This is a genomic window from Micromonospora sp. NPDC005203 (assembly GCF_042872705.1).
Taxonomy (GTDB): domain Bacteria; phylum Actinomycetota; class Actinomycetes; order Mycobacteriales; family Micromonosporaceae; genus Micromonospora.
Genome location: NZ_JBIAKV010000006.1, coordinates 1 through 55,955, shown reverse-complemented (window position 1 = coordinate 55,955; position 55,955 = coordinate 1). Strand labels below are relative to the sequence as shown.

General features: G+C 71.9%; 54 protein-coding genes (1 of these 54 running past the window's edge). 24 read left to right on the top strand and 30 right to left on the bottom strand.

Going from position 1 to position 55,955, the window contains the following annotated elements:
* The 5 genes from ACFYPM_RS15770 to ACFYPM_RS15750 form a co-directional block, all read right to left on the bottom strand.
* Positions 1 to 274: the beginning of a YbhN family protein gene (locus tag ACFYPM_RS15770; RefSeq protein ID WP_387196577.1), read on the bottom strand. 665 nt of this gene lie to the left of the window's left edge; only the first 274 of its 939 coding nucleotides appear in the window; the start codon lies at positions 272 to 274; its stop codon lies beyond the left edge, outside the window.
* 66 nt (positions 275 to 340) lie between these two features.
* Positions 341 to 1,159 (bottom strand): methyltransferase domain-containing protein, encoded by an 819-nt coding sequence (locus ACFYPM_RS15765; protein ID WP_387196573.1) that lies wholly within the window; start codon positions 1,157 to 1,159, stop codon positions 341 to 343.
* Positions 1,156 to 2,238 (bottom strand): glycosyltransferase family 4 protein, encoded by a 1,083-nt coding sequence (locus tag ACFYPM_RS15760; protein WP_387197363.1) that lies wholly within the window; start codon positions 2,236 to 2,238, stop codon positions 1,156 to 1,158. Before ACFYPM_RS15760 ends, ACFYPM_RS15765 begins: the two co-directional genes overlap by 4 nt.
* Entirely contained in the window at positions 2,238 to 2,636 is a 399-nt protein-coding gene (locus ACFYPM_RS15755) for a 6-carboxytetrahydropterin synthase (RefSeq protein WP_355029810.1), read from the bottom strand. The genes ACFYPM_RS15760 and ACFYPM_RS15755 overlap by 1 nt, the downstream gene beginning before the upstream one ends.
* A gap of 2 nt (positions 2,637 to 2,638) precedes the next feature.
* Positions 2,639 to 3,622, bottom strand: coding sequence for a dehydrogenase (locus ACFYPM_RS15750; RefSeq protein WP_387196570.1), 984 nt, complete (start codon positions 3,620 to 3,622; stop codon positions 2,639 to 2,641).
* Between the two features lie 542 nt (positions 3,623 to 4,164).
* Here ACFYPM_RS15750 and ACFYPM_RS15745 point away from each other — a divergent pair.
* Positions 4,165 to 4,494: a TraR/DksA family transcriptional regulator gene (locus ACFYPM_RS15745; RefSeq protein WP_387196567.1), complete on the top strand. Its 330-nt coding sequence runs from the start codon at positions 4,165 to 4,167 to the stop codon at positions 4,492 to 4,494.
* A 212-nt stretch (positions 4,495 to 4,706) separates the two neighbouring features.
* The gene (locus ACFYPM_RS15740) at positions 4,707 to 9,503 is read left to right on the top strand and encodes a collagen-binding domain-containing protein (protein ID WP_387196564.1); all 4,797 of its coding nucleotides are present in this window, start codon (positions 4,707 to 4,709) and stop codon (positions 9,501 to 9,503) included.
* Positions 9,504 to 9,673: 170 nt separating this feature from the next.
* Here ACFYPM_RS15740 and ACFYPM_RS15735 read toward each other — a convergent pair whose 3' ends face one another.
* A complete protein-coding gene (locus ACFYPM_RS15735) occupies positions 9,674 to 10,252 on the bottom strand; it encodes a helix-turn-helix domain-containing protein (protein WP_357253236.1) in 579 nt (192 codons plus the stop codon).
* A 76-nt stretch (positions 10,253 to 10,328) separates the two neighbouring features.
* Between ACFYPM_RS15735 and ACFYPM_RS15730 the strand changes: the two genes are divergently transcribed.
* The 3 genes from ACFYPM_RS15730 (at position 10,329) to ACFYPM_RS15720 (ending at position 14,707) form a co-directional block, all read left to right on the top strand.
* Entirely contained in the window at positions 10,329 to 11,903 is a 1,575-nt protein-coding gene (locus tag ACFYPM_RS15730) for an FAD-dependent oxidoreductase (protein ID WP_387196561.1), read from the top strand.
* Between the two features lie 241 nt (positions 11,904 to 12,144).
* On the top strand, positions 12,145 to 13,854 hold the full coding sequence (locus ACFYPM_RS15725; protein WP_387196558.1) for a DivIVA domain-containing protein: 1,710 nt from the start codon (positions 12,145 to 12,147) through the stop codon (positions 13,852 to 13,854).
* A 121-nt stretch (positions 13,855 to 13,975) separates the two neighbouring features.
* The gene (locus ACFYPM_RS15720) at positions 13,976 to 14,707 is read left to right on the top strand and encodes a class I SAM-dependent methyltransferase (protein ID WP_387196555.1); all 732 of its coding nucleotides are present in this window, start codon (positions 13,976 to 13,978) and stop codon (positions 14,705 to 14,707) included.
* Positions 14,708 to 14,739: 32 nt separating this feature from the next.
* Here the strand turns inward: ACFYPM_RS15720 and ACFYPM_RS15715 are convergent, their stop codons facing one another.
* Entirely contained in the window at positions 14,740 to 16,062 is a 1,323-nt protein-coding gene (locus ACFYPM_RS15715) for an alpha/beta fold hydrolase (protein ID WP_387196552.1), read from the bottom strand.
* Positions 16,063 to 16,279: 217 nt separating this feature from the next.
* Between ACFYPM_RS15715 and ACFYPM_RS15710 the strand changes: the two genes are divergently transcribed.
* The gene (locus tag ACFYPM_RS15710) at positions 16,280 to 17,674 is read left to right on the top strand and encodes a dihydrolipoyl dehydrogenase family protein (RefSeq protein ID WP_387196549.1); all 1,395 of its coding nucleotides are present in this window, start codon (positions 16,280 to 16,282) and stop codon (positions 17,672 to 17,674) included.
* Positions 17,675 to 17,698: 24 nt separating this feature from the next.
* Here ACFYPM_RS15710 and ACFYPM_RS15705 read toward each other — a convergent pair whose 3' ends face one another.
* On the bottom strand, positions 17,699 to 17,878 hold the full coding sequence (locus ACFYPM_RS15705) for a hypothetical protein (RefSeq protein WP_387196546.1): 180 nt from the start codon (positions 17,876 to 17,878) through the stop codon (positions 17,699 to 17,701).
* Positions 17,879 to 18,021: 143 nt separating this feature from the next.
* Positions 18,022 to 18,282: a hypothetical protein gene (locus ACFYPM_RS15700; RefSeq protein ID WP_387196543.1), complete on the bottom strand. Its 261-nt coding sequence runs from the start codon at positions 18,280 to 18,282 to the stop codon at positions 18,022 to 18,024.
* A gap of 222 nt (positions 18,283 to 18,504) precedes the next feature.
* Here ACFYPM_RS15700 and ACFYPM_RS15695 point away from each other — a divergent pair, with 222 nt between their 5' ends.
* Positions 18,505 to 19,722 carry a helix-turn-helix domain-containing protein gene (locus ACFYPM_RS15695; RefSeq protein ID WP_387196540.1) on the top strand — a complete coding sequence of 406 codons (1,218 nt, stop codon included), beginning with the start codon at positions 18,505 to 18,507 and terminating at the stop codon, positions 19,720 to 19,722.
* Between the two features lie 9 nt (positions 19,723 to 19,731).
* On the top strand, positions 19,732 to 20,268 hold the full coding sequence (locus tag ACFYPM_RS15690) for an N-acetyltransferase (RefSeq protein ID WP_387196537.1): 537 nt from the start codon (positions 19,732 to 19,734) through the stop codon (positions 20,266 to 20,268).
* Positions 20,269 to 20,284: 16 nt separating this feature from the next.
* On the opposite strand, the gene ACFYPM_RS15685 is transcribed toward ACFYPM_RS15690, so the two are convergent.
* From ACFYPM_RS15685 to ACFYPM_RS15675, 3 genes are read right to left on the bottom strand one after another with little or no spacing between them, the layout of a single operon-like run.
* Positions 20,285 to 21,055, bottom strand: coding sequence for a nucleotidyltransferase domain-containing protein (locus ACFYPM_RS15685; protein ID WP_387196535.1), 771 nt, complete (start codon positions 21,053 to 21,055; stop codon positions 20,285 to 20,287).
* Between the two features lie 36 nt (positions 21,056 to 21,091).
* Positions 21,092 to 22,432 carry a hypothetical protein gene (locus ACFYPM_RS15680; protein WP_387196532.1) on the bottom strand — a complete coding sequence of 447 codons (1,341 nt, stop codon included), beginning with the start codon at positions 22,430 to 22,432 and terminating at the stop codon, positions 21,092 to 21,094.
* A gap of 5 nt (positions 22,433 to 22,437) precedes the next feature.
* Complete coding sequence (locus ACFYPM_RS15675) at positions 22,438 to 22,902, bottom strand: hypothetical protein (RefSeq protein ID WP_387196529.1); 465 nt, start codon at positions 22,900 to 22,902, stop codon at positions 22,438 to 22,440.
* A gap of 103 nt (positions 22,903 to 23,005) precedes the next feature.
* Between ACFYPM_RS15675 and ACFYPM_RS15670 the strand changes: the two genes are divergently transcribed.
* The 3 genes from ACFYPM_RS15670 (at position 23,006) to ACFYPM_RS15660 (ending at position 28,757) form a co-directional block, all read left to right on the top strand.
* Complete coding sequence (locus ACFYPM_RS15670; RefSeq protein WP_387196526.1) at positions 23,006 to 23,797, top strand: copper resistance protein CopC; 792 nt, start codon at positions 23,006 to 23,008, stop codon at positions 23,795 to 23,797.
* A gap of 83 nt (positions 23,798 to 23,880) precedes the next feature.
* Positions 23,881 to 26,052, top strand: a complete 2,172-nt coding sequence (gene fxsT / locus ACFYPM_RS15665) for an FxSxx-COOH system tetratricopeptide repeat protein (protein WP_387196523.1) — start codon at positions 23,881 to 23,883, stop codon at positions 26,050 to 26,052.
* A 299-nt stretch (positions 26,053 to 26,351) separates the two neighbouring features.
* Positions 26,352 to 28,757, top strand: coding sequence for a ricin-type beta-trefoil lectin domain protein (locus tag ACFYPM_RS15660; RefSeq protein WP_387196520.1), 2,406 nt, complete (start codon positions 26,352 to 26,354; stop codon positions 28,755 to 28,757).
* 74 nt (positions 28,758 to 28,831) lie between these two features.
* On the opposite strand, the gene ACFYPM_RS15655 is transcribed toward ACFYPM_RS15660, so the two are convergent.
* Positions 28,832 to 29,794: a hypothetical protein gene (locus ACFYPM_RS15655; RefSeq protein ID WP_387197360.1), complete on the bottom strand. Its 963-nt coding sequence runs from the start codon at positions 29,792 to 29,794 to the stop codon at positions 28,832 to 28,834.
* A 173-nt stretch (positions 29,795 to 29,967) separates the two neighbouring features.
* On the bottom strand, positions 29,968 to 30,354 hold the full coding sequence (locus ACFYPM_RS15650) for a DUF2267 domain-containing protein (protein WP_387196516.1): 387 nt from the start codon (positions 30,352 to 30,354) through the stop codon (positions 29,968 to 29,970).
* 202 nt (positions 30,355 to 30,556) lie between these two features.
* Here ACFYPM_RS15650 and ACFYPM_RS15645 point away from each other — a divergent pair, with 202 nt between their 5' ends.
* From ACFYPM_RS15645 to ACFYPM_RS15630, 4 genes are all read left to right on the top strand, one after another.
* Positions 30,557 to 30,889 carry a nuclear transport factor 2 family protein gene (locus tag ACFYPM_RS15645; protein WP_387196512.1) on the top strand — a complete coding sequence of 111 codons (333 nt, stop codon included), beginning with the start codon at positions 30,557 to 30,559 and terminating at the stop codon, positions 30,887 to 30,889.
* A gap of 33 nt (positions 30,890 to 30,922) precedes the next feature.
* On the top strand, positions 30,923 to 31,759 hold the full coding sequence (locus ACFYPM_RS15640) for an oxidoreductase (protein WP_387196509.1): 837 nt from the start codon (positions 30,923 to 30,925) through the stop codon (positions 31,757 to 31,759).
* Between the two features lie 245 nt (positions 31,760 to 32,004).
* Complete coding sequence (locus tag ACFYPM_RS15635; RefSeq protein ID WP_387196507.1) at positions 32,005 to 32,424, top strand: ATP-binding protein; 420 nt, start codon at positions 32,005 to 32,007, stop codon at positions 32,422 to 32,424.
* Positions 32,425 to 32,528: 104 nt separating this feature from the next.
* On the top strand, positions 32,529 to 32,906 hold the full coding sequence (locus ACFYPM_RS15630; protein WP_357372375.1) for a nuclear transport factor 2 family protein: 378 nt from the start codon (positions 32,529 to 32,531) through the stop codon (positions 32,904 to 32,906).
* A gap of 4 nt (positions 32,907 to 32,910) precedes the next feature.
* Here the strand turns inward: ACFYPM_RS15630 and ACFYPM_RS15625 are convergent, their stop codons facing one another.
* The 8 genes from ACFYPM_RS15625 to ACFYPM_RS15590 form a co-directional block, all read right to left on the bottom strand.
* On the bottom strand, positions 32,911 to 33,432 hold the full coding sequence (locus ACFYPM_RS15625) for a hypothetical protein (RefSeq protein ID WP_387196503.1): 522 nt from the start codon (positions 33,430 to 33,432) through the stop codon (positions 32,911 to 32,913).
* Between the two features lie 131 nt (positions 33,433 to 33,563).
* Positions 33,564 to 34,034, bottom strand: coding sequence for a molybdenum cofactor biosysynthesis protein (locus ACFYPM_RS15620; RefSeq protein ID WP_387196500.1), 471 nt, complete (start codon positions 34,032 to 34,034; stop codon positions 33,564 to 33,566).
* Positions 34,035 to 34,095: 61 nt separating this feature from the next.
* A complete protein-coding gene (urtE, locus tag ACFYPM_RS15615) occupies positions 34,096 to 34,791 on the bottom strand; it encodes an urea ABC transporter ATP-binding subunit UrtE (RefSeq protein WP_387196497.1) in 696 nt (231 codons plus the stop codon).
* A complete protein-coding gene (gene urtD / locus ACFYPM_RS15610) occupies positions 34,788 to 35,564 on the bottom strand; it encodes an urea ABC transporter ATP-binding protein UrtD (RefSeq protein ID WP_387196494.1) in 777 nt (258 codons plus the stop codon). Before urtD ends, urtE begins: the two co-directional genes overlap by 4 nt.
* Complete coding sequence (urtC, locus tag ACFYPM_RS15605; RefSeq protein WP_387196491.1) at positions 35,561 to 36,766, bottom strand: urea ABC transporter permease subunit UrtC; 1,206 nt, start codon at positions 36,764 to 36,766, stop codon at positions 35,561 to 35,563. Before urtC ends, urtD begins: the two co-directional genes overlap by 4 nt.
* Positions 36,763 to 37,650: an urea ABC transporter permease subunit UrtB gene (gene urtB / locus ACFYPM_RS15600; RefSeq protein WP_387196489.1), complete on the bottom strand. Its 888-nt coding sequence runs from the start codon at positions 37,648 to 37,650 to the stop codon at positions 36,763 to 36,765. The genes urtC and urtB overlap by 4 nt, the downstream gene beginning before the upstream one ends.
* A gap of 74 nt (positions 37,651 to 37,724) precedes the next feature.
* Positions 37,725 to 38,969: an urea ABC transporter substrate-binding protein gene (gene urtA, locus ACFYPM_RS15595; RefSeq protein WP_387196486.1), complete on the bottom strand. Its 1,245-nt coding sequence runs from the start codon at positions 38,967 to 38,969 to the stop codon at positions 37,725 to 37,727.
* Positions 38,970 to 39,391: 422 nt separating this feature from the next.
* The gene (locus tag ACFYPM_RS15590) at positions 39,392 to 40,474 is read right to left on the bottom strand and encodes a substrate-binding domain-containing protein (RefSeq protein ID WP_357372389.1); all 1,083 of its coding nucleotides are present in this window, start codon (positions 40,472 to 40,474) and stop codon (positions 39,392 to 39,394) included.
* A gap of 96 nt (positions 40,475 to 40,570) precedes the next feature.
* Here ACFYPM_RS15590 and ACFYPM_RS15585 point away from each other — a divergent pair, with 96 nt between their 5' ends.
* Positions 40,571 to 41,029 carry a MarR family winged helix-turn-helix transcriptional regulator gene (locus ACFYPM_RS15585; protein WP_387196483.1) on the top strand — a complete coding sequence of 153 codons (459 nt, stop codon included), beginning with the start codon at positions 40,571 to 40,573 and terminating at the stop codon, positions 41,027 to 41,029.
* Positions 41,030 to 41,342: 313 nt separating this feature from the next.
* On the opposite strand, the gene ACFYPM_RS15580 is transcribed toward ACFYPM_RS15585, so the two are convergent.
* Genes ACFYPM_RS15580 through ACFYPM_RS15555 form a run of 6 tightly spaced genes read right to left on the bottom strand, consistent with a single transcriptional unit; the run spans position 41,343 to position 45,920 of the window.
* Entirely contained in the window at positions 41,343 to 42,059 is a 717-nt protein-coding gene (locus tag ACFYPM_RS15580) for an urease accessory protein UreD (protein ID WP_387196480.1), read from the bottom strand.
* A complete protein-coding gene (ureG, locus tag ACFYPM_RS15575; protein WP_387196477.1) occupies positions 42,059 to 42,841 on the bottom strand; it encodes an urease accessory protein UreG in 783 nt (260 codons plus the stop codon). The genes ACFYPM_RS15580 and ureG overlap by 1 nt, the downstream gene beginning before the upstream one ends.
* Complete coding sequence (locus tag ACFYPM_RS15570; protein ID WP_387196474.1) at positions 42,831 to 43,589, bottom strand: urease accessory protein UreF; 759 nt, start codon at positions 43,587 to 43,589, stop codon at positions 42,831 to 42,833. The genes ureG and ACFYPM_RS15570 overlap by 11 nt, the downstream gene beginning before the upstream one ends.
* Positions 43,589 to 45,292, bottom strand: a complete 1,704-nt coding sequence (locus ACFYPM_RS15565; protein ID WP_387196471.1) for an urease subunit alpha — start codon at positions 45,290 to 45,292, stop codon at positions 43,589 to 43,591. Before ACFYPM_RS15565 ends, ACFYPM_RS15570 begins: the two co-directional genes overlap by 1 nt.
* Entirely contained in the window at positions 45,289 to 45,621 is a 333-nt protein-coding gene (locus ACFYPM_RS15560; protein WP_357372400.1) for an urease subunit beta, read from the bottom strand. The genes ACFYPM_RS15565 and ACFYPM_RS15560 overlap by 4 nt, the downstream gene beginning before the upstream one ends.
* On the bottom strand, positions 45,618 to 45,920 hold the full coding sequence (locus ACFYPM_RS15555) for an urease subunit gamma (protein ID WP_387196468.1): 303 nt from the start codon (positions 45,918 to 45,920) through the stop codon (positions 45,618 to 45,620). The genes ACFYPM_RS15560 and ACFYPM_RS15555 overlap by 4 nt, the downstream gene beginning before the upstream one ends.
* A 473-nt stretch (positions 45,921 to 46,393) precedes the next feature.
* Here ACFYPM_RS15555 and ACFYPM_RS15550 point away from each other — a divergent pair, with 473 nt between their 5' ends.
* Positions 46,394 to 46,792 carry a GNAT family N-acetyltransferase gene (locus ACFYPM_RS15550; RefSeq protein WP_387197357.1) on the top strand — a complete coding sequence of 133 codons (399 nt, stop codon included), beginning with the start codon at positions 46,394 to 46,396 and terminating at the stop codon, positions 46,790 to 46,792.
* Positions 46,793 to 46,826: 34 nt separating this feature from the next.
* On the opposite strand, the gene ACFYPM_RS15545 is transcribed toward ACFYPM_RS15550, so the two are convergent.
* Positions 46,827 to 48,002: an LLM class flavin-dependent oxidoreductase gene (locus ACFYPM_RS15545; protein WP_387196465.1), complete on the bottom strand. Its 1,176-nt coding sequence runs from the start codon at positions 48,000 to 48,002 to the stop codon at positions 46,827 to 46,829.
* Positions 48,003 to 48,180: 178 nt separating this feature from the next.
* Here ACFYPM_RS15545 and ACFYPM_RS15540 point away from each other — a divergent pair, with 178 nt between their 5' ends.
* From ACFYPM_RS15540 to ACFYPM_RS15515, 6 genes are read left to right on the top strand one after another with little or no spacing between them, the layout of a single operon-like run.
* Positions 48,181 to 49,161, top strand: coding sequence for an aliphatic sulfonate ABC transporter substrate-binding protein (locus ACFYPM_RS15540; RefSeq protein WP_387196462.1), 981 nt, complete (start codon positions 48,181 to 48,183; stop codon positions 49,159 to 49,161).
* A complete protein-coding gene (locus ACFYPM_RS15535; protein WP_387196459.1) occupies positions 49,158 to 49,991 on the top strand; it encodes an ABC transporter permease in 834 nt (277 codons plus the stop codon). Before ACFYPM_RS15540 ends, ACFYPM_RS15535 begins: the two co-directional genes overlap by 4 nt.
* Positions 49,964 to 50,695, top strand: coding sequence for an ABC transporter ATP-binding protein (locus tag ACFYPM_RS15530; protein WP_387196456.1), 732 nt, complete (start codon positions 49,964 to 49,966; stop codon positions 50,693 to 50,695). Before ACFYPM_RS15535 ends, ACFYPM_RS15530 begins: the two co-directional genes overlap by 28 nt.
* A 14-nt stretch (positions 50,696 to 50,709) precedes the next feature.
* On the top strand, positions 50,710 to 52,116 hold the full coding sequence (locus tag ACFYPM_RS15525) for a selenium-binding family protein (RefSeq protein WP_387196453.1): 1,407 nt from the start codon (positions 50,710 to 50,712) through the stop codon (positions 52,114 to 52,116).
* Positions 52,113 to 52,742 (top strand): hypothetical protein, encoded by a 630-nt coding sequence (locus ACFYPM_RS15520; protein ID WP_387196450.1) that lies wholly within the window; start codon positions 52,113 to 52,115, stop codon positions 52,740 to 52,742. The genes ACFYPM_RS15525 and ACFYPM_RS15520 overlap by 4 nt, the downstream gene beginning before the upstream one ends.
* Before the next feature lie 44 nt (positions 52,743 to 52,786).
* The gene (locus ACFYPM_RS15515; protein WP_387196447.1) at positions 52,787 to 53,803 is read left to right on the top strand and encodes a methyltransferase; all 1,017 of its coding nucleotides are present in this window, start codon (positions 52,787 to 52,789) and stop codon (positions 53,801 to 53,803) included.
* Between the two features lie 89 nt (positions 53,804 to 53,892).
* Here the strand turns inward: ACFYPM_RS15515 and ACFYPM_RS15510 are convergent, their stop codons facing one another.
* Complete coding sequence (locus tag ACFYPM_RS15510) at positions 53,893 to 54,744, bottom strand: alpha/beta fold hydrolase (protein ID WP_387196445.1); 852 nt, start codon at positions 54,742 to 54,744, stop codon at positions 53,893 to 53,895.
* A gap of 140 nt (positions 54,745 to 54,884) precedes the next feature.
* Between ACFYPM_RS15510 and ACFYPM_RS15505 the strand changes: the two genes are divergently transcribed.
* Positions 54,885 to 55,751, top strand: a complete 867-nt coding sequence (locus ACFYPM_RS15505) for a metallophosphoesterase family protein (RefSeq protein WP_387196442.1) — start codon at positions 54,885 to 54,887, stop codon at positions 55,749 to 55,751.
* Positions 55,752 to 55,955: the final 204 nt, after the last annotated feature.

Below are 55,955 nucleotides of genomic sequence, written 5' to 3'. Positions count from 1 at the left end.
GCACCCCGCCGGGCAGGGTGGCGTTGAGGAACACGGCCCGGTAGCAGTGCGCCACCGCGGTCGCCAGCGGCAGCCGCACGCCCAGGCCGCCGGCGACCAGACTCCACCGCCACGCCGCGCAGACCGTGGTGAGCACCCCGATGACAAGCGCGGCGGCCAGGGCCGGTGCGTCGATCAGCTTGACGCCGGCGACGAACGGGCCGCTGCCCACCTGCCACAGCAGGACGGCGAGCAGACCCACCCCGCCGACCACTCGTGCCCAGGCCCAGAACATCGACGCCGGCCCTCCCCTTGAAGATCGTCCACACGCCCTAGTCCACGTACCCAGGGTGTGAACGGTTCATCCACCCGCGAGGAGGTCACTGTGTTCGACAAGCACGCCGAGCCGACCGGCCGCCGCGTCGGCCAGTCGACGCCGGGCGTACGCCTCGGCCGGGGCGGCCAGGTCGGGACGCTGCGCGCAGGCCGCGCCCAGCCAGCCCCGGAACCACTCGGCGGCCAGGTCGGCCTGCTCCGGGCCGAGCCGCCACGGGCTGGGCCGTTCCCGCACGTCCACGCCGCGTCGGGCGAACGCGGCGGCGGTGGCGGCGACGGCGTCCGGGCCGAGCAGTCGTCGGCCGTCGACGGTACGCCGTTGGTGGTCGTTGAACGCGGCCTCGACCGCGGCGTCCAACGCGTCGGTCGGGGTGAGTCGAACCCGCCCGGTCACCGAGAGGGCGAACAGGGTGGGCCGGCCGACACAGGCGGCCACCACGCGTTCGATCTCCTCGGCGGTCAGCATGTCCAGCAGGGCGGACGCGGTGACCAGTGACCCGTCGGCCAGGTCGGCGGCGCTGAGCCGGGTGAGGTCGCCGCACCGGGTGCGTACGGTGACCGGGGCGCCGTCGGCGGCGACCACGCCGGTCATGCCCGCGGCGGCACGGGCCAGCAGGTCGGCGTCGCGGTCGTGCAGCACCCAGTGCTGCGGGCCGGGCAGCCGGGTGGCCAGCCAGCGACTCATCGAGCCGGTGCCACTGCCCAGGTCGTGGATCACGGTCGGCGTGGCACCGGTCAGCCGGGGACGGACGGCGTCCAGCAGGTCCTCGGCCCGCGCCGCCGCGTCGGCCGGCTCCCGCAACCGCAACCAGTCGGCGAACGGCAGGGTCTCCTCGACGGTCATTCCGCCACCTCCTCCAGTACGGCGGCCAGCGACGCGGTCGTCACCGTCCAGTCGGTCAGGGTGTGCCGCCGGGCGAGAGCCGACCACCGCAGCCGGGCCCGCAGCAGTTCGTCGCCCAACCACCAGCTCAGCGCGCCGGCCAGGGCGGCCGGATCGTCCGGTGGCACCAGCAGCCCCGGCACATCGCCGTCGGCGGTCCGGCCGAGCGCCTCGGGCAGGCCGCCCACCTGGGTGGTCAGCACCGGCAGACCCCGGGCGAGCGCCTCGGTGACGACCATGCCGTACGTCTCGCCCCGGGAGGGCTGCACCAACAGGTCGGCGGCGGCGTACGCGGCGTCGAGCGCGGCGCCGGTCAGCGGCCCGGTGAACCGCACCCGGTCAGCGAGGCCCGCGTCGGCGAGCCGGTCACGCAGCCGGCGCACCAGCGCGGGTTCCCGGGTCAGCGTGCCGGCGCAGACAAGCGTCCAGGTCGACTCGGCCCGCACCGTCAACGCGTCGACGAGGACGTCGTGGCCCTTGTGGTGGGTGACCGCGGCCACGCAGAGCAGCCGGTCCCCGGCGGCCGAGGCGGGGGGCGCCAGCGGAGCGGGCGTCACGCCCGGCGGCGCGACCCGGATCCGGTCGCGGCGCAGCGGGTGGCGCAGCAGCAGGCGGCGGCGGGTCCACTCGCTGGTGGTGACGACGGCCCGCGCGGCGGCCAGCGCCCGGCCCTCCGCCTCGTCGTCGAACGGCATGTGCACGAGGACGACCAGGCGCAACCGGTCGGCGTGCGGGGCGAGCAGGTCCGGCACGGTCGAGGCGATCAGACCGTCGAGCAGCACCACGGCGTCGTCCGGGGCGGCGGTGAGCACCGCGGCCAGTGCCGCCCGTTCGGCCGGCCCGGGGCTCGGCCAGGCCCCGGGCACCGCGTGTTCGTGCACCGCCCAGCCTCGGTCGGTGAGCCCCGCACAGACGCGCCTGTCGTAGGTGTTGCCGCCACTGGGTGTGGCCGGGTCGTCGATGTCGCCGGGCAGGACGACGTGCACCGTACGGCTGGTGCTGCCCGAGCCGGCGGAGGGCGTCGCCCGGCCCGCATCGATCACAGTGACCGCTCGTAGCTGGCCCAGGCGACGTGCGACTCGTGCAGGGTGACGGTGATGCCGGCCAACTCGCGGGCGCCGGCGCCCAGCTGGCCGGCGTGCACCCGCTCGGCCAGCCGGTCCGCGACCGTGCGGGCCAGCACCTCGGTGGTGGTGTTCACCCCGGCGAAGGCCGGCTCGTCGTCGAGGTTGCGGTAGGTCAGCTCACCCAGTACGGCCCGCAGCTGCTCGGTGGCCAGGCCGATGTCGACCACGATGCCGTCGGCGTCCAGGTCGGCGCGGCGGAACGTCGCGTCCACCACGAACGTCGCCCCGTGCAGGCGTTGGGCGGGACCGAACACCTCGCCCTGGAAACTGTGGGCGATCATCATGTGATCCCGAACGGTCACGCTGAACACGGTCACTCCCCGTCGTCGTAGGTGATGAGGTGGCAGAGTGCGGGCAGGTCGCCCGCGCTCAGTCTGGCGAGGACGTCGGGCAGCTCCGCGAACCGGGACGCGCCGGTGATCAGCGCGTCGAAGGCCGGATCGTCGAGCAGGTCCAGGGCGAGCGCCAGCCGGTCGGTGTAGCTGCGCCGTCCCCGCCGGGCGGGAGCGACCATGCCGACCTGACTGCTGCGTACGGTGAGCCGACCGGAGTGGAACGACCCGCCCAGCGACACCTGCACCGGGCGGTCGCCGTACCAGCTCAGTTCGATGACCGTGCCCTCCGGCGCGAGCAGGTCCAGGGCGTGTTGCAGGCCGGCGCCGGTGGCGCTGGCGTGCACGACCAGGTCCCGGTCGCCGCTGGCGTCGGCTGGTTGGGCGAACCCGACGCCGAGCGCGCCAGCCACCCCGGCCCGGCGAGTGTCGACGTCGACGAGTTCGACCTGCACGCCGGGGAACCGGGCGACCAGGGCGGCGACGCAGCAGCCCACCATGCCCGCGCCGATCACGGTGACCCGGTCGCCGACCAGCGGCGCGGCATCCCACAGCGCGTTGATCGCGGTTTCCACCGTGCCGGCGAGCACCGCCCGCGCGGGCGGCACCCCGTCCGGCACGGGCACCACGGCGGTGGCCGGCACGACGTAGGCGCTCTGGTGCGGGTGCAGGCAGAAGACCGTGCGTCCGAGCAACTCCGGCGGACCCTGTTCGACCTCGCCGACGCTGAGGTAGCCGTACTTGACCGGGCCGGGGAAGTCACCCTCCTGGAAGGGCGCGCGCATCGCGGCGTACTGGTCGGTGGGCACCCGGCCGGCGAAGACGAGCGTCTCGGTGCCCCGGCTGACCCCGGAGTAGCGGGCCCGGACCAGCACCTCGTCGGGGCCGGGCGTCGGCAGCGACACCGGCCGGATCTCCGCCGTGCCGGGCTCGCGCACCCAGCAGGCGTACGCCTCGCGGATCACCGTCGCACACCTCACCTCTACTCCCGGCCGAACAGCGCGGCCGTCCCCGGTCGGGTTGTCGATCATAAGCACGGAGGTACCGAGTCCACAGTTCAACGGTCTCCGGTGATCGGCCCAGGGCGCTGCCCGCCGTGCTGGCGACGCGTCACCGGTCCCGTGCCTCGACCGTGCTCAGCAGTCCGATGCCGCCCGGGGTGCCATCGCCTGTCCCGATTCGTTGATCACGGATCAGGGGGCGTTGGCTTTGGGGCATCCGCCGCCCTATGGTGGGGGCATGCCGTGGGTGACCTTCCGCTCGCCAGCCGTCACTGATGTGACGGCTGGCAGTGCTGTGCGCGTCGTGACGGTTGCGCGCGGCAAGGCGTGCATGGGCGTGCCGGTCGTCGGCGCCTTGTACATCGTGCCCACGCGCGGGACGTCGAGCCTGGCGCGCACCGGCCGAGGCCCTCCCGCGGAATCGTTGCATCCCAGAACGACCGCAGGGCGAAGCTACTCAAGCTTCGGCCCTTTTTCTTTCTCCTCGTCTTTGTGAAGGGCAGACCATGAGCATCGATCAACGCGCTGTCGAGCACGGCTGGCTGGCTGATCTACGAGCGTCCCTGACGGACGAATTCGCGACGCAGACGGCTCGGCTACGGGAACTGACCGAACTCAACGCGGACACCGGCGACCCGGGCGAGGCCCACACCCAGGCCGCTCTGCTGGTGGTCACCCGCCGCCACATCGAGCAGATCACCGGTGCACTGAGCCGGATCGCGGATGGCACCTACGGCGCCTGCGAGAGGTGCCGCGAGAGCATCCCGGCCGAGCGCCTCGAAGTCCTCCCGCACGCTCGCTTCTGCGTGCCGTGCCAGGAGAAGCACAAGGGGTGACAGCTGGGCTGGTGCGAACCCGCGTGGGCCGGACCGGAGGGGATCCGATCCGGCCCGCGCGGCCTGATCTCGTCTGCGGCCAGCCGGCCACTAAACGGACAAAAGCCCATTAACTGCACTTTTACCCCGATAGGCTCCCCTGGCACATTCGAACCAACGGGGGCGTGATGAGGATTTCCTGGTGGGGTAACCGCAGGTCACAGGCGGCGTCCATGGTCGCCGTGGCGGGCGTACTCGCCGTCAACGGTCTGCTGGCCCCGACGCCGGCCGAACCCCCGCCGAACCAGCGACTTGTCGCGGCCGAGGACATCGGGCCGGTCAACCCGGTCGCCGCGGCGCTGAGCTTCGGGGTGATGACCGAAGGCAACGCCGGTGTGGTCAACGACGAGAACGAGGGCACCCTCGCCGTCGGTGGTGACCTCACCTTCGGCAACTACCAGCTCGCCGGGGCAAGCGCCGGGGCGTTCGTCGTGCCGGGCGACGCCAACCCGACCGCGCTGGTCGTGGGTGGACGGGTGAACTTCGCCGGCAGCGTCGGCGGCAGCCGGCTCCAGGTGCTCAACAGCGGGTACGCCAAGGTCGCCAACCTGACCGGCACGTTCGTCCGGGACACCGACAACAACGGCGCCCAGGTCAACACCCGGATCCTGCCCTCGGACAACTACGACGCCGCACCTCGGGTCGAGTTGGTCACCCGGCAACCGGTCGCCAGCGTCGGGCCCGCCTCGCCGATCAACTTCGCCGGCGCCTTCACGACCTTCCGCGACACCACCGCAGGCCTGGCCACCTGCGACAACACGGTGGTGCTGCGAACACCGAACGGCGACGTGCTGCCCCGGCCGATCCCGGCCGGCAGCAACGCCGTGGTCACCCTGACCCCCGGTGTGACGAACGTGCTCAACCTCAGCGCGAGCGATCTGAACAACATTCAGACGCTGACCTTCGCCAGCCAGCCCACCGCGGACACTCCGCTGCTGGTCAACGTGGACACCAGCGGTGTCGGCAACGACTTCGGCTGGACCGCTGCGAACTTCTCCGGCATCGGCGGCCCGCAGGCGCGCTACATCCTGTTCAACTTCCCGACCGCCACCGCGCTCACCCTCACCCAGAACGCGGCCACGGTCGAGGGCACCATCTACGCCCCCAACGCCAGCCTCACCGACCTCTCGGCCAGCAACACCGAGGGCAGCGTCATCACCCGTACGCTGGACCACCGCGGCGGCGAGATCCACTACTTCCCGTTCAGCACCACGCTCGCCTGCGCGGGTGGCACCCCGGCGGACATCGAGCTGGTCAAGTCCTCGACCACCACGGTGATCACCAGCGTCGGCCAGCAGGTACCGTACTCCTTCCACGTGGTCAACACCGGCGGCGTCCCGCTCACCAACATCTCGGTCAGCGACACGCAGACCCCACCGTCGTCGAACGGCAACCTGGGCCCCATCACCTGCGCCGTCACCAGCCTCGCGCCCGGGGCACGGACCGCGTGCACCGCCACCTACACCGTCACCCAGGCCGACCTGGACAACAACGGGGTCACCAACGTGGCCACCGCCCGGGGCACTCCGCCAGGTGGTTCCCCGGTGGTCTCCGAACCGGAGACCCTGACCATCCCGGCGCAGGGGCTCACCGCCGCCGTCACCGTGGTGAAGTCGTCCATCACCGCGTCGATCGGCTCGGTGGGCCAGCAGGTGCCCTACCGCTACCTGGTCGCCAACACCGGCGGTCTGACCCTGACCAACATCGGCATCACCGACGTGCAGGCGCCCCCGTCGTCGAACACGAACCTGGGCCCGATCACCTGCCCGGTGACCACGCTGACCCCCGGCCAGACCACCACCTGCACCGCCACCTACACGGTGACCCAGGCCGACCTCGACAACAACGGGGTCACCGACACCGCCACCGCGCAGGGCACGCCGCCCAGTGGCACCCCGGTCACCTCGCCACCCTCGACGCTGACCATCCCCGACGCGGGTCTGACGCCGTCGATCGCGGTGACGAAGACCTCCACCACCGCCTCGATCACCACCGTCGGACAGCAGGTGCCGTACTCGTTCCACGTGGTCAACACCGGCGGACTCACGTTGACGAACATCAACGTCACGGACGTCCAGGCGCCGCCGTCGTCGAACGCGAACCTCGGGCCGATCACCTGTCCCGTCACCACCCTCGCCCCCGGCGCGCGGACCGGGTGCACCGCCACCTACACGGTCACGCAGGCCGATCTCGACAATGACGGGGTCACCAATACCGCCACCGCACACGGCACCCCGCCCGGTGGCGGCACGCCGGTGGACTCACCGCCCTCGACGCTGACCCTGCCGGAGACCGGCCTGGTCGCATCGATCGCGGTGGTGAAGACCTCCACCACCACCGCGATCACCACCGTCGGGCAGCAGGTGCCGTACGCGTTCCAGGTGGTCAACACCGGCGGGTTCACCCTGACCACCGTCGGCGTCACCGACGTGCAGACCCCGCCGTCGTCCAACGCCAACCTGGGGCAGATCACCTGCGCGGCCACCACCCTCGCCCCCGGCGCGCAGACCGCCTGCACCGCCACGTACACGGTCACCCAGGCCGACCTGGACTTCGGCTCGGTCCGCGACACGGCGACCGCGCAGGGCACCCCGCCCGGCGGCAGACCACCCGTGCAGTCGCCGCCGTCGACGTTGACGATCCGCACCGATGCGGTCTTCCCGGCCATCTCGCTGGTGAAGTCGTCGACCAGCGCGACCATCAGCTCGGTGGGCCAACAGGTGCCCTACCGGTTCCTGGTCGCCAACACCGGCGGCGTCACCCTGAACAACGTCAACGTCACCGACGTGCAGGCACCACCGTCGTCGAACGCCAACCTCGGGCCGATCACCTGTGCGAGCACCACCCTCGCCCCCGGTGAGACCACCGTCTGCACCGCCACCTACACCGTCACCCAGGCCGACCTCGATAACGACGAGGTGACCGACGTCGCCACCGCGCACGGCACCCCGACCGGCACGGACGAGCCGGTGGACTCGGACCAGTCCGTGCTGACCATTCCGGCGGCCGACGTCACGCCGTCGATCTCGGTGGTCAAATCGTCCACCACCACGTCGATCACCTCGGTCGGGCAGCAGGTGCCCTACCAGTTCCTCGTCATCAACAACGGGGGCGTCACGCTGACGAACGTCACCGTCACCGACGCGCAGACGCCACCCTCGTCGAACGCGAACCTCGGGCCGGCCACCTGTCCACAGACCACGCTCGCACCCGGTGCGGTGACGGCCTGCACCGCCACCTACACCGTCACCCAGGCCGATCTGGACAACAATGCGGTCGTCGACGTCGCCACCGCGCACGGCAACCCGCCGGGCAGTGACACTCCCATCGACTCCCCGCCGTCCACGCTGACGATCCCGCAAGCCGGACTGGTCGCCGCGATCACGGTGGTCAAGGTCTCCGAAACCGTCACGATCGGCGCGGTTGGGCAGCAGGTGCCCTACCGGTTCCACGTGGTCAACACCGGCGGGCTCACCCTGACCAACGTCACCGTCACCGACGTGCAGGCACCGCCCTCGTCGAACGCGAACCTCGGCCCGATCACCTGCGCGGCCACCACCCTCGCCCCTGGCGAGTCCACCGGCTGCGCCGCCACGTACACCGTCACGCAGGCCGACCTCGACAACGGCGGCGTCACCGACACCGCCACCGCACACGGGACGCCACCCGGCGGGCCGCCGGTGAACTCGCCGCCCTCGACGCTGACCATCCCCGAGGCGGGACTCATCGCCGACATCGAGGTGATCAAGTCGTCGACGACGGTGGCGATCACCGCGCCGGGGCAGCAGGTGCCGTTCACCTTCCTGGTGGTCAACACCGGTGGCCTCACGCTCACCGGCGTGACCATCATCGACACGGTGCTGCCGCCGTCCGACCGGGACGGGCTCGGGCCGATCACCTGCGGTCCGCAGAACACCCCGAACGGCGAGGTAACCCTGGCGCCGGGCGCGGACATCCAGTGCCGGGCGACCTACACGGTGAGCGCCGAGGACTTCGCCAGCACGGCACTGATCAACGTCGCCACCGCCACCGGCACACCACCGGTCGGAACGCCGCCGGTCTCCCCGCCGTCGTCGCTGGACATTCCGATCCCGCACCCGGAGATCGCCATCACCAAGGCGGTGACGCCCAGCGTGGTGTCCGCAGCCGGTGACACCGTCACGTACCAGTTCGTGGTGACCAACACCGGCAACACCTCGCTCAGCGCGGTGACGGTCGACGAGACCGAGTTCTCCGGCACCGGCACGCCCGGGGCGATCACCTGCGGCACGCCGCCGGTGGCCAGCGGCGACGTCACCCTGCCGGCCGGAGGAAGCACCACCTGTACGTCGACCTACACCGTCACCGCCGCCGACATCAGGGCCGGCAGGATCACCAACACCGCCGTCGCCGCCGGCACGCCGCCGACCATCCCCGGGCAACAACCACCGGGACCGGTACGCTCCGGACCGGCCACCGCCGAGGTCACGGCCACCCGGGGTGCGGCGATCACCGTGGTGAAGTCCAGCAGCACCGACAAGATCAGTCGGCCGGGCCAGCACGTGCCGTTCCGGTTCGTGGTGACCAACACCGGCCAGGTGGCGCTGACCGGTGTGACGATCACCGACACGCTGACCGCCCCGGCCTCGGCGGCCAACCTCGGGCCGATCACCTGCGGTCCGGAGCGGGCCCCGAACGGTTCCGTCACGCTGGCCGCCGGCGCTGCCGTGACCTGCACGGCGACGTACACGGTCAGCAAGGCCGACTACCACCACGGCTCGCTGCGCAACACGGCGACCGCGACCGGCACCCCGCCGGACGGGCCGGCGCCGGTCTCCCCCGAGTCCACCATCACCATCCCGGTGAAGGGCAAGCTCCCGGTGACCGGTACGTCCTTCCCGATGGGCGCTTGGATGGCTGCCGGCGTGCTGGCGGTGCTCCTCGGCGCCGCTCTGCTGCTGGTCGTCCGGCAGCGTAGGGCCCGCGCCTAGCGCGCAACGATCGCGAGGGTCGGACCGGAGGGGAACCGGTCCGGCCCTCGCGCCTTGTCACCACCAGCGGGCTCGCTCGGCGGCCAGGGCCACGAATGATGACCACGAGGTCGCTGACGTCGGGGTGTCCGGGCGACCTGGCTGCCCCGAATTCACTGATCGGGTGTGGATCACGCGGGTCGGGCTCGGACGTGCAATCGCTCCCCCTGTGGGCCGAAGAGGCTGAGGGCCTCGGCGACCCCGGGCCCGGGGTTGAGCACGAGGTGCGGGATGCGGGTGTCGAACTCGGCCACCTCGCCCGGGGCCAGGGTCAGGTCGCGGTCGCCGAGCAGCAGGCGCAGCCGGCCGGAGAGCACGTAGAGCCACTCGTACCCCTCGTGGGTCTGCGGGGTCCGCTCCCCCGCCGTCGGATCCGGCGGGAAGATCTGTTTGAACGCCCGCAGGCCCCCCGGTCGGCGGGTCAGCGGCAGGAACGTGATGCCGTGGATGACGATCGGCTTGGGGCGGACCCGGGGGTCGCCGGTGGCCGGCGCGTCCACCAGCTCGTCCAACGCCACCTGGTAGGCACGCGCCAACGGGAGCAGCAGCTCCAGGGTGGGCCGGCGACTGCCGGACTCCAGCCGGGACAGGGTGCTCACGGAGATGCCGGTCAGGTCGGCGAGCTGCGTCAGGGTGGTCCCGCGTTGGTGGCGCAGGGCGCGCAGTCGTGGGCCGACGGCCGCCAGCGCGGCAGTGTCCTCGTTTGCCATAACAGCAAGATTAGTTGCCACCTTGCCGGTGACGACGGATGGTGGGCTCAGCCGACGACGGCAGAGGGAGATAACGGTGGACGAGACATACGACGTGGTGGTGGTGGGCGGCGGCGCCGCGGGGCTCAGCGGAGCCCTGGCGCTGAGCCGGGCACGACGCTCGGTGCTGGTGATCGACGCCGGCGAGCCGCGCAACGCGCCCGCCGACCACGTGCACAACTACCTGGGACGGGAGGGGACGCCACCGGGCGACCTGCTCGCGGTCGGCCGGGCCGAGGTCGCCGGGTACGGCGGGCGGTTCCGCGCCGGACGGGTGGAGGCCGCGACCCGCGACGACGACGGGTTCCGGCTCGACCTCGACGACGGGAGCGCGGTGCGGGCCCGTCGGCTGCTGGTGGCCACCGGGCTCACCGACGAGCTGCCCGACGTGCCCGGCGTGGCCGAGCGGTGGGGCCGCGACGTGCTGCACTGCCCGTACTGCCACGGCTGGGAGGTCCGGGACCGGCGCATCGGCGTGCTGGCGACCGGACCGCTGGCGGTGCACCAGGCCGAGATGTGGCGACAGTGGAGTGCCAGCGTGCTGCTCCTGCTGCACGACGCCGCGGCGCCGGATGCGGAGACCGCCGAGCGGCTCGCCGCCCGGAGCATCGCGGTCGTGCCGGGTCCGGTCGCCGCGCTGGAGGTGACCGAGGACAAGCTGACCGGCGTACGGCTGGCCGACGGCCGGGTGGTGGCGCTGGACGCGGTGGTGGTCGCGACACGGCTGACTCCCCGCGCCAGCCTGCTGGTGGGGCTGGGCCTCGCGCCGGAGGAGGTGACGATGGGCGAGCACGTCATCGGCGCCCAGATCCCGGCCGACCCCACCGGCGCGACGAGCGTCCCGGGCGTCTGGGTGGCCGGCAACGTGGCCGACATCCGTGGCCAGGTGATCACGTCCGCCGCGGCCGGCCTCACCGCCGCCGCGGCGATCAACGCCGATCTCATCGCCGAGGACACCCGTGCGGCGGTGACCGCGTACCGCCAGGTGGTGGCCACGGCGTTCGAGGAGCCGGCGTGGGAGGAGCGCTACCAGTCCCGGCCCTCGGTGTGGAGCGGCCGACCCAACCCGCAACTGGTCGCCGAGGTCGCGGACCTGACGCCGGGGCGCGTGCTGGACGTGGGCAGCGGTGAGGGCGGCGACGCGGTGTGGCTGGCCGAGCGGGGCTGGCGGGTGACGGCGGTGGACATCTCCAGCACCGCGTTGAGCCGGGCCGCCACGCACGCCGACACCGTCGGCGTCGGCGACCGGATCGAGTTCACCCACGCCGACCTCCGCGACAAGCCACCCGCCGAGCAGGCGTACGACCTGGTGTCCGCGCAGTTCATGCACCTGCCCCCGGTGCAGCGGCGGGAGTTGTTCGCCCGGCTGGCCGAGGCGGTGGCGCCGGGAGGTCTTCTGCTGATCGTCGGGCACCACCCGTCGGATCTGTGGACGTCGGCGCGCCGGATGCACATGCCGGACATGATGTTCGCCGCGGAGGACGTGGCCGCCACCCTGGACCCGACGGTTTGGGAGGTGCTGACCGCCGAGGCCCGCCCCCGTCCGGCCACCGACCCGGACGGCGAGCCCCTCACCCTGCACGACGCGGTCCTGGTGGCCCGCCGCCGCTAGCCCGCCCGAAACCCGTCGATCATGGAGTGGTGGTGCCGGAATGATGGTGGTCCACGACCTATGTCAGCCGGCACCACTGCGCGATCGAGGCGGGAGCGGAGCGACACGGGACGGCGATACGAGACGTGGTGGGGCGGGACTTCGCATGTGCTGGGCTCGGCGGTAGCGTTGCGCCACACTGACGGCCCGCGGGGCAGGCGACCGCCCACCCGCACGCCCCCGATCGTACGGAGGATGGTGCATGTCCATCGGCGCTGAGCCGCACGCAGCACGCGACGATGCGGCCTCGCGGCCGAGCTTCGAGCTCGCCCTGCGCGGCTATGACAAACGCCAGGTGGACCGGCACCTGGAGCAGCTCGACGGCCAGATCACGATGCTGAGCGGCGAGCACGGCCGCTCGGCGGTCCGGGTCCGGGAGCTGACCGCCGAGGTGCAGCGGTTGCGCACCGAACTGGCCGAGATGCGGGAGCAACCAGTGCAGGTGGACCGCGCCTCGATCCACGATCTGGGTCCGATGGTCGCCGAGATCATGACGCTCGCGGACAAGCAGGCCGCGATGATCATCGAGTCGGCCACCGACCGGGCGAACGAGCTGCGCAGCGAGTCGGAGCGGATCCTCACCGACACCCGGGAGCGGGCCGCGCAGGCACGGCAGGACCTGTCCGAGGAGTTGGCGACCCGACGTTCCGAACAGGAGCAGGCGCACGAGGAGCGGCGCACGCTGGCCGAGGCCGAGTTGACCGCGATCCGCGAGCACGCCGAGCAGTTGCGCGCCGACGGTGAGGCCGCCCACGAGCGCGCCCAGCACGAGGCGAAACGGATCACCGAGCAGAGCGCCCAGCAGCTCAACCAGACCCGGGTCGCCGCCGACGCGCTGATGAAGTCGGCCCGTACCCAGATCCAGCAGGAACTCCAGTCGGCCCGCGCCAAGAACCAGCAGGAGATGGCCCAGTGGCAGGCCAGCGTGGAGCGGGAGGTCAACGAGCGGCGGACCGCCGCCGAGCAGGACATCGCCGAGCAGCAGGCCGCCACCGAGCAGGAGCTCGCCGAGCAGCGCAGCGCGACCGAGCAGCAGATCGCCGCTCTGCTGGCCGAGGCCGAGCAGCACGTCACCGAGTTGCGTAACCGGGCCGACGAGCAGGCTGCCAGTCACCAGGAGCAACTCACGGCCCTCCAGCAGGACATCGCGGAGCGCCGGCAGGAGGCCGAGGAGCTGCACGCCGAGCTGGACACCGCCCGCCAGCAGCTCGCGGAGATCCAGCAGGAGGGCGAGACGCTGGAGAACGAGCTGTCGCGGATGCAGCAGCGGCTCAGCGAGGTCCGCCGGGACCTCACCGCCGAGAGCGCCCGCCTGGAGGAGGCCCGTCGCGCCGGCGACTCCGCCGAGCGGCACGCCAAGGAGGTACGCGCCCGGGTGTTGGTCGAGGCAAAGCGGGTGGCCGAACTCGCCAGCGCCGCGGTCATGGCGGCAGCGGCCGGTGGTCCGGAGACCGCCGAGTACCCGATGGTGGGTGCCCGGTCCCACCTCGACCGGCCGAGCACCGACCGGCCCCTCGTCGACCGGCCCCTCGTCGACCGGCCCCTCGTCGACCGGCCCTTCGTCGATCGGCCCTTCGTCGATCGGGACGGTGGCGGGCGGGCCGACGGCGACCAACGCGGCGACGACCAGTCCGTTACCGATCAGTCGAGGGCCGACCGGTCCAGTGCCGACCGGTCCGATGCCAACCCGCCCGGTGCCGACCGGTCCGATGCCGACCCGTCCGAGGGTGAGCGCTCCGACCGGCCGATCACGGTGGACGAGCCGGTGGCCGCCTCCGCCGACCGGACGGCCGGCCAGGACGGGCACCTCCAGGAGCCCGAGCGGATCTTCACCCGGCCGGACGCCCCGACGCCCGTGCCGTTCCTCGCCTTCGGGCAGCCGATCAGCGAGAACGGAGCGGCCCGGCACTGACCTCGGCCACCGTCGTCCCGGGCCCGGAGCGAACTCGCACGGGCCCGGGACGGTCCGGTGGCCGTGTGAGTCGGCGCTCGTTCTCTTGCTCGCCGCACGGTGTGCCGCGTTGGGTAGGCGCATGGCTCTGATTGCGTACGACGGCGTGGACGCGGCCGCCTTCCAGGCGACCCGGCACCTGCGGGACGACGATCTCGGGACCTGGCGTACGGCGATCAGCCGGTACTTCGCGCCCCGGCCCGGGATGCGCCTGCTCGACCTCGGCTGCGGCACCGGCAGTTGGGCATACGCGTTCCGCACCTGGTGGCCCGAGCTGGGCGTCGTGGCGGTGGACCCCTCGGCGGCCATGCGCGAGTGTGCGGTGTTCCAGCCGGTCGTGCCGGGGGCCGCCGACGACCTGCCGTTGCGGGACGCAAGCCTCGACGGGGTCTGGCTCTCCACCGTGCTCCACCATGTACCCGACCTCGCTGCGGCTGCCCGAGAGATCCGGCGGGTGCTGAAACCGGGCGCGCCGGTGCTGATCCGGTCCGCGTTCGCCGGTCGGCACGAGGCGATCAGCCTGTTCCACTGGTTCCCGGAGGCCGTCGCGGTGCTGGACACCTACCCGAGCATCGCCGACGTCGAGGCCGCGTTCGCCACCGCCGGGTTCACGATCGCGGGCTGCGAACCGGTCGCGCAGGTGACTGCCCCGTCGATCGCCGACGCCGCCGCCGGACTTCGCCGCGAAGCGCACACTCCGCTGCAGTTGATCAGCGACGAGGCGTACGCGGCAGGCGTCGCCCGGTTGAACGCCGCCGCGCGAACGCCGTCCGGCCCGGTCATCGACGCGCTGGACCTGCTGGTGCTCCGCTGAGCCGCACCCCGGCCGCAGGCCGACGCCCGGCCTCACGAGGGAGGTTGGGCTGACCGAGCCAGATAGCTCCGCAGCTCCGCGACCTCCGCGGCGGTGAGGACGGGACTGAAGTCGAGGTGCTCGCTGGGGTGGATGGCGGTGCCGGAGCCGGCCACCGTGACGAACCAGGCGCCCTCGTGCCCGAACCAGTGCGCCTGCCCCGCTACCCCGAGGTCGGCGAGGTCGTCCGCGGCGGTGGACGCACCGGCCGAGACGATCCGCACCCACTGCCCGTCGCGCCCGTACGGCGGCTGCGGGATCTCCACCTCCAGGTGCTGGTCGGCGATCCGATCCGTCGGCACGTCGAACAGGCGCGCCGCGCCCTCGCGGGCCACCGTGCGCACCTCCCTCGTGCAGCGGGTGACGCCGACCTGCACCTCCCCGGCGGGTCCCTGGACAAGCACCGCGTAGGAGCGGTCCGACTCGTGGCGGACCCGTGCCCGCAACGACAGTGGGACGTCGGGGCTCTGGCGACCGCGGTACGCCAGGAAGTTGGTCACCGCTTCGCGAAAACCGTCAGGGTTCTCGACCCACGGCAGGTGGCCGGATCCGACGAGGCTCACGCGGTGGCTGTCGGTCAATGCCTGGTGCAGCGAGTCGACGGCCCAGCGGGGACGGATGTCCTCGGTGCCGTCGATGATCAGCACGGGCAGGTCGAGCGCACGGCACCGCGCCACCAGAGCGTCGTGGCGGAGTTCCTGCTTGACCTCGGCGTTGATGGTCCGGTTGCAGTCGTTGTTGATGCCCAGCCACGGGGTGGCCATGCGTTCGGCGTGCCGCAGCGCGTCGGCGTGGTCGGCGACGTCGGCCGACCATTGCAGGACCGCCCATTCGCGCTCCTCCTCGGGCGTGCGGGTGCGGGCACCGAGCGTTTCCCACCGGTTTAGATGCTGCCCGAGCCGCAGCCTCAGATTCCGCTTGTAGTGCGGGTGCCAGCCGCGATCGGGGTCGATGCCGGTCCCGGACACGTAGATCAGATGGCTGACCCGTTCGGGGTGTTCGATGGCGTACCGCAGCGCCAGGTGCGCTCCCCACGAGTGGCCGAGCAGGGCCATTCGTGGTCCGACCAGTTGGTCGCGTACCGCGTCGAGGTCGGCCACGGAGCGGGCGACGGCGTACGGCCCGCATCGCTGCGAGCGTCCGCAGCCGCGCTGGTCCCATCGGATGGTGCGGACACGGTCGTCGAGCAGCCGGGCGACCGGGCCGAAATAGTCCCACAGGCCCGGACCACCGTGACAGAGCACCAGCGGCGGCCCGGTGCCGGACTGTTCGGCCCACAGGTGGCGGTTGTCGTCAGTGCGCACGACCAGGCCCATGGGCGACACCCTATGGCGGCCGGCGTGGCTTGCGCTTTCCGCGAGGTCGGCTCGACCTGCCCGGCGAACCCGCGAAATCTCGCCCATCGACATGGGCTGACCTGGGACGATTCTGCGCGGAACAGGGTCGCCGGCCTGCTCGGAACTGGCAGGCTGGGCTGGCCGCCGCGCACCAGCCGTGGCCGCCGGCCTGCCCGGTGACCGAGAGGAGCGCCCGGTGACCGACCAAGCGGAGGAGTTCGACCTGCTCGTCGTGGGCGGCGGCAAGGCCGGGAAGACGTTGAGCATGGACGTCGCCCGCTCCGGGCAACGGGTCGCCACGGTCGAACGGGGCATGATCGGCGGCAGCTGCATCAACGTCGCGTGCATCCCGACGAAGGCCCTGGTGACCAGCGCACGGGCGGCGCGCCTGCTCCGTGACGCGTCCGCGCTCGGCCTGACGGTCGACGGCGGCCGGGTCGACGTTGACCTGCTGCGCGCGCACAAGCAGGACGTGGTCGAGGGGATGGTGGCCGCCAACCGGCAGCAGTTCCTCGACTCCGGCCTGCACCTGGTGGTCGGCGAGGCCCGGTTCGTCGGCCCCCGGACCGTGCGGGTGTCCCTCGCCGACGGCGGTGAGCGGCTGCTGCGCGGCGACGACGTGGTGATCAACACGGGTACGCGTCCGCATCTGCCCTCGGTGCCCGGGATGGCCGAGGCCGGGGTGCTGACAAGCGACGAGCTGCTGCGCCTGGATCGGCTGCCGGCCCGGCTGGTGGTGCTCGGCGGCGGCACCGTCGGGGTGGAGTTCGCGCAGATGTTCGCGTCGTTCGGCAGCGCGGTGACGCTTGTCGAGGGCGGCCCGAGGCTGCTCCCCCGGGAGGATCCCGACGTGAGCGACGCGGTGCTGCGCGTCTTCCTGGACGACGGCATCGACGTCCGCGTCGGCATCGCCGTCGCCCGCGTCGACCGGGACGTCGACGGCACGCTCCGGGTGACACTTGACGACGGCAGCCTGGTGACCGGGGACGACGTGCTGGTGGCGGCCGGCCGGGAACCGGTCACCGACTCCCTCGACTTGGACGCGGCCGGCGTACGCCGCGACGAGCGCGGCTTCGTGCTCGTCGACGAGCACCTGCGCACCAGCGCCGAGCGGACCTGGGCGGCCGGCGACGTCGCCGGCAGCCCGCAGTTCACCCACGTCTCGCTGGACGACTACCGGATCATCCGCGCCAACCTCGCGGGTGGGGAACGCAGCACCGCCGACCGGCTGATCCCGTACACCGTCTTCACCACACCGGAGCTGGCCCGGGTCGGGCTCACCGAGACCGAGGCGCGCCGCGCCGGTCACGACATCCAGGTCGCCCACCTGCCGGTCTCCGCGATCCCCCGGGCTCGCACCCTGCGCCAGACCGAGGGCATGTGGAAGGCGGTCATCGACACCAGCACCGACCGGATCCTCGGCGCGGCGCTGCTCGGCGCCGAGGCCGGAGAGGTGATCACCTCGGTGCAGCTGGCCATGCTCGCCGGAATGCCGTGGACCGCCCTGCGCGACGCGATCATCACCCACCCGACCATGACCGAGGGGCTCAACCTGCTCTTCGCCTCGCTCACGTCCCGCCCGGTCCGCTGAGCGCCGCGCCTTCCGTCGGAGCGCTCACACAGCTTGCCTATCCGGCGGCTTGCCCCTTCGAGCCCAGCCCACGAAACGGTCGAACAACTCGCGCGGGCTGGGTCCGTTCGACGGGTCCAGATGGTGGATGTCCTGGGCGGCCTCGCAGAACATGGTGGCCAGATAGATGGTCAACCCCGACGGGTTGCCGCCGAACTCGGCCATGAGCCGCAGCCGTGCCTCGCGGCAGGGCCAGTGTTGTCCGTCTGCCCGGCAAGACCACAGGGGGCGCAGCGGGATGTGCGGTGTTTCGCCGTCCGCCGCCGGACCATCGGGCTGCCGACCAGACAGGTGTACGGGTCGAGCGCTCACCGTTGACCGGCGAGGTTCGCCCGGATGGCCGAGGCGAGCACCTGGTGCTCGAAGCAGGATCCGGTGCCGCAGTCAGGTGGGTCGTGCCGCACGCACGCGTGGCCCTGGACCCACACCCGGCCGCTGATCTCGTCCGGGCGAATGGCCACCACGGTCACGAGTTCGTCCCACCGCGCGGCTGTGGTGGGCTCGGGGAACCACTCCCCGGCCAGCAAGAACAGCTTCGTTCCGGCGGGGACCTCGCTTGATCGGCACATCGCGTCCACCCCAAGGGTTGCGTGGTGGCCGACAAGAACACGAACCCCGTCGGCCACCACAACCAGCGGCTACGACAGATCACGCCCCGTCCGGCAGCGATCCGCCGCGCCCATTCGAGCCGACCGAAGATCGACCGACTTAGGTAGCATGGCCGCTACGCTGAGCGTTGTGGCAGCCGTGAGCAGTGGGCCCACACAGCAGCACACACGCCGGAGGGCGACATGGACGGTTTCGGCAACACCCTCAGGCAGCACCGTAAGGCTGCCGGCTGGTCGCTACGGAAGTTCGCCGAGCTGACGGCGTACGACTTCGGCTACCTCGGCCAGATCGAACGCGGCGACCGACCCGCCAACGCCGTGGTGGTGGCCGCCTACGACCGCGCGCTGTCGGCTGGCGGTGCGCTGGAAACGGAATACGCGACAAGGCCGCCAGCCGAGCGCGACATGGGCAGAAGAACGATCCTCCAGGCGATGGGCGCGCTCGCTGCGGCACCCGCCGTGGATCGGCTCGTCGACTGGGAAACCCTGCGGCAGGGGCTCGGCACCGCCGCTGATCTCGGCTTCGATGAATGGACTGAGATCGTCGCAGACTACGGCCACGGCTACTACCGTCGTCCGCACGACGAGCTTGTGACCCAACTTGGACGGGATCTGACCGTGTTGCAGCACCAGATCGCCGCCGAACGTGGGGGCCGCCGGCCATTGCTGCTCCGCGCCGCTGCCCGCCTGGCGGTCATCGTGGCGCTCCGCCTCAATGCGTCCGGGCAGGCCGTGCTCGCCGGCAGATGGCGGGCGAGCGCGCACCGCTTCGCCGACGGTTCCGGCGACGTGGAGACCCGGGTCCTCACCCGGGCCTGGGACGTGGTGAACGGTTGTTACGACGGTCGGACGCCGGCCAGCGTGGTGGCGCTGGCCGATCAGGTCCTACCACTGATCGACGGCAGGTCTTCGGCAGCTATCTGCGGGCTGCTCGCCGGCCGGGCGCAGGCACTCTCGCTGGCTGGTCGACATCCGGACGCGGTGGCCTCCGTGCGGTCCCTCGCCGAGCAGGTGGAAGCTCTGCCCGCCGCCGTCACCGCCGAGGTGGAGTCGCTGTGGGGGTGGCCGGAGCACCGGCTGCGGCATACCGAGTCGTGGGTGTACACCCACGCCGGTGAGCAGCGGGCGGCTGCGGTCGCACAGCAGCGCGCCCTGGAGCTGTACCCGCCGTCGCAGCGTCGGCTACGCACGCAGGTGCAACTGCACCAGGCAGCCGCGTTGTGCCGCAGCGGGTCCATCCCCGACGGGTTACGCCTCGCGGCAGACCTGCTCGACCACCTACCCGCCGATCAGCACAACGAAATCGTCCGGGCAGTCGCACGACAGGTTGCCGACGCCGTCCCCGAGACCGAGCGGCACCGCCCGGTGTACGGCGAGTTGATGGAGCGGGTACGCGTCTAGCATCCGGGCATGGCCCTGACCTACACGACCAGCCACGGCCACGACGCGGCGCGCCTCTTCGGAGCACTTGTCGACCTGTACGAGTGCGTCTACGCCGAGCCGCCGTACGAAGAGGGGCCCGACCAGGTGTCCCGTTTCCGCGAGCGCCTGCCCGGCGAGGCCGTCCGGCTCGGTTTCACCCTCGTCACAGTCGCGCAGGGCTCCTCGCTGGTCGGTGCCGCGTACGGGTGGACCATGCGGGCCGGGGACTGGTGGTCCCGCGCCGACGCCGAGCCGCCCACCCCCATCCGTGCGGCGTCGAAGCTGGCCGTCATGGAGTGGATCGTCCACCCGCTGCGCCGTGGCGAGCGGATTGGCGCGGAGCTGATGCGCCGGCTGCTCGCCGACCGGCCGGAGCGGTACGCCACCCTCGCCTCCGACCCCCGTTCCCGGGCACGGGAGGTGTACGCGCGCAACGGGTGGCGGCAGGTCGGCACATCGAGCCTGCCGTGGGGTCCACCCATGCACCTGCTGGTCCTCGACCTTGGAACGGAGACGGACCGTTGAGTGCCGCAAGACCCGCCTATGCGGCGGCGATCTCGTCGCGTACCCGTTGTTGGAAGGCGCGGGCCTGCGCCCCGGTGGGTGGCGGGCCGTCGTGGCGTGCGGCGACCGCCTGACGGATCACCTCGGCCGGGTCGCCGGCGTCGATCAGCCGCTGGCCGGCCGCGACCTTGGCCAGCCAGACGCCGTCGCGGTGGCGCACCAGCGACCGGCAGGCGCCGAGCACGGCGTCCTGCGTGCCGGGCGCGGGTTTGTCGTCCGGCGGTGTCGGCAGGGCCAGCCACCAGGTGAGCGCGTCGACGAGCAGCCGGCGCAGGTCGGCGGGGGCGAGATCGGCGAAGACCTCTTTCGCCGGCGGGCCGAGCAGTGGCAGTCCGCTCTGGTGCAGGATGCTGCGGTCCAGCCCGTACCAGAAGCGGCCGTCGGCGGCTGGCCGGTCGGCGGGGTCGAGGGTGCACCGGAACGGCATGTCGGAGCCGGTGTTCAGCTCGACCTCGAAGCCCGGCTCGGGCGTCCCGGAGGCGGCCACCGCACGCCGGTAGGCGACCAGCTCCAGCCCGCGCGCCGGGCAGGGCAGGGCTTCGTGCCGCAGCCGGGCGACCAACGTCCGTTTGGTGGCGTCGCTGAGCGGCCCGGCGCTGACCACCGCCACGTCCACGTCGCTGCGGCCGGCCTGGTACGCGCCGAGCCCCACCGAACCGGCCGCGTACGCGCCGACCAGGTCGGCTCCGAGCACGTCGCGGGCGGCGGCGACCAGGCCGTCGAGGTAGTGCTGAAGATCATTGTCCACGGGTCATCATGGCGCACTGGTCGGAGCCGGGCGGGACTACCCCGCGTAGAGCAGCAGCAGACCGCCGACGGTGTACGCGACCATCAGCGCCAGCAGCGGGAGTTGACCGGCCACCGCCCGAGCCCGGGGGAACAGGTACAGGGCGCGGTCGTGGGCGAGCAGTGTGCCGACCAGATGTCCCAGGATGATGACGGTGATCTGGAGGGTGGCCACCCCGGAGGGTGTGACCAGCCCGGTGTGCGGCTCCCAGTCGGCGGTGCCGAGCCAGTTGGCGCCGGTGCCCAGCGGGTCGGAGAGCAACGCGACGGTGCGTTGGCCCTCCAGGATCAGCAGCGAGTAGTAGTGCGCCACCACGTAGCCCACCGCGATCGGCACGATCGAGTGGGCGATCTCGCCCGGCACCGCTCGGGCGTCGGCCGGGTCGGCCCGGCCGATGCGCGCCGCGGCCGCGGTGGCGAGCAGGTACGCCACCGCGACGGCGGCGATGACCAGGACCAGTCCCCCGCTGCCGGTGGCCGCCGGGTGCAGGCCGTTCTCCTGGCCGAAGCGCAGCCAGGCTGGCGCGTTGGAGAGGCTGTCGTACATGGTCGAGCCGAGCAGCACGATCACCACGGCGACCAGCCCGGGGCGGGGCCACAGCCCGGCGATCCCGTCGAGCGGGTTGCGCCAGACCAGCACGCCGTCCGCGGCACGGCCGATCGGGGCGAGCTGACCGATCAGGGAGCTGTACGTCTCGAACGGGTCGGCGTGGTCGAACCAGGCGGCGCCGAACAGCGCCGCCCCGACCAGCATGACCACCGCGTACGCGGCGAGCCAGGCGGTGATGACCGGCAGGGTGGCCCGGTCGGGTGCGACAAGCTCCAGCCAGACGAAACCGAACAGCGTGCCGGCGGCCGGCCACAGACCCACACCGGGCGGCAGCTCACGAATCCCGCGGTCCCGGTCGCGGCGCAGCGCCAGCGTAGCGAGCAGGTGCACGGTCCGCAGCGGGTTGAGCGCCCGCCAGACCGGGCCGAGCAGCAGCGACAGTGGCGCCAGCCCGACCCAGAGCAGCACGTAGAGCGCACCTGCCGTCGGGTTGTCGGTGGTGTCCGGCCCGCCCAGCAGACCCACGCAGAACCAGCCGGCGGCGAGCAGGCCGAGCCCGCGCAGCGCCCAGCGGAACGTGGGCGCGTCGATGAGCCGGGCGAGCCAGCGCGGCACCTGGCGACCGCCGACGGCGTCCCGGTCGAGCCGGGGTTCGCGCCAGAGCAGGCCCAGCGCCACGAACGTGACGACGAGGGTCAGGGCGGCGGCGACGACCAGCTGCGGCAGCGTGATCGGCAGGTCCTGTCGGCCGCCGACGCCGTGCGCCAGCACCGTTTCGGGGGTGGTCATGTCGGTCAGCGGACGACGAGTTGAAACAGCACCAGCTCGGTCTCGTGCGTCTCCACCTCGAACAGACCGGTCTTGTCGGCCCGGAACTCCACCGAGCCGGGCTTGCCGGCGGGAAGCCGGGCGCCCAGGTCGTAGCCGTGCACGTGCAACTCGTCCGCCACGTCCGAGGTGACCGTGATGCGGACCAGCTCGCCCTTGTCCACGGTGATCCGTCCGGTCGGCGGACTGATCCGCCGCTTCGCGATCGTCACGACGATCTCGCGGTCGGCCGCCGGTGCGCTCGGGGTGGGGCTGGCCGTCGGGCTCGGCGCGGTGGTGACGGCGCCCGGCGGTGCGGCGGACGTGGCTGGCGCGGAGGGGGTAGCCACGAACGGGTCGTCGTCGTGCCCACAGCCGGTGACCAGCAGGGTGGTGAGGACACCGGCGGCGACGGCGGCAGAGGCGCGGGTGGCGGGGGTACGGACGAACACGGGCGGACTCCGAACGACGCGAGGGGGACGGGTGTCGAGGTGAGAGTCGGGGAGGAGAACTCTACGTCTTGTTCGGCAGAGGGGAAATGACCATGATGAACGAATGAGATCGAGGTCGGTCACTGCGCGTGACACCCTGAGCCGCGTGCTGGCGGCGGTGGCCGCGACGCTTGTGGTGTCGCTGCTGCTGCCCGCCGCTCCGGCGTCCGCGCACGGCCAGTTGGCCACCTCCACCCCGCTGACCGGCACCGTCGTGCGCGAGCCCCTGACCCAGTTGGCCCTGTACTTCACCGAGCAACCGGCCACCAACGCGCACTTCACCATCAGCGGGCCGAACGGCTCGCGGGTGGACAACGGCTGGTCCCTCGGCGAGCCCAAGCGACTCGACAAGCCGGTCACGGAGTACTTCATGGTCAACGGCGTGTTCGAGCCCCGGCTCTACCACACCGGCTTCCCGGCCATGGTGACCGTCGCGCACTGGCCGACGAAGGGTCGCTACACCGCCAGCTACCTCTCCGTCGCCTCGGACGGTGAGGCGGTACGCGGCGCCGTCACCTTCGACTACCAGGGGCGTACCACGGCGGCGCCGGCCGGTTGGACGGCACCGACGGCCGGGCCGGATCCGGCGCTGCTGGCCCTGGCCGAGGGCGAGGGGTCGGCGTCCGCCGCGCCCGCCGCGACCGCGGCCCCGGCGGACACTCCGACAGCGGCACCGTCGGTGTCCCCGCCAGATCGAGGGCTCCCCGCGTGGGTGCTGCCCGCTGCCATCGTGGGGGTCGTCGGCACGATCATCCTCGTGGCGGCCCGGCGCAAGCCCACGCCCCGTCGATCCGGCGGCGCCACCCGGCCACGCGCCGGCACGACCGGCAGGCCGGCGCGACGCGGCCGCCGCTAGGGCGTGGTCACGTCCGTCCAGACAGGTGTTGTCGGCACCGTAGGACGTACCGCTCGGGCACCCGGTACGGCAGAGTGACCACCATGCGACCGGGCGGCGGCATCAAGGCGCTGGGTTCGGTTGGCGCCGGGTTGGCCGTGCTCTTCGTGGGAAGCCTCGCGTTCAACGCGGCCTCCACTCAGGAGCGTTGGCCGGGACCGTTGGATCTGGTTCGCCGCTATCCGTGGCTCATTCTCCTGTTGCTGGCTCCGGTGGCGGTGATCGGCCTGTGGCCGTCCTCCCGGCACGGCCGGTCCGCCGACCAGATCGTCGTGGACAGCTTCCGGCTGCCGGCCCGCCACCCGAACTTCACCGGCCGCTCCTCCGCGCTGCGTCGGCTGCGGTCCGCGTTGACCTCGGGTGGCACCGCCTCGATCCACGCGTTGCATGGCATGGGTGGGGTCGGCAAGACCCAGACCTCGATCGAGTACGCCTACCGGTACCAGGACAGGTATCGGTTCGTGGCCTTCATCGACGCCGAACGAGCCGAGATCCTGATGTCCCAGTTCGTGGCGATGGCAGGGGAGCTCGGCCTCAGCGGAGTGCAGCCCGACCAAGCGGTGGGGGCCGTGTACCGGCTGCTGGCGCAGCGGGGGCGGTGGCTACTGATCTTCGACAACGCCGAGGACCCGGAGGACCTCCTACGGTTCATGCCGTCCGGCCGGGCCACGCGCACCGGCCACGTGATCGTGACGACGCGCCGGGCCGGCTGGCGGGCGTTCGGCAGCAGTATCGACGTGGACCTCTTCGAGCGGGCCGAGTCGATCGACCTGCTGGTCAGCCGGGTGCCCAGCCTGTCCGAGGCCCATGCCGACCGGATCGCCGAGTTGCTCGGCGATCTACCCCTGGCGCTGGAGCAGTCAGCGGCCTATCTGGAGCGCACCGCCACACCGCCCGAGGAGTACGTGGACCTGCTGACCCTGCGCATGGACCAGATGCTCGGACACGGCACCGTGGCCGACCGACCGGGTGTGGTGGTGGGCACCCTGTGGGAGTTGAATCTGCGTCAGCTCCAGCGCGTTCGGCCGGCCGCCGTGCGGCTGCTCGAGCTGTGTGCGTTACTGGCTCCCGAGCCGATCCCGACGGACCTCTTCTCCCGGCATCCGACGTTGCTGGACGAGCCCCTGCGCTCGGCGTGCCCCGACCCGGTGGAGTGGAACACCGTCGTCGGTGACCTGGTGGGCCTGAGTCTCGCCCGGCGCAACGGTTCCCGGCTGGTGTTCCACCGGCTCGTCCAGGCGGCGGTGCGCTCCGGCCTGACCTCCGACCGACGCGATGCCACGTACCGCACGCTGTGCGACCTGCTGCTGGCCGCCCTGCCCGCGGATGTGGAGAGCGGCCCGTCCCGGTGGCCCGGCTGGCAGGTGAACCTTCCGCACGTCATCACCGTCGTCGGCGCCGCACGAGAGTCCGCCGGTGTCGGCGAACTCCTGAACCTGGCGGCCCGGTACCTCCGCACGATCGGTGACCCGGACTCGGCGCTGCCCCTGGCCGAGAGAGCTCGTGCGGTCACCGAGGCGTTGTACGGCCCGAATCATGCCGCCGTCGGATCCGCCCTGATGACCCTGGCCCGGATCCAACGCGACCAGGGCCAGCCCACCATCGCGCTGCCCCTCGCCCAGCGGGCACTGGCGATCTTTGAGACCGAGCCGCGTCGGGACAATCCCGAGCTGGGCGGCGTGCTGAAAGTTCTCGGGTGGGTGTTGAACGACCTCGGCCGTCCCGCCGAAGCACGTCCGTTCGCCGAGCGGGCACTGGCGATCGACGAGACGACGCTTGGGCGCAGTCACCCGTACGTCGGCGGCGACCTCAACATCCTCGCTCGCGTCAATCGTGAGCTCGGCCACCATCGCGAGGCCATCGAGCAGGCGGATCGGGGTCTGCGTATCTACGAGGCCGCCTACGGCAAGGATCACCCCTACGTCGGCGTCGTGCTGACGATTCTGGCGCGCCTGCACGACGATCTCGGCGAGCCGGCCCGTGGCGTGCCGTTGGCGGCCCGGGCGGTGCACATCCACGAGTCGGCGCAGGGCCGGAACCACCCCGATGTCGGATGCGCCCTCACGGTGCTCGCGTGCCTGCACTGCAGTCTCGGCCAGATGACCACGGCGCGCGGGCTGGCGCAGCGGGCGCTGACCATCCTGGAAGCTCGGCGCGGCCCGGACCATCGGGAGACCGTCGACGCCCGACAGGCGCTTGCCCTGGCCGATAGCTGACCGCCCGCGCCCCGCCGCACTGCCGCGGGCGCCACCCTCGCCCGGTGGTGGGCGGTCGAGGTATCGGGGAATTTCCGGCAAGTGCCGCGAACTTTCGCACGGACATCGGGAACTTTTGATGTATCGACGCGAAGCCATGGACACTCCAATCGAAACACCTTAATGTCTCGACTCATCAACCCGGTGTTTCCACAATGTCACTCGTCGGCGTCGAGGACGTTACGGACCCGGGGCCGACGGCCATCCTCACCGCTGCCTCGCACCGGCCGTCGGACACTCCACTGCCTCCTGGAGGAACGATGGGCTCACGCCTGCAACGCCGACTCCCCCAACCCGTCCTGGGTGCGCTCGCACTCGTCCTCACCACCGGCCTCTGGGCCGCTCCGGCCACCGCCGCGCCCGCGCAGGAGCCTGGCGTCACGCTGCGCGTCTTCGACGTGCAGGTGCCCCTCTCCGAACTGTGCACCCTCAAGCCCGCGCAGACCCCCAACGTGGACAAGCTCATGTCCACCATCAACTGGACCTCGGCGTCCGACTTCGGCTTCGAGGACAACTTCGTCTCGCAGGTGCTCGGCAACATCACCACCACCCAGGCCGGCAGCTACACGTTCCGGCTCAGCAGCGACGACGGGTCCACACTGGCGATCGACAACACCGTCGTGATCAACCACGACGGCCTGCACGGCGCGACGCCGCCGAAGGAGGGCACCGTCACCCTCACCGCCGGCCTGCACCCACTGCGCATCGACCACTTCGAGCGAGGCGGCGGGCAGCAGATCACCCTGGAGTGGAAGACGCCCGGCTCGTCGTCCTTCGTGGTCGTACCGAATTCGGCGTTGAGCACCGACGCCGGCGTGGTCCGGGTGACCGCGCCGGGCCGCAAGGAGTGCGAGGGCATCGCCGACACCCCCGGCGACGGCCTGCCGCTGACCGGGGTGCACCCCGGCTACACGCTCACCAATCTGCGGCCCAGCGGCTTCCAGCCGAAGGTCACCGGGATGGACTGGCTGACCGACGGCCGGCTGGTCATCTCGACCTGGGGCGGCAGCGACCAGTCCGGCACCTCCCAGGACGGTGAGGTCTGGATCCTCGGCAACACCGGCGGCGCGACCACCCCGGGCGCCGTGACCACCAAGCGGATCGCCAGCGGGCTGAAGGAGCCGCAGGGGCTCAAGGTCGTCGACGGGGTGGTCTACGTCTCGGAGAAGCAGCGGCTGACCCGGCTGGTCAACACCGGCGGCGACGAGGTGGCCGAGCGCCTGGAAACCGTCGCCACCTGGCCGTACGGCGGCAACTTCCACGAGTTCGCGTTCGGGCTGCTCTACCAGGACGGGTTCTTCTACCTGAACCTGTCGGTGTCGATCAACTCCGGCGGTGCCACCACCAACCCGCAGCCCGCCGTCAACCGGGGCACCACCCTCAAGGTCAACAAGGACACCGGCGCGGTCAGCTACGTCGCCGGCGGCCTGCGTACCCCGCACGGCATCAGTTGGGGTCCGGAGGGCGGCATCTTCGTCACCGACAACCAGGGCGGCTGGCTGCCCTCGTCGAAACTGGTGCACATCAAGCAGGGACGCTTCTTCAACCACTACACCAACCCGGCCGGCCCGTTCGACACCGCACCTGTCACGTCCCCGGTGCTCTGGATGCCGCAGAACGAGATCGCCAATTCGCCCAGCACGCCGCTGTACCTGACCAGCGGCCGATACGCCGGCCAGTTCGTCATCGGCGACGTGACGTACGGCGGCCTCCAGCGGGCCAACGTGGAGAAGATCAACGGCGAGTACCAGGGTGCGCTGTTCCGGCTCACCCAGGGCCTGGAGGCGGGCGTCTCGGAGGTCAACGTCGGCCCGGACGGCGCGATCTACGTCGGCGGGCTCGGCGCGGGCGGCAACTGGGGTCAGACCGGCAAGCTGTCGTACGGCCTGCAGAAGCTCACCCCGAACACCGCCACCACGTTCGAGATGCTCGCCATGCGGGCCACCACGACCGGCTTCGAGGTCGAGTACACCCAGCCCGTCTCGACGGAGACCGCCGCCGGACTGGCCACGCGTTACAAGATCAAGCAGTGGCGGTACGTGGCGACGTCGAACTACGGCGGGCCGAAGATCGACGAGGAGACGCTGACCGTCACCTCGGCCACCCTCTCGTCGGACGGGAAGAAGGTGAGCCTCACGGTGCCCGGCCGCAAGGCCGGCCGGGTGGTGCACCTGCGCTCGCCGCGCCCGTTCGCCTCCACCACCGGCCAGTCACTGTGGAGCACCGAGGCGTGGTACACGCTCAACTCGATCCCGGGCAGCCCTCCGCCGCCGGCCGGCGGGAGCATCACCGGCGTCGGTGGCAAGTGCCTGGACGTCGACAACGCGGGCACCGCCGACGGCACGAAGATCCAGCTCTGGACCTGCAACGGCACCACGGCGCAGTCGTGGACGAAGGTCGGCGACACGTACCGGGTGCTGGGCAAGTGCCTGGACGTGGACAACGCCGGCACCGCGAACGGCACGAAGGTTCAGCTCTGGACGTGCAACGGCACCGCGGCGCAGGTCTGGCAGCCGCAGTCCGACGGGTCGATCCGCAATCCGCAGTCCGGCAAGGTCCTGGAGGCAGCCGGCGGCAGCAGCGCCGACCGCACCCAGATCCAGCTCGGCACGTACTCGGGCGGCGCGCACCAGAAGTGGGTGATCGGCAGCGGGGTCACCGGCTGACCTCGACGGGGGCGTGGCCCGACCGGCGGGTCGGGTCGCGCCCCCGGGCCGCCCCGCCGGGACCGGACCGACGCTCAGCGGAACAGCACCGGCCGGTTCACCCGAGCGCCGACCAGCTGACCCCGGAGGTTGATGTCCTCGATCACGTCGGTCTCCAGCACGCCCCGCGTGGTCAGGTCGGTCATCACCCCGTCGCGCCAGAAGAACGGCCGCCACTGGCCGGTGGTGGTGCTCTGGCCCACCACGTCGCCCCGGTCGTTGATCGCGGTGGCCCGGCTCCAGCCGCCGCCGAGCGTACCCAGGTCGGTGAGCGTCCCGTTCTGCCAGCGGAACGCCCGCCCGTTGGCCGCGCCCACCACCTGACCCCGGTTGTTGATCCCGCTGGCCTCGCTGCCGATCTGGGTGAGCACACCGCGGTGTAACAAGCCGCCGACGCAGGTGCACGGGTAGTCCTGCGGCGGCACGTTCCACCCGCCCACCACGTCACCGGCGTTGTTGAAATCGGCGGTGAACTCGTAGAAGTACTGCAGACCGAGGTCGGTGAAGGAGCCGTTGCGCCACAGGAACCGGTGTGGCATCTCGCCTGCGGGTTCGCTGGTGCCGAGCACCTGCCCCCGGTCGTTGACGCCGATCGCCACGCTGTTCTCCCCGCCCAGGGTGCCCAGGTCGACGAGGTGGCCGGCACGCCAGAGCACGGCGCGGGTCAGGTAGTCGGCGCCGAACGAGGTGATCGCCACGTCGCCGAACTCGTTGACGTCCACGGCTGCGGAATCCGTGTCACCTGGCAGGACGCCCAGGTCGGTGATGACGCCGTGTCGCCAGCGCACGGCGTGCCGGGCGCCGCTGGCGACGGTGCTCCAGCCGACGATGTCGCCGCGGTCGTTCATCGCCGTCGCGGCGCCGTCGCCTCCGCTCAGGGTGCCGAGGTCGACGACCCGGTAGGTGCGCGGGGAGGCGGTGGCGGGAGTGGGGGCGACGGTGGTCAGGGCGACGACTGCCGTCGTCGCGATGGTCAGCAGGGAACGCGGGGACACCACTGACGTCAAGGGGACGCTCCTCGCATCGGAGCAGCGCATGACCGGCGTGGGGCGCGGCCGGGCAACACCACTGCGCGTTCAATTGGTCACGCACAGTAGAGCCCGTGCCGCACCCGGCACGCCAGGGACCGAACGGTCATCGGTACCTGGGCGTCCGGCGGTACCCGCGTCGGTCAGGGGCCCTGCGGCAGTGGCTGCGACAGCGCCCGCAGCTCCGCCGGGAGCTGGGCCAGGGCGTCCTCGAACTCCCGGTGCCCGACCACCCGGTGCATCGTCTGCAGGACTGCGCGAGCGCCCCGCTCGGCGGCGGGCCGGTCGATCCCGGCGCGGTCGGCCACCCGGCGCAGGAACTCGTCGGAGCCGAACGCCTCCGGCGGCTCCGCGGCCTTGACCAGCAGCGGGCTCAACTCGTCGGCGAAATGGGGGGCCAACGCGCCTGCCTCACCGCCGCTCAGGCGCTCGGTCAGGGTCCGCAGAACAGCCTCGGTCAGTGCGTGCGCCTGCTCCGGCGGGATGCCCGCCCGCGCCGCGACCTTGTCGACGAACCCCAACTCGGCCATGCCCCCGCCCTTCGCTTCGGAAAGGCGTGGCTACCCGGGACCACCGGCGGCAAACCCCGCCCGACGGCCCGGACGGCGTGCTCGGCACGTCCTGACCGCCCGCCCGGTCGTTCTGATCGTTGCCCCGCGCGGTGCCGTCCGCTTCTCGTACGGTGAGGTCGGACCGGGAACCCGACGGCGGCCCGTGCCGCAGGAGGAGCAGATGGCGGTGGACCTGCCCGACGTGATCAACAGGTACTTCCGGGCCGTCAACGACCGGGACCTGGATGCCTTCGTCGCCTGCTTCGCGGACACCGCGAGCGTCGCCGACTCCGACCGGCTCTACGACGGACGGGCCTCGATCCGCGCCTGGCGGCAGAAGACGACGGAGGCCTCCTCGTACTCTGCCGAGCCGGTCGGTGTCACAGCGCAGGCGGGCGACTCGTACCTGGTCCGCACCCGGGTGTCCGGCGACTTTCCCGGCAGCCCGATCGAACTGCGCTACCGGTTCACCCTGCGCGACGACCTGGTTGGCGCGCTGGACATCCGCCCCTAGCAGCCGCCCACGCGCCAGCCAGGAGGAGACCACGTGCCGCGAGTCTGGCTCATCACCGGTTGTTCCCGAGGTCTCGGTCGTGCGCTCGCCGAGGCCGTGCTGGCCGACGGCGACCACCTGGTCGCCACCGCGCGCAACCCGGCCCAGCTCGACGCCCTGAGCGACACCTACGGCGAGCGGGTCAGGACGGTGGCCCTCGACGTCACCGACCCCGCTGCCGCCCACGCCGTCGCCCGCAGCGCCGTGGACACGTTCGGCAGCCTCGACATCCTGGTCAACAACGCCGGGTACGCCGACGTCGCCTCGATCGAGGACATGCCGGAGGACAACTTACGGGCCCAGATCGAGGCCAACTTCTACGGGGTGGTCAATCTCTCCCGCGCCGCCCTGCCGGCGATGCGCTCCCAGGGGCGCGGGCACATCCTCCAGATCTCCAGCGTCGGCAGCCGGGTCGCCAGCACCGGCCTGGGCGCGTACCAGGCCGCCAAGTGGGCGGTCAGCGGCTTGTCCGGGGTGCTCGCCAAGGAGGTCGAGGGGTTCGGGATCCGGATCACCAGCGTGGAGCCGGGCGCGTTGCGGACCGACTGGGCTGGCTCGTCGATGAGCATGCTGCCGATCAGCGACCCGTACCGGTCGGTCATCGATCCGGCCGTGCAACGGCTCCGCCAGGCCAGCGGCAACCAGCCGGGCGACCCGGCCCGCGCCGCTCAGGCGATCATCCAGATCACCCGGGTCGACGACCCGCCCCTGCGGCTGCTGCTCGGCGCCGATGCCGTGGCGGGCGCCTCGGCTGCCGCCGAGGCGCTGGCCGCGTCCGACGCGCGGTGGCGCGAGTTGAGCGAGTCCATCGCCTTCGAGCCGGCCCCCTGACCGGCGCGGCCCCCGACCGACACCACCGTCCGGGCGGCGGTGCGGCAGGCATGACCGGGCGTCGCCGGATCGACCGCCGAACGGGTGGGACGGCCCGCGCACCAACGGGTGACATGATGTGCCGACAACAGCTGTCGCTAGGAGAAGGGTTGCTGCTGCCCGATGGCGCACTTCGCGGCTCGCATGATCCCCGCACCCGGGCCTGTCGTGGTGACGGTCGCCGACAACCCACCGATGGCGGGTTGATGCCGGCCGAGCGACCGGAGGCCGTGGCCGAGCAGAGCGTCCCCGCCCCTCTCGCGGACACCATGTCCTACCAGGTCGCGACGGACGTGCGCGCGCTCCGCGCGTTCGTCAGCGTCGGGGCGCTGGCCCGCGGCCTGCCGCCCGAGCGGGTGGAGCTGCTGACGCTCGCGGTCAGCGAGCTGGCCACCAACACGTTGCAGCACACCACCGGCGGCGGCCGGGTCCGGCTCTGGGTCGATTCGGGTCAGCTGTTCTGCGACGTCGTCGACCGGGGGCCGACCCGGGCGCTGGGCCGACGCATGCCGGCCGCCGACGCGATACGGGGTCGAGGGCTGGCGATCGTGGAGCAGATCTGCGACGTGGTCGCCGTGCTCACCAGCCCGGACGAGACGGTCGTACGGATTCGCCTGAGCCTGTGACCGCCGCCGGCGATCCACCCGCCGCGGGCCGCGCCGGCTGCCACAATGCGGACAGCCCGGGCTGATGGTGACACCGGGCCGACACCGATCGGGAGGACGCCACGATGCCGGACAGCGCACGCGAGGCAGAGCTGCTCGATGCCGAGCGGACCCTGCAGGCCGCCCAGCGGGCCGGCGACGTGGCCGCCCTCGACCAACTGCTCGTCGACCAGCTGATCGCCGTCGGCCCGGACGGCGGGACGTACACCAAGCAGGATGACCTGGCCGCCCACCGGGACCGTCGCTCGGTGGTGGAGGAGTTGGTCGAGGAGGAGTTGGACCTGCTCGTCGTCGGAAAGACCGGGGTGACGTTCTTCCTCGGCCGGGTGGCCGGGGTGTACGAGGGGGCGGCGTTCGCGGCGCGCCTGCGCTACACCCGGACCTGGGTCCACGACGACCCGCACGGCTGGCGGGTCCTCGCCGCGCACGTCAGCCCGGTCTGACCCCTCAGCTCTCGTCGTCGGTGTCGAGCAGGCCCTGCTCGTCGAGGAACGCGAACCACCTGTCGTCGCCGGGGGTCAGCTCGGCATAACCCGGGCCGAGCAGGTAGTAGTCCACGAAGGAGCCGAGGTCGGGGGCGAGCTCCTCGAACGTGTCGGACATGAACCACTCGGTGCCGTTCGGCGGGAAATACCAGACGGCGCCCGTGCCGCGGTCCAGGAAGATCGGCTCGTCGCTGCGGGTGCCGACCACCAGCCAGCCCGCCCGGTCCTCCGGGATGGACGAGAAGTCCGGCGCGTAGTCGAGGTGGTACTGGATCCCCGCGAGGGTCGACGCGGACGCCAGCTCGACCCGACCGGCGCGCAGCCCGTCGGCGACCAGCAGCAGGTCCCGCAGGTCGTCCGGCAGACCCGGCGGAACGGCATCGATGGCGGCGCCCTCGCCGAACTCGGCGAACGCCAGGCTCGCCGGCTGGTCCGCCAGATCCACCCGCAGCTCCTCGATGAGCTGCCGCAGCTCGTGGATCAATCCACCACCCCTGTTCGGATCAGGTCCCGTCCGGCCGGCTCGGATCTGCCCCCAGCTCCGCGGACCGGCGCGCGTGTTGGTTCTACCACGCGCCGGCGGATGCCGGAGTCACCTCACCGAATCGCGTTTGCTCAGCTCACCGTGGCGTCGATCGGCCCGATGCGCAGGGTCCCGTCGGTCAGTGGCGTGCAGCGGATGCCACCGGTGGTGCGCAGCGCCTTCCACGCCCCCGGGTCGACGGTGACGTCCATCCAGGCGCAGGGCCGGGCCGCCCGGTTGACCCGCAGGCTCACCGGGCCGTCGCCGGAGTCCAGCACCAGCACCCTGCCGATCAGCTCGTCCACCGCGATGCCGGTGGTGAGGATGTTGCGCCGGACCTCAGCCAGGCCGGTACCGACCGGCAGTGACTCCCGGGCGATGACGGTGACGCTGGCGTCGCGGTGCGCCTGCTGGCCGAAGTACCGGTCGCCGACGATGCCGAGGTGTGCCCGGATCCGGACGGCATCGACCAGCTCACCGGGTGGGGCCGGCGCGGGGCCGTCGGCGGGCCGGCCCAGGAAGCGGTGCACGGGCGAGGCCAGCAACTCGACGATCTCCGGCATGGCAGGGATTCTACGAACCGGGGAGGACTTCCGGGTCAGGTCGGCAGACCCCGCCGCCGGCTCACACGGCCAGGGCCGCCCGGACCTCCCGTTCCGCCGTGACACCCCCGTCGCCGTGTGAGGTGACCCGGCCGGACTCCAGCACGTGGTAGCGGTTCGCCACCCGCAACGCGAAGCCCAGGTGCTGCTCGACGAGCAGCACGTTGAACCCGGACTGCCGGGTCAGCTCGACGATCCGTTCCTGGATCTCGGCGACCACCGACGGCTGGATGCCCTCGGTCGGCTCGTCGAGCATCAGCAACCTCGGCCGGGTGATCAGTGCCCGGGCGATGGCCAGTTGCTGCCGCTGACCGCCGGAGAGCAACCCGGCCCGGCGCCGGAGCAACGGCCGCAACGCCGGAAACAGGTCCAGCACCTCCGCGGTGGCCACCGCACCGTCGCGCCGCCCGTCGGCGACGAGCCGCAGATTCTCGGCGGCGGTCAGGTGCGGGAAGCTCTGCTGGCCCTGCGGGACGTACGCCATGCCCCGCGCCACCCGCTCGTGCGGCCCGAGACGGGTGATGTCCTCGCCGTCCAGCTCGACGGTGCCGGCACTCGGGCGCAGCAGTCCGGCCGCGACCCGCAACAGGGTGCTCTTGCCGGCGCCGTTGTGCCCGAGCACGGCGGCCACCCCGTCGGGCGGGACGGCGAGGTCCACCCCGTGCAGCACCTGAGAGCGCCCGTACCCGGCGTGCACCCCGCGCAGCGTCAGCATCATGCCTCCCGGACCGTGGGGGCCGACCCGGCGTCGACCGGGTGGCCAAGGTAGACCTCCTGCACGCGCGGGTCCGCCTGGACCTGCGCCACCGTGCCCTCGCTGAGCACCCGACCGGCGTGCAACACCGTGACGGTGCGCGCGAACCGACGCAGGAAGTCCATGTCGTGCTCGATCACCACCACCGTGCGGTCCCGGCTCACCGTCTCCAGCAGGGCGCCGGTGGCGTCGCGTTCCTCGTGACTCATCCCGGCGACCGGCTCGTCGAGCAGCAGCAGCCGGACGTCCTGCACCAGCAGCATGCCGATCTCCAGCCACTGCTTCTGGCCGTGCGCGAGCGTCCCGGCGAGGTGCCCGGCCCGCCCGGTCAGCCCGATGGTCTCCAGCGCCGCGGCCACCTCGTCGGGAATGGCGCGCCGACGTCGGGCCAGGGTCGCCCAACTACGACGGGCACCCGCCGCGATGTCGAGGTTCTGCAACACCGACAGCTCCTCGAAGACCGTCGACGTCTGGAACGTGCGCCCGATGCCCAACCGGCTGATCCGGTGCACCGGACGGCCCAGCAGCTCGTGCTCGCCGAAGCGGACCGAACCGGTGGCCCGGACCAGGCCGGTGATCGCGTCGACCAGGGTGGTCTTGCCGGCGCCGTTCGGCCCGATGAGGAACCGGATGTCACCGGCGGGCACCTCCAACGAGACACCGTCGACGGCGGTGAACCCGTCGAAGCTGACCCGCACGTCACGGACGGACAACCCGTCCAGCCGCTCCTCGCTCATGCCGCCGGCACCTCCGCCCGCTCGGCGCGTCGTCGACCCGTCGGTAACCACCCACGCCGACGCGCTGCCACGCCGCCGCCCTCCCGGCGGCGGGCCAGCGCCCACAGCGACGCCAGGCCACCGGGAAGGAACGCCACCACCACCACGAAGAGCAAACCCTGCAGGTACGTCCAGGTGCCGGGAAACCGCTCCGACAGGGCGGTACGCGCCCAGGCCACCGCCACCGCGCCGAGCACCGGGCCGAGCAGACTGGCCCGGCCGCCCACCGCGACGCCGATGACGAACTCGATCGACGGGACGATGCCGATCAGCGCGGGCGAGATGATGCCCACCGCCGGCACGAACAGCGCCCCGGCCAGCCCCGCCATCCCGGCCGCCACGACGTACGCGACAAGCTTGACCGACGCCGGGTCGTAGCCGAGGAACCGGACCCGCTCCTCACCGTCGCGGACCGCCACCAGCAGCTCACCGTAGCGACTCTGAATGAGTTGACGGGCCAGCGCGAGCAACGCCAGCAGCGTGCCGGCGATGATGAAGTAGACCATTCGCTGGTTGACCGGGTCGTCGAGGTTGTAGCCGAAGAAGCCCTTGATGTCGGTCAGCCCGTTGGTGCCACCTGTGGTGCCCTGCTGTCCGATCAGCAGGATCACCATGGCGGCCGCGAGCGCCTGGCTGAGGATGGCGAAGTACGCGCCCCGGACGCGGCGGCGGAAGACAAGCGAGCCGAGCCCGAAGGCGACGGCCATCGGCAGCAGCACCGTCGCGGGCAGCGCGAACCACGGGCTGGCGAACGGCCGCCACCACAGCGGCAGTTCGTCGAGCTGCCCGTACAGTTGCATGAAGTCGGGCATCCCACCGGGACCCGCGTCGGCGAGCTTGAGGTGCATGGCCATCGCGTAGCCGCCGAGGCCGAAGAAGACGCCCTGGCCGAGGGTGAGCATCCCGCCCCGGCCCCAGGCGATCCCGATGCCGACAGCCACCATGGCGACGCAGAGATACTTGGCGAGCAGGGCCAGCCGGAAGTCCGACAGCAGCAGCGGCGCCACGGCGAACAGCAGTGCCGCGCCGAACGCGAAGCCGGCCGCCGTCCGCAGCCGGGAGCGGCCCTCGGGCCGGCCCGGTGGTTCGGCGCCGTCGGGCGGGCGGACGGCGGTGCTGGGCGGCGCGGGGGTGCTCGGCGGCGCGGGGGTGACGGCGGTCATGCGAGGCTCCTGGTCCGCAGGGTGAACAGGCCCTGTGGCCGCCACTGAAGGAACGCGACGATCGCCACGAACACGATCACCTTGGCGACGCTGAGGGTGGTCAGGTATTCCCCGGTGGCCTGGAGCACGCCGAGGGCGAAGGCGACGATCACGCTGCCCTTGAGCTGGCCGATCCCGCCGACCACGACGACCAGGAAGGCGTCGATGATCAGGTTGGTGCCCATGGTCGGGCCGATCGGGCCGAGCAGGGTCAGCGCCACCCCGGCCACCCCGGCCAGGCCGGAGCCGACGAAGAAGGTCGTCCGGTCGACCCGGGCGGTCGGGATGCCGGACACCGCGGCGAGGTCGCGGTTCTGCACCACGGCGCGAATGCGGCGTCCCAGCGGGCTGAGCCGTAACGCCAGGGTGAGCGCCGCGACGGCGGCCAACGCCAGGGCCAGGATGAAGAGCCGGTTGTTGGCGATGGTCAGCCCTCCGGGCAGCGCCACGTTGCCGGTGAGCAGTTCGGGGGCGCGGGTCTGCACGTTCGGGCTGCCGAACACGTCGCGCGCCAACTGTTGCAGCATCAGCGACACGCCCCAGGTGACCAGCAGGGTGTCCAACGGTCGGGCGTAGAGCCGGCGGATGAGCAGCATCTCCAGCAGGACGCCCATCGTGCCGGCGACCACGAACGCCACCGGCAGTGCGACCACCAGTGACAGGCCGGCCCCGGTGATGCTCTGTTGCAGGACGTAGGTGGTGTACGCGCCGGCCATGATGAACTCACCGTGCGCCATGTTGATCACGTTCATCTGGCCGAAGGTCAGCGCGAGGCCGAGAGCGATGAGCAGCAGCACCGCGCCGATGCTGATGCCGGTGAAGAGTTGACCGAAGAGGACTGTCACGGTGGGTACTCCGTACTGCTGGTCGGGGACCCGGGCGGACCGCGCGGCAACGCGGTCTGCCCGGGCCGGCATCGTCAGCTCAGGCCGCTCGCCCAGGGGTAGGTCTTGAGGTACGGGTCCGGCTGCACCGGCTTGCCGGAGTTCCACACCTCGCTGATCAGGCCGTCCGCGCCGATCTTGCCGATCCGGGCGGTCTTGGCGATGTGCTGGGTCGGGCCGTCGACCGTGACCATGCCCTCCGGCGCGTCGAGGGTGATTCCCCCGGAGGCGGCGCGGACCTTCTCCACGTCGAAGGCGCCGGCCTTCTCGACCATCGCCTTCCACAGGTGCACCGCCACGTAGGCGGCCTCCATCGGGTCGCTTGTCGGCTTGTCCGCGCCGTACTTGGCCTTGTACGCGGCCACGAACTTCGAGTTCGCCGCCCCGGGCGTGGTCTGGTAGTAGTTCCAGGCGGTCAGCTGGCCCTCCAGGTACTGGGTGCCGATCCCCTTGACCTCCTCCTCGGCGATCGACACCGACACCACAGGCATCGCGGCGGCGGTCAGACCGGCCGACTTGTACTCCTTGAAGAAGGCCACGTTGCTGTCACCGTTGAGGGTGTTGAACACGGCGTCGGCTCCGGCCGACTTGACCTTGTTGACGATCGTGCCGAACTCGGTGGATCCGAGCGGCGCGTAGTCCTCGCCGGACACGGTCATCCCGTTGGCGGCCGCGTACGCCTTGATGATTTTGTTGGCGGTGCGGGGAAAGACGTAGTCGCTGCCGACCAGATAGACCGACTTCGCGCCCTGCGCCTTGAGGTAGTCGAGCCCGGGAACGATCTGCTGGTTTGTCGTCGCACCCGTGTAGAAGATGTAGGGCGACTGTTCCAGACCCTCGTACTGCACGGGATAGAACAGCAGCGCCTTGTTCTTCTCGAACACCGGCTTGACCGCCTTGCGGCTGGCCGACGTCCAGCAGCCGAAGACGGCGGCGACCCGGTCCTCGGAGATGAGCTTCTCCGCCTTCTCGGCGAAGGTGGGCCAGTCCGAGGCGCCGTCCTCGCCGACCGGCTGAATCTTCTTGCCGAGGACGCCGCCGGCCGCGTTGATCTCCTCGACGGCGAGCATGATGGAGTCGCGGACGGTGACCTCGCTGATCGCCATGGTCCCGGAGAGCGAGTTGAGCAGGCCGACCTTGACGGTGTCGCCCGAGACGTCGGCGGTGACGCCGGTCGCGCCGCCCTCGTCGGAGGTCTTGCTGCCGCACGCGGTCAACGCGGCCGCGGCGACCAGGGTCATGGCACCCGCCAGGATGCGGCGGCCCCGGAATAATGACATCTATTCTCCCTGCGGTGCGCTCAAGTGGCGTAAGGACGGTCGGTGCGGTCCGATGGATCTGACGTGGGCGATGCCGAGGTCGACGGGTGGACGCCGCTTCGGGCACCGGCTCGGATATGGGCACCGAAAGCGTCGAACGGCATGATTGCGCGGGTGTTTCCCAGTCCTTAATTGACTGTTTCCGAGCGGCCGACCGCCGCGCGCGAAAAGCGGCCGGCACCGTTGGGGAGGAAACGGTGCCGGCCGTTGGGAAAGACGCGGAATAGGTGTCGCCACAATGGTCGACGGACAATTCTGTCGACGGTGGGGACACCGTGGTGACATCCGACCCGCAGGCCAGATACTTCACACAGGAAGTATCTTAGGGCGGGATCGGGTGGCGCTGTCAAGGGTCCGGCCGGGCCGGCCGGCAACGCCTGGTCTCAGAGCTGGGCGAGCACGGTGAAGTCGAGCCCGTCGGCCTCGGCCAGGTAGATACGCTGACGCACGTGCCGTTGGCGCAGCCGCAACCGCCCGCGTGGCCCGTGATAGGCCACCGTGTCGGCAGCCGTCTCGATGGCCCGCACGTCCAGGGTGCGGGCCTGACCGATCAGCGCGGCGAGCAGCATGACGCCCTCGTAGCAGGACTCCCCCAGGCTGCCCAGCGGCGGCGCCTCCACCCCGAACCGGCGGGCGAACTCGCCGTGGAAGTCGAGGTTTTCCTGCGTCACCAGCCCGGCGAAGAAACCCGCCGTGCTGTACAGCCGCCGCGTCGCGCCGGCACCACTGGCCAGCAGCATGTTCTCGTCCATCAGCGTACTCAGCCGCAGACAGCGCTGATCCAGGCCGGACCGGGCGAACGCCCGGTTGAAACGCACCGCGTCCGCACCGACCAGCAGCATCAACACCGCGTCCGCGTCACTGTGCTCGATGCGGCGCAACACCTCGGTGAAGTCGTGGGCGTCCAACGGCAGGAAGTGCCGGCCCACCACCTGCCCACCGCCGCGCAGCGCGTACCGCTGGGCCGCCCGCGCCGTGCGGCGCGGCCACACGTAGTCGTTGCCGACCACGAACCAGCGACGCACGCCCTGCTCTCCCGCGAGCAGCCGCATCGCGGGCCACAGTTGGGCATCCGGCGTCTCGCTGGTCAGGAAGACCCCTTCGGTACGTTCACCGCCCTCGTAGAGTGCGGTGTAGACGTAGGGCACCCGGTGCGCGACGCGGGGCGCCAACGCCTGGCGCACCGAGGAGATGTGCCACCCCGTCACCCCCTGCACAGCCCCCACCGACACCAACGCCTCGACCTCGGCGGCCACCTCGGCCGGCGGTGCGCCACCGTCGACCGGCACCAGCCGCACCTCCCGACCCAGCACCCCGCCGCAGCTGTTGATCTCCTCGACCGCGAGTTGCGCGCAGAGCTCGCAGGTGGGGCCGAACATGCCGGCCGGCCCGCGCATCGGGTAGACCAGCGCGATGCTGACCACGGCACGGTCGACGGTCAGCCACGGCGGTGCCGGCGCGGACATGAGCACATGATTGCCCGGCCCTGGGCGGAAGACCAGCGCTCACCACGGACCGGGACGACTCGCTACGATGACAGGGCCACCGGACCAGGGAGTTTCATGTCAGACGTGCCCGGGGCGCCAGCCGACCTGCTGCGCTCGCTCACCCGCGCCGAACGGCTGCTCTCCCGCCGGCTGGGCGCTGTCCTGGCCGACGACGCGCTGACCATCGAGGCGTGGCGGGTGCTCTGTCTGCTCGCCGACGGCCAGGGTCATCCGATGAGCGAGGTGTCGGCCGAGGCGTCCCTGCCGCCGGGCACCCTCACCAAGCTCGTCGACCAACTCGTCGACCGCAACCTCGTCTTCCGCCGGATCGATCCGTTGGACCGTCGGCGGATTCGGGCGTACCTGACCGCGCGGGGCCGCCGCGAGTACGACCGCCTCGACCAGCGGGTCCGCGCCAGCCTCGCCGAGCTGGGCGTGCCGCAGGCCGGCGAACTGACCCGTCAGCTCGCCGACCTGATCGGTCATCTCGACCCGGCCCACCGCCGCGACCACGCCGAGGCGATCCGCCCATAGCGCTGACCCGCACCGCCCGCGAGGTTCACTCCACCCTGGTCCTGCCACTCGAACCGGATTCGGGTGACGGGGAACCCGTACGGCGGCAACACGACGAAGTACCACCCGGAATCAACGAATACAACTGGAAGGCGATCGGCACATTCTCGCTGTGATGCTGCTGAGGTAGCCCGTCGTCGACGCCAACCGCCCGACTGGGGAAGGGGCCGGTCGACGTCGACCGGTCCCTTCCGCGATCTGCTGGATGGACTTCCGAGGGGTCAACTGCCAGCACAGCTAGTCCGACTGTTCGCTTCGGGCCGCCGTGTTCTTCCTACCCGTTGAGCTGGGTGCGCAGGGTGTGCGCGTCGGGAGCGGTGGCGGTCCACAGTGTCGCCGGGCCGCCGGCCAGCGGTAACCGGGCGACGCTGCCGTCGACCGCCGGAGGTTCGGCGGGTCGCGACGGGTCGACCACCAGCAGCGATCCGGTGGCCGGCGCGCCGTCTAGCACCGCCGGCCCGGCCCAACCGGGTGCCTGTGGTCCGACGGCGAGGGACTGCCGCAGCAGCGGCCGGCCCCCGTAGTCGACCTGGGTGTGCACGACGGCCCCGCCGGGCGCCTCGCCGTACCGGCCGCAGATCAGCTCGTCGCGCCACCGCAGGTTCGCGCCAGCGGCCAGGTCGATCCGGGATTCGGCGAGATGCGCGCAGCCGGCCGCCGCGACCAGCTGTTCGGGCAGCCAGTGCAGCGTGGCTCCGGCGTGCACCACCGCCCGCACCGCCATCCGGGAGACGGCACCCGGCTGGCCCGGCAGGGCGATCGACGCGGCGACGGTGTGCACCCGGACCGCCGCGCCCGGCCCCACCTCGATGTCCAGGCGCAGATCGTCGCCGGCGAGCGGCCCGGCTGCCCCACCGACGAGGTGCACGGTGGCGACACCACGGTCGGCCGGCGTCTGGCGCAGCAGCAGCGGCGTCTCGCCGTGCACCTCGACCAGGACGGTCTGACCCCGGCCGTCGGCCCGAGCGACCAGTCGGGCGGACGCCCGCATCAGACCGCGACGGCCGGTACGGCACGTGGGTGCGCGGTGGCATGGTGGGCCAACTCGTGCCGGATCCAGTCGGCGACCGTACTCGCCGTCGTGTCGCCCACGATGGACAGGAAGACGGTCGGGAGGTCGCCACGCCGGGCCCGCGCGTCGCGATCCATGACGGCGAGGTCGGCCCCCACCATCGGCGCCAGGTCGGTTTTGTTGATCACGAGGAGGTCGGCGGCGGTGACACCCGGCCCGCCCTTGCGCGGCACCTTGTCCCCTCCCGCCACGTCGACCACGAAGATCTGCCGATCGACCAGACCTCGGCTGAAGGTCGCGGTCAGGTTGTCCCCGCCGCTCTCCACCAGGACCAGGTCCAATGGGCCGACCGCCTCGGCCAGCTCGTCGATGGCGTCCAGGTTGGCGCCGATGTCGTCGCGGATGGCGGTGTGCGGGCAGCACCCGGTCTCCACCGCGCGGATCCGCGCCGGGTCCAGGACCCCGGCTCGCCGGAGGAAGTCGGCGTCCTCGGTCGTGTAGATGTCGTTGGTCACCACGCCGAGCCGCAACTGGCCCGCGAAGGCACGGCAGAGTGCGGCCACCAGTGCCGTCTTGCCGGACCCGACCGGGCCACCGATGCCGACCCGCAGGGCACGATCCGCAGGTGCCAGCGGTTGATGCGGGTCCACCCCCGGCTCCGGGTGGGTGTGCGGGACGGTCTCGTCGTGGGGTGGAGTGGCCGGCTGCGTGGTCGAGTCGGCGGCGGGGACAGCGTTCGGCACAACGGTGTCAGGACGCAAAGAGACGCACCTCCCAGGTGGCATGGATTTCGGCATGGATGTCGGCGAGCGGAGCGGCCGCGGCGGGCAGCCGCTCCGGTGGGTCGTTGGCGGCCCGCGCCGCGTCGGCGGCCGTGCGGTCGCAGGCGTCGGCCAGACCGACCAGCAGGGCCTGCACCTGGTACGGGTCGAGGCCGAGCAGCCGTACGCCGGCGCTGGCTGCTCCGGTCAGCGTCCCGTAGGCGGCGATCGTGGCGGTGTCGACGCGGGACAGCCCGGCCGCCGCGCAGAGCAGCCCCAGTACCAGCGGCTGGTGTACGCCGCAGGACGTCGCGGGTAGGTCACCGAACGGCGCGTCCGGCCAGATGGCCCGGCCGGCGCGCAGCAGCGCTCGACCCTGCCGACGGGAGATCGTCCGCAACGTCGGCGACGCGGTACGGGCGTCCAGCTCCACGTCGAGCTGGGCCAGCATCCGCGACCGCGCGGCGGACCCGGCGGCCGCGGACCCGTCGGCGTCGGCCACGTCGACGGGACCCGCGACCTCGACCACGTCGGCGCCCCCGGGCTTCGCCGCCCGGTGTGCGGCCGCCGCGAAGGCCGCGCCGACCAGGCCGGCGGTGGCCAACCGTCCGGCCAGGAACGCCTCCAACGTGGCCAGGTCGGTGACCCGCCCGGCGGCGACGGCCGCCTCCAGGCCGCCGGAGTGCGCGTGCGCCCCGGCCGGGAAGCGTCCGTCGGCCAACAGCAACAGCAGGCTCGGTGTCGCCATCAGAACAGGAAGTACCGCTGGGCCATCGGCAGCCGGGTTACCGGGTCCGGCTCCACCACCACCCCGTCGATGCGGACCGTGAACGTGTCCGGGTCCACCTCGATGCGGGGCATCGCGTTGTTCTCCGGCAGGTCGGCCTTGCCCCGCGACCGCACGTCGCGCACCGGCACCACCCGGCGTCGGACGTCCAGGCGGAGCCCGGCGTCCAGGGCCGCCGGCGCCACGAAGGCCAGGCTGGTGGCGGCCGCCGCCGCGCCGTACGCCCCGAACATCGGCCGCGGCAACATCGGCTGCGGTGTGGGGATCGACGCGTTCGCGTCACCCATCTGGGCGTACGCGATCATGCCGCCCTTGATGACCAGGTGCGGTCGTACGCCGAAGAACGCCGGGTCCCAGAGCACCAGGTCGGCGAGCTTGCCCGGCTCGACCGAGCCGACCTCGTCCTCCAACCCGTTGGCCATCGCCGCGCAGATGGTGTACTTCGCCACGTACCGTCGGGCTCGGTGATTGTCGGCGGCCCCGTCGCCCGGCAGCGCGCCGACCCGGTCCTTCATCACGTGGGCGCTCTGCCAGGTTCGCATGATCACCTCGCCGACCCGGCCCATCGCCTGCGCGTCGGAGCCGATGATGGAGATCGCGCCGAGGTCGTGCAGCAGGTCCTCGGCGGCCATCGTGGACGGGCGGATCCGGCTCTCGGCGAAGGCCAGGTCCTCCGGCACGGACGGGTTGAGGTGGTGGCAGACCATCAACATGTCCAGGTGCTCGGCGAGCGTGTTGGCGGTGTACGGCCGGGTGGGGTTCGTCGACGACGGCAACACGTTCGGCTCACTCGCCACGGTGATGATGTCCGGTGCGTGCCCGCCGCCGGCCCCCTCGGTGTGGTACGAGTGGATGGCCCGGCCGCCGATCGCGCGCAGGGTGTCGGCGACGAAACCGGCTTCGTTGAGCGTGTCGGTGTGGATCGACACCTGGACCCCGGAGGCGTCCGCCACCCGCAGGCAGGCGTCGATCGCCGCCGGAGTGGTGCCCCAGTCCTCGTGCAGCTTGAAACCGCCCGCGCCGGCCCGCAACTGCTCCCAGAGCGCCTCGGAGGAGACGGTGTTGCCCTTGCCGAGCAGCAACACGTTGACCGGCAGCGTGTCCAGGGCCTCGTGCATCCGGGCCAGGTGCCAGGCGTTCGGCGTGACGGTTGTCGCGCGGGTCCCCTCGGCCGGCCCGGTGCCGCCGCCGACCATCGTGGTGATGCCGCTGGCCAACGCCTCGGTGACGATCTGCGGGCAGATGAAGTGCACGTGGGTGTCCACCGCGCCGGCGGTGAGGATCCGCCCGTTGCCGGCAATCACCTCGGTGGCCGGGCCGATGACCAGGTCGGGGTGGACACCGGGCATGGTGTCCGGGTTGCCGGCCCGGCCGAGTGCCACGATCCGCCCGTCGCGCAGCCCCACGTCGGCCTTGACCACGCCCCAGTGGTCCAGCACCACGGCACCGGTGATGACGGTGTCCAGCGCCCCGTCGGCGCGGGTCGCCCGGGACTGCCCCATCGACTCGCGGATCACCTTTCCGCCGCCGAAGACCGCCTCGTCGCCGCCGACGCAGTGGTCGGTCTCCACCTCGATCAGCAGGTTGGTGTCGGCCAGCCGGATCCGGTCACCGGTCGTGGGTCCGTACAGGTCGATGTAGCGGTCCCGCCGCACGGCGCTCACTCCGGGGACCCGTCGGCCGGCGGGTCCAGCGGACCGGCGCACTCCCCGCGCAGCCCTGGCACGATGCGCGCTCCCCCGAACGGGACGAGGTCGACGCTGCGGCTGATGCCCGGCTCGAACCGGACCGAGGTCCCCGCCGGCACCCCGAGCCGTTGCCCCCACGCGGCGGCCCGGTCGAACGCCAGCGCCGGGTTGCACTCGGCGAAGTGGTAGTGCGAACCCACCTGCACCGGTCGGTCGGCGGTGTTCACCACGAGCAGGGTGGTCACCGGGCGACCCGCGTTGATCTCGACCGGGCCGGCGGCCGGCAGGATCTCCCCCGGGATCACGGGATCGGGTGGTGCACCGTCACCAGCTTGGTGCCATCCGGGAACGTCGCCTCCACCTGCACCTCCCTCAGCAGCTCGGGGATGCCGTCCTGGACGTCGTCGCGGCTGAGCACCGTCCGGCCGGCCGACATGAGGTCGACCACCGACCGGCCGTCGCGGGCCCCTTCGAGCAGGAACGCGGTGATCAGCGCGACGGCTTCGGGATAGTTGAGGCGCAGGCCGCGCTCGCGGCGGCGGCGGGCGACATCGGCCGCGACGTGGACGAGCAGGCGGTCCTGCTCGTGCGGGCTGAGGAACACGGGGCTCTCCCGGTGGGGTAAGCGTGCCCCGCTCGTTGTCGGCTCCGCAGTGAGCCGCGCCGGGCAGCAACGCACCCGGGATGACGAGCTGGAGTCACACGACCGCCGAGCCGCCGCCGACGGGTCGACCCGGGACTCCACCATCCCGGCCCGCACGACGGGCAACCGGCGGTGTCGGGTCGGATGCGGACCGCACCGCCCACCGCTGAGCAGACCGTAGAGGATCGCCACCGACCAAGGCAACAGTCCGTCGGGGATCGCCTCGGTCCGCGGGCGGGTACCCACCCAAGCATCGCCTCGTGGGCGTCGAGATGCTACGAAGAGGACGTGCCTGACCCGACAAGCTCCCCTGGTGCCACATCCCTGGAGACTCGGCGGCTGCTGTTGCGCCGGCTGCGCGACGATGATCTGGACGGGTTCGCCGCGGTCAACGCGCAGCCCGAGGTGATGCGCTACATCCATCACGGCCGCACCTGGACCGGGCCGCGACCGCGGATCGTCTGGCCACCTATCGGCGGCACTGGGACGAGCACGGCTTCGGCCTGTACGGAGTGGAGATCAGGGAAACCGGCGAGTTGGCCGGTTTCACCGGACTGGCGACGCCTACCTTCCTGCCCGAGATCATGCCGGCCGTGGAGATCGGCTGGCGGCTCGGCCGCGCGTACTGGGGCCGGGGCCTGGCCACCGAGGCAGCCCGGGCCGTTGTCGCTTACACCCGGGCCGCGCTCCCCCTGCGGCGGCTGGTCAGCATCCACGTCGTCGGCAACGAGGCGTCCGCGCGGGTGATGGTCAAGCTGGGCATGTCGCTGGAGCGCGAGACCGTGCAGCCGGACACCGGCCGCCAGGTCCGGGTCTACGCGATGGACCTGTAGACGCCGGGGCGTCGGTTGCCGCAGGCGAGCCCGGTCAGCGGACCCCGGCGGGCTGCGGCGTCGCCGTCCCGGCGAAGGGAACGTGGACGTGGTCGGCAGGCCCCGGCGGTCCGTCGGGGTGTCGCCACAGCCCGCGGTCGCGCAGGATCGGCAGCACGCCCTCACCGAACCAGTACGCCTCCTCCAGGTGCGGATAGCCGGAGAGGATGAACTCGTCGATGCCGAGGGCGTGGTATTCGGCGATCCGGTCGGCGACCTCGGTGTGGCTGCCCACGAGCGCGGTGCCGGCCCCGCCACGGACCAGCCCGACCCCGGCCCACAGGTTGGGCGCGACCTCTAGGCCGTCGCGGGAGCCGCCGTGCAGGTCGAGCATCCGGCGCTGCCCCTCGGACTCGCTGCGGCGCAGCCCGTCCTGCACGGCCCGGATGTCGGCCTCGGCGATACCATCGAGCAGCCGGTGGGCCTGCGCCCAGGCCTGCTCGGCGGTGTCCCGGGCGATGACGTGCAGCCGGATGCCGAAGCGCACCTCACGCCCGGCGTCGGCGGCCAGCGCCCGGACCCGCGCCAGTTTGTCGGCGACCAGCGCCGGGGGTTCACCCCAGGTCAGGTAGACGTCGCTGTGCCGCACCGCCACCGGCAGCGCGGCTGCGGACGAGCCACCGAAGTAGACAGGCGGGACCGGGTCGGGCAGGCGGTGCAGCCGCGCCTGCTCGACGCGTACGTGGGTGCCGGCGTGGTCGACCGTCTCGCCGCGCCACAGCGCGCGCGCCACGTGCAGGAACTCGTCGGCCCGCGCGTACCGGGCGTCCTTGTCCAGGAAGTCACCGTAGGCCCGCTGCTCCTGCGACTCGCCGCCGGTGACCACGTTGAGCAGCAGCCGGCCCCGGGACAGCCGTTGGAAGGTCGAGGCCATCTGGGCGGCGAGGGTGGGTGAGGTCAGCCCGGGTCGGAAGGCGACGAGGAACTTGAGGCGCTCGGTCACCTCGGTCAGCATCGCCGTGCTCAGCCAGGCGTCCTCGCACCAGGCGCCCGTCGGGGTGAGCGCGCCGACGAAGCCGAGTTGCTCGGCGGTGCGGGCGATCTGTCCCAGGTACGCCACGCTGGCCGGGCGGGCGCCCCCGGCGGCGCCGGTCGGTACGCCGTGTCCGCCACCGACGATGTCCCGGCTGTCGCCGTTGGTGGGCAGGAACCAGTGGAAGGTGAGGGTCATGGCGGCTCTTTCCTCCAACGGGGACGGACGGCGCACGCGCTGCGGCGGGCACCTCCTGAGGGGTGGGACGATCGCGCCGACAGCCTACCCATAAAACCTATCGGGTTAGTAGGCTACCGCCCACGCACTCACGCCGGTCGACGCGGCCCGGCTCACCTGCCCACCCCAAGGAGCCGCCATGCGCACCCCCTCGGTCCGCCGTCCCCCGCACCACCGTCGCCTGGTCACCGCCGCGCTGACGACCGTGGCCCTGCTCGCCTCGGCCGCCCTGAGCGCCTGCGGCGGCTCCGCCGACGCCGGGGAGGGCGGGGACAAGCTCCGGATCGGGTACCAGCGCTTCGGCGGCCTCAGCCTGGTCAAGGCGCGCGGCGCCGCGCCGAACGTGGAGTGGTCGCTGTTCGAGAGTGGGCCGGCGCTCACCGAGGCCCTCAAGGCCGGGTCCATCGACATCGGACAGGTCGGTGAGGCGCCACCCGTCTTCGCCGCCGCCGGGAAGATCCCGTTCTCCATCATCGGGACCTCGACGCCGATCCCGCAGGGCGAGGCCGTGCTCGTCAAGGCCGACCGCGGTTACCGCACCTTCGCCGACCTGAAGGGCAGGACGGTGGCCCTGAACAAGGGGTCAAACGTGCACTGGCTGCTGGTCCAACTCCTCAAGGCGAACAACATGACCTTGAAGGACATCCAGGTCAAGTACCTCAAGCCCGCCGAGGGGCGACCCGCGTTCGACGGCGGCCAGGTCGACGCCTGGGTGATCTGGGACCCGTACTTCGCGCTGGCCGAGCAGCCGGGGGTCCAGGTGCTCGCGGACGCGACAGGTCTGGCCAGCAACCGCGAGTACGTCCTGGCCGCCCCGGACGCCGTCGCGAAGCGGTCGGACGATGTCCGGGCCTTCCTCCAGCGCTACCGCGAGGTGACCGACTGGGGCATCGCCCACCCCGAGGAGCGGGCCAGCACCCTCGCGCCCGAGCTGAAGATCCCGCAGGACGTCACCACCCGCGCCCTGGCCCGCAGCGCCCGGCCTCTCGCCCCGGTCACCCCGGCCATCGGCGACGAACTCCAGGCGATCACCGACAGCTTCATCGCCCTGGAGCTCATTCCGGGGCCGGTCGACCTGCGATCCCGGGTCGACGACCGGTTCAGCGCGGTCTTCCAATGAGCCGCACCACGCTCGCCGAGGCGCCCGAGGAGGTCGTGACCGCTGCGCCCGCCACGCCTCGGCGCCCACGGCCGGCCCGGCGCTACCGGCGGCTGATCAGCCCGGTGGTCCTGGTCCTGGGCTGGGAGTTGGCCGCCCGGACCGGGCTGCTGGCTCCGGAGAAGCTGCCCGCGCCCAGCGACGTCCTGGCCGCCGGGTGGCGGCTGGCCCGGGACGGGACGCTACTCGTACACCTGCTGGACTCGCTCACCCGCGCCGGGGCGGGGCTGCTGATCGGCGGCGTCCTGGCGCTGGTCCTCGGCACGGTGGCGGGGCTGCTGCGCCTCGGCGACGACCTGGTCGACCCACCTGTGCAGATGGCCCGCATGCTGCCGCACCTGGGCCTGGTCCCGTTGCTGATCATCTGGGTCGGCATCGGGGAGTCCCTCAAGATCAGCCTGGTGGCCCTCGGCGCGTTCTTCCCCATCTACTTCAACACCTACGCCGGCATCCGGGACATCGACGAACGGCTGGTGGAGGCCGCCCGTACCTGTGGGTTGGGGCAGGCCGCCCGGCTGCGGCACGTGGTGCTGCCCGGGGCGCTGCCGTCGCTCTTCCTCGGCCTGCGCCTGGCGATCGGGGCGGCCTGGCTCAGCCTGGTCGTCGGTGAGCAGGTCAACGCCCAGACCGGGATCGGCTTCCTGATGATGGAGGCGCGGGAGTTCAGTCAGACCGACGTGGTGGTGCTCGGCCTGCTCGTCTACGCCCTGCTCGGGCTGATATCCGACCTTGCGTTGCGGGTCCTGGAGAGGAGGATGTTGACATGGCGTCGCGGACTGCGGGCCACCTGACCGGCACGACGCCGGTGTTGACCGCGCACGCGGTGCACCGGGCGTTCGGGCCGACTGTCGTGTTGGCCGGAGTCGACCTGACCATCGCCCGGGGCGAGGTGGTGGCCCTGCTGGGCGGCAGCGGCTCCGGCAAGAGCACGCTCCTGCGGATTCTCGCCGGGCTCGACGGCGAGGCCAGCGGCGACATCGTCGTGCACGGCACCGCCGCCGTGGTCTTCCAGGAGCACCGGTTGCTGCCCTGGAAGCGGGTGGCGCCCAACGTCGGGCTCGGGCTGTCCGGCGCGGACACCGCCGGTCGGATCCAACGCGCGCTGGCCGAGGTCGGGCTCGCCGAACGGGATCGCGCCTGGCCGGTCGAGCTGTCCGGTGGGCAGGCGCAACGGGTCGCCGTGGCACGGGCACTGGTCCGCGAACCGGACCTGTTGCTGCTCGACGAGCCGTTCGGGGCCCTGGACGCGCTGACCCGCCTGCGGATGCAGGTCCTGCTGCGCCGGCTGCGCGCCGAGCACGGCTTCGCCGCCCTGCTGGTCACCCACGACGTCGAGGAGGCGCTGTTGCTCGCCGACCGGATCCTGCTCCTCGACGAGGGCCGCATCGTCGCGGACCTGCCCGTCGACCTGGCCCCCACCCGTACGCCGGACGACCCGGCCTTCGGCGCGCTGCGCCGGCACCTGCTCGACCGACTCGGCGTTCCCACCACCTGACGAGCGGAGATCCGATGACCCGCTGGACCCCCGATCCCACCTTCTACCCCTCCCCTCGGGAGGCGGTGACCGCGCCGGCGGAGAAGCTCGCCTACGTGGCGGCCTTCGACCGGACGGCCAGCCGTCCGGACGCCATCGTGGTGCTGGACACCGATCCGGACTCCCCCGCCTACGGCACGGTGGTCGGCTGGACGGACCTGCCGCACCTCGGCGACGAGCTGCACCACTTCGGGTGGAACGCGTGCAGCAGCGCGCTCTGCCCGACCGCCCCACACCCGCACGTGGAGCGGCGCTACCTGATCGTGCCCGGTCTGCGGTCGTCGCGCATCCACGTGCTCGACACGCAGCCCGATCCGCGCCAACCGCAGGTCGTCAAGGTGATCGCGGCGGAGGAGTTGGCGAAGAAGACCGGCTACTCGCGCCCGCACACCGTGCACTGTGGTCCGGACGGCATCTACCTCTCCGCGCTCGGCGGCGCGGACGGCGCGGAGGGGCCGGGCGGCATCGCCATCCTCGACCACACCACGTTCGAGGTACGCGGAGCGTGGGAGTCCGACCGGGGTCCGCAGTTCCTGGCATACGACGTGTGGTGGCACCTCACCCAGGACGTGCTGGTCACCAGCGAGTGGGGCACCCCGTCGATGATCGAGGAGGGCATCATCGGTGAGTTGCTGCTGGGCCGCCGCTACGGCCACGCGATCCACTTCTGGGATCTCGCGAAGCGTCGCCACGTGCAGCGCGTCGACCTGGGCGAGGCTTACCAGATGCCGTTGGAGCTGCGCCCGGCGCACGACCCGACGAAGTCGTACGGGTTCGTCGGGGTGGTGATCAGTGTCGAGGACCTGTCCGCCTCGGTCTGGCTGTGGCACTCCGACGGGGACGTCTGGGCGGTCACCAAGGTGATCGACATCCCAGCCGAGCCGGCCGACCCGGCGGATCTGCCCGACCTGCTCAAGCCGTTCGGCGCGGTGCCGCCACTGGTGACCGACATCGACCTGTCGGTCGACGACCGGTTCCTCTACGTCTCCTGCTGGGGCACCGGAGAGCTGCGACAGTACGACGTGAGCGATCCGCTGCACCCCGTGCAGACCGGCTCGGTGCGCCTCGGCGGGATCGTGCGTCGCACCGCGCACCCGTCCGCACCGGACGAGGCCCTCGCGGGTGGCCCGCAGATGGTCGAGGTCAGCCGGGACGGCCGGCGGGTCTACGTCAGCAACTCCCTCTACGGCGCGTGGGACGACCAGTTCTACCCCGACGGGGTGGGGGCCTGGTTGGCGAAGCTCGACGTCGACACCGACGCCGGCGGGCTCACCCCCGACGAGCGGTTCTTCCCGCACGGGGAGGAGTTCCGCGGACTGCGGGTGCACCAGACCCGGTTGCAGGGCGGGGACGCGTCCTCCGACTCGTACTGCTTCCCGTGAGCGTTAGCACCTGGGTGACGCTCGTCGCGCTCGGCGCGTTCCACGGTCTGAACCCGGCGATGGGTTGGCTGTTCGCGGTGGCCCGGGGCCTTCAGGAACGCAGCCGGGCGGCCCTGCTGCGGTCGCTGCCACCGATCGCGGCGGGGCATCTCGCCTCGGTGGCCGTCGTCGCGGCGTTGGTCAGCGCGACCCGGTCGGTGACGGCGAGCACCGCCGTGGCGGTGGTCGGTGGGGTGCTGCTCGTCGGCTTCGGGTTGTGGCGGCTGCTCTCCGAACGGCACTTCCGCTGGGCGGGGATGCGGTTGTCCTCGGCGCAGCTCGCCGGCTGGTCGTTCCTCATGTCGTCGGCGCACGGCGCGGGCCTGATGTTGTTGCCGCTGCTGGTGGCCGCGCCGGTGGCCGGGGGTCACTCCGGGCACCTGACCGCCGCGCCGATGGGCGCGCTGTCCGGGCTCGCGGCGGCGGGGGTGCACACCGTGGCCATGCTCGGCACGGCCCTGGCCGTGGCGGTGCTGGTCTACCAGGTGCTCGGGGTCGGGGTGCTGCGTCGGGCGTGGTTCAACGTGGATCGACTCTGGGCCGGCGTGCTGGTCGCGGCCGGACTGGTGACCCTCATCCGGGCGTGAAAACGACCATCGTGGACGTCGGCAACCTATGATCTGATGTTTCCGTGACCACTCCCACTCCCCTCATGCGCCTGGTGGCCGGTGTCTGGGGGTTCAAGACCCTCGCGGTCGGCGTCGAACTCGGCCTGTTCACCCGGTTGGCCGGCGGGCGGACGATGACCGTTGACGAGGTCGCCGCCGAGTTCGGGCTGCCCGACCGGCCCGCGGACCTGTTCCTGGCCGCGACCGCGTCGCTCGGCCTGTTGGAGAAGGCCGGCGACGGCTACCGCAACACCGAGTTGGCCGAGCAGTTCCTGGTCGAAGGCCGCCCATACTACTTCGGCGCGCAGGTGCGCTACTCGGACCTGCGCACCTACCTGCCCTGGCACCGCATCGGCGAGGCCCTGCGCACGGATCGGCCGTTGACCTGGGACCCGGAGTCCCAGCAGTCGATGTTCGACACCGAGGACCCGGCGATGCTGGCGCAGTTCTGGGACGCGATGTTCTCCACGTCCAGCTTCACCGCCAGCGCGTTGGCCGACGCGTACGACTTCTCCGCGCATCGCCGGCTGCTCGACGTGGGCGGCGGGGCGGGGGCGTTCCCGATCGAGTTCTGCCGCCGCCTGCCCGACCTGCGAGCCACCGTGCTGGACCTGCCGCACGTCTGCGTACGGGCGCGGGAGCGGATCGCGGAGGCCGGTCTGACCGGGCGGATCGACGCGGTCGCCGGGGACTTCCTCGTCGACCCGGCGCTGCCGGGCGGGCACGACGTCATCCTGCTCAGCATGATCCTGCACGACTGGGACGAGCCCGCCAACCGGTCGCTGCTGGCCCGCTGCCACGCGGCGCTGCCGCCCGGTGGGGCGATCGTCGTCTGTGAGCTGCTGCTCAACGACGAGCGCACCGGGCCGCCGGAGGCGGCGCTGATGGGCATGAACATGCTCGTCGAAACCGAGGGCGGCCGGAACTACTCAGGTGCGGAGTACACGGCCTGGCTCTCCGACGCCGGTTTCGTCGACGTGCGTACGGTGCCGTTCGACGCCCCCGGCGCCAACGGCGCGGTGGTGGCCCGCCGGCCCTGACCGACGGCGGCACCCGGCCCCGGTGCGAACCGTGGGCCGGGTGCCGCGGCACCTCGCGGCGCCGGCGTCCGATCGGCTACCGGTACGGGTCAGGCGCGAGCCTTGGCCGGCTGCTTCATGAAGTCCATGATCGCCTTGTTGACGTCCTCGGCGTGGGTCCACGGAATGCCGTGCGGCGCGCCCTTGAGCGTGATGAGCTTGCCGGTCGGCATCATCGGCGCGAGCCGCTGGCCGGTCACCGGATAGGGCAGCACCCGGTCCTGGTCACCCTGCACGATCAGCAGTGGCACGTCGACCTTCGGCAGGTCCGGACGGAAGTCCTCCTGCCAGGAGTCCACACTGTCATGGGTGCCCTTGGCGGAGGCCATCGCCCCGATCTGCCAGTGCGCCCGGTACGCCTCCTCGCTGACCCGCTTGCCCATGTTCTGATCCGGGTTGAAGAACGCGTCGCAGAACGACGTCAGGTACGCGAAGCGGTCCTTGATGATGGCGTCCTGGAAACCCTTGAAGAGGCTCCGGTCGACACCCTCCGGGTTGTCGGAGGCCTTGGCCAGCATGGGTTGCAGCGGGCTGAGCACCACGGCCCGGCTCACCCGCTGGGAGCCGTAGTTGCCCAGGTAGCGGATGACCTCGCCGGTGCCCATCGAGTGACCCACCAGGGTCACGTCGCTCAGGTTCAGCTCCGTCATCAACACGTCCAGGTCCGCCGCGAACGTGTTGTAGTCGTATCCGAACGTCGGCTGGGCCGAGTTGCCGTATCCGCGTCGATCGTAGGTGATCGTCCGGTATCCGGCGTTGAGCAACTGGTTGGTGACCTTCTCCCAGGTTGCTCCGTTGAACGGAAAGCCGTGGATCAGCACCACCGGCTTACCGGAACCGTGATCCTCGTAGTACAGGTCGATGGGCGCGGAGTTTTCCGTCCCCACGGTGATGAAAGGCATGTTTGTCTCCTGCTCCGGTCTCGGGCTGTCGGACGTCGCGGCTTTCCCGCCGGGTCGGCGGATATGCCGGCGACGGGACTCGCTCAGGAACGCCGGACAGGGCCTGTTCCGATCGGGCCGCGACGCCTAGCCTCGAAGGGGTGAGTCCATCTCCGCGGCTGCGGGCCGTCAGCGACCTGCACATCGCCCACCCGGAGAACCGCTCGTTCGTCCAGGAGCTACACCCGGACCACGCCGGCGACTGGTTGCTCGTCGCCGGCGACGTGGCCGAACGGTACGCCGACATCGAGTGGGCACTGACGCTGCTGAGCACCCGGTTCGCGACTGTCGTCTGGGCGCCGGGCAACCACGAGTTGTGGACGCCAGCCAAGGACCCGGTGCAGCTGCGCGGCGTGGCGCGCTACGAGGCACTGGTCCGTATGTGCCGTGGGCTGGGCGTCATCACCCCGGAGGATCCGTACCCGGTCTGGGACGGCGTGGGTGGCCCGGCCACGATCGCCCCCCTCTTCGTGCTCTACGACTACACGTTCCGGGTGCCCGGGGCGAGCACCAAGCAGGAGTCACTCGCCCTGGCGTACAAGGCCGGGGTGGTGTGCAGGGACGAGGCGTTGCTGCACCCGGACCCCTACCCGAGCCGGGAGGCGTGGTGCGACGCCCGGGTCGCCGAGACCGAGCGCCGGTTGGCCGCCCGCGACCCGGCCCTGCCGACCGTGCTGGTCAACCACTACCCGCTGGTGCGCGAGCCGACCGACGTCTTGTGGTATCCGGAGTTCGCCCAGTGGTGCGGCACCGTCCGCACCCGCGACTGGCACCTGCGCTTCGGTGCGGCCACGATGGTCTACGGGCACCTGCACATCCCCCGCACCACGTTCCATGACGAGGTGCGGTTCGAGGAGGTATCGCTGGGCTACCCGCGCGAGTGGCAGCGGCGCGGCCCGGTGCCCGACCCGGTGCGCACCATCAACCCGGCCGAGGACGTCCGGCGGCGCGCCGCCGTCAGCGGGTGATACCGACCACCGTCGCACCGACCGGCGGGGGGGGGGGGGGCCCCCCGCCCCCCCCCCCCCCCGCCCCCCCGCCCCCCCCCCCCCCCCCCCCCCCCCCCCCCCCCCCCCCCCACGGCTCCGAGTTCGACATCGGCTTCGTCGAGCGGCTCTCCCCCGAGCTGGTCGCGGTGCGCCAGCAGGTACGCAACGCGCTGCGCGACATCG

What these genes read in the sequence shown, in the direction of transcription:
- ACFYPM_RS15765 (WP_387196573.1), bottom strand. Translation starts at nt 1,159, where the DNA reads ATGACCGTCGAGGAGACCCTGCCGTTCGCCGACTGGTTGCGGTTGCGG.
- ACFYPM_RS15745 (WP_387196567.1), top strand. Translation starts at nt 4,165, where the DNA reads ATGAGCATCGATCAACGCGCTGTCGAGCACGGCTGGCTGGCTGATCTA.
- ACFYPM_RS15740 (WP_387196564.1), top strand. Translation starts at nt 4,707, where the DNA reads ATGGTCGCCGTGGCGGGCGTACTCGCCGTCAACGGTCTGCTGGCCCCG.
- ACFYPM_RS15735 (WP_357253236.1), bottom strand. Translation starts at nt 10,252, where the DNA reads ATGGCAAACGAGGACACTGCCGCGCTGGCGGCCGTCGGCCCACGACTG.
- ACFYPM_RS15725 (WP_387196558.1), top strand. Translation starts at nt 12,145, where the DNA reads ATGTCCATCGGCGCTGAGCCGCACGCAGCACGCGACGATGCGGCCTCG.
- ACFYPM_RS15720 (WP_387196555.1), top strand. Translation starts at nt 13,976, where the DNA reads ATGGCTCTGATTGCGTACGACGGCGTGGACGCGGCCGCCTTCCAGGCG.
- ACFYPM_RS15715 (WP_387196552.1), bottom strand. Translation starts at nt 16,062, where the DNA reads ATGGGCCTGGTCGTGCGCACTGACGACAACCGCCACCTGTGGGCCGAA.
- ACFYPM_RS15705 (WP_387196546.1), bottom strand. Translation starts at nt 17,878, where the DNA reads ATGGCCGAGTTCGGCGGCAACCCGTCGGGGTTGACCATCTATCTGGCC.
- ACFYPM_RS15700 (WP_387196543.1), bottom strand. Translation starts at nt 18,282, where the DNA reads ATGTGCCGATCAAGCGAGGTCCCCGCCGGAACGAAGCTGTTCTTGCTG.
- ACFYPM_RS15695 (WP_387196540.1), top strand. Translation starts at nt 18,505, where the DNA reads ATGGACGGTTTCGGCAACACCCTCAGGCAGCACCGTAAGGCTGCCGGC.
- ACFYPM_RS15690 (WP_387196537.1), top strand. Translation starts at nt 19,732, where the DNA reads ATGGCCCTGACCTACACGACCAGCCACGGCCACGACGCGGCGCGCCTC.
- ACFYPM_RS15680 (WP_387196532.1), bottom strand. Translation starts at nt 22,432, where the DNA reads ATGACCACCCCCGAAACGGTGCTGGCGCACGGCGTCGGCGGCCGACAG.
- ACFYPM_RS15670 (WP_387196526.1), top strand. Translation starts at nt 23,006, where the DNA reads ATGAGATCGAGGTCGGTCACTGCGCGTGACACCCTGAGCCGCGTGCTG.
- fxsT (WP_387196523.1), top strand. Translation starts at nt 23,881, where the DNA reads ATGCGACCGGGCGGCGGCATCAAGGCGCTGGGTTCGGTTGGCGCCGGG.
- ACFYPM_RS15660 (WP_387196520.1), top strand. Translation starts at nt 26,352, where the DNA reads ATGGGCTCACGCCTGCAACGCCGACTCCCCCAACCCGTCCTGGGTGCG.
- ACFYPM_RS15650 (WP_387196516.1), bottom strand. Translation starts at nt 30,354, where the DNA reads ATGGCCGAGTTGGGGTTCGTCGACAAGGTCGCGGCGCGGGCGGGCATC.
- ACFYPM_RS15645 (WP_387196512.1), top strand. Translation starts at nt 30,557, where the DNA reads ATGGCGGTGGACCTGCCCGACGTGATCAACAGGTACTTCCGGGCCGTC.
- ACFYPM_RS15635 (WP_387196507.1), top strand. Translation starts at nt 32,005, where the DNA reads ATGCCGGCCGAGCGACCGGAGGCCGTGGCCGAGCAGAGCGTCCCCGCC.
- ACFYPM_RS15630 (WP_357372375.1), top strand. Translation starts at nt 32,529, where the DNA reads ATGCCGGACAGCGCACGCGAGGCAGAGCTGCTCGATGCCGAGCGGACC.
- ACFYPM_RS15620 (WP_387196500.1), bottom strand. Translation starts at nt 34,034, where the DNA reads ATGCCGGAGATCGTCGAGTTGCTGGCCTCGCCCGTGCACCGCTTCCTG.
- urtE (WP_387196497.1), bottom strand. Translation starts at nt 34,791, where the DNA reads ATGATGCTGACGCTGCGCGGGGTGCACGCCGGGTACGGGCGCTCTCAG.
- urtD (WP_387196494.1), bottom strand. Translation starts at nt 35,564, where the DNA reads ATGAGCGAGGAGCGGCTGGACGGGTTGTCCGTCCGTGACGTGCGGGTC.
- urtC (WP_387196491.1), bottom strand. Translation starts at nt 36,766, where the DNA reads ATGACCGCCGTCACCCCCGCGCCGCCGAGCACCCCCGCGCCGCCCAGC.
- urtA (WP_387196486.1), bottom strand. Translation starts at nt 38,969, where the DNA reads ATGTCATTATTCCGGGGCCGCCGCATCCTGGCGGGTGCCATGACCCTG.
- ACFYPM_RS15590 (WP_357372389.1), bottom strand. Translation starts at nt 40,474, where the DNA reads ATGTCCGCGCCGGCACCGCCGTGGCTGACCGTCGACCGTGCCGTGGTC.
- ACFYPM_RS15585 (WP_387196483.1), top strand. Translation starts at nt 40,571, where the DNA reads ATGTCAGACGTGCCCGGGGCGCCAGCCGACCTGCTGCGCTCGCTCACC.
- ACFYPM_RS15580 (WP_387196480.1), bottom strand. Translation starts at nt 42,059, where the DNA reads ATGCGGGCGTCCGCCCGACTGGTCGCTCGGGCCGACGGCCGGGGTCAG.
- ACFYPM_RS15570 (WP_387196474.1), bottom strand. Translation starts at nt 43,589, where the DNA reads ATGGCGACACCGAGCCTGCTGTTGCTGTTGGCCGACGGACGCTTCCCG.
- ACFYPM_RS15545 (WP_387196465.1), bottom strand. Translation starts at nt 48,002, where the DNA reads ATGACCCTCACCTTCCACTGGTTCCTGCCCACCAACGGCGACAGCCGG.
- ACFYPM_RS15540 (WP_387196462.1), top strand. Translation starts at nt 48,181, where the DNA reads ATGCGCACCCCCTCGGTCCGCCGTCCCCCGCACCACCGTCGCCTGGTC.
- ACFYPM_RS15535 (WP_387196459.1), top strand. Translation starts at nt 49,158, where the DNA reads ATGAGCCGCACCACGCTCGCCGAGGCGCCCGAGGAGGTCGTGACCGCT.
- ACFYPM_RS15530 (WP_387196456.1), top strand. Translation starts at nt 49,964, where the DNA reads ATGGCGTCGCGGACTGCGGGCCACCTGACCGGCACGACGCCGGTGTTG.
- ACFYPM_RS15525 (WP_387196453.1), top strand. Translation starts at nt 50,710, where the DNA reads ATGACCCGCTGGACCCCCGATCCCACCTTCTACCCCTCCCCTCGGGAG.
- ACFYPM_RS15510 (WP_387196445.1), bottom strand. Translation starts at nt 54,744, where the DNA reads ATGCCTTTCATCACCGTGGGGACGGAAAACTCCGCGCCCATCGACCTG.